The organism is Methylophilus sp. 'Pure River' (genome assembly GCF_046765995.1).
Lineage (GTDB): Bacteria > Pseudomonadota > Gammaproteobacteria > Burkholderiales > Methylophilaceae > Methylophilus.
Genome location: NZ_JBKOUE010000003.1, coordinates 114,203 through 171,873, shown reverse-complemented (window position 1 = coordinate 171,873; position 57,671 = coordinate 114,203). Strand labels below are relative to the sequence as shown.

General features: G+C 50.6%; 48 protein-coding genes and 1 riboswitch (2 of these 49 running past the window's edge). Of the genes, 30 read left to right on the top strand and 18 right to left on the bottom strand.

Translation table 11 applies throughout. The features are described 5' to 3' along the window. The 10 genes from ACIDE9_RS04585 to ACIDE9_RS04540 all read right to left on the bottom strand — a co-directional run. Positions 1–310 carry the 5' portion of an ABC transporter ATP-binding protein gene (locus ACIDE9_RS04585; protein ID WP_194754049.1) on the bottom strand. Its footprint begins 500 nt before the window's first position, so 310 of the gene's 810 nt are visible here — the first part of the coding sequence; it begins with the start codon at positions 308–310; its stop codon lies off the left edge, out of view. 21 nt (positions 311–331) lie between these two features. After that, positions 332–1,258, bottom strand: coding sequence for a nitrate ABC transporter permease (ntrB, locus tag ACIDE9_RS04580; protein ID WP_411993073.1), 927 nt, complete (start codon positions 1,256–1,258; stop codon positions 332–334). A gap of 20 nt (positions 1,259–1,278) precedes the next feature. Continuing rightward, positions 1,279–2,598: a CmpA/NrtA family ABC transporter substrate-binding protein gene (locus tag ACIDE9_RS04575; protein ID WP_411993071.1), complete on the bottom strand. Its 1,320-nt coding sequence runs from the start codon at positions 2,596–2,598 to the stop codon at positions 1,279–1,281. Positions 2,599–2,600: 2 nt separating this feature from the next. Next, positions 2,601–2,927, bottom strand: coding sequence for a hypothetical protein (locus tag ACIDE9_RS04570; RefSeq protein WP_411993069.1), 327 nt, complete (start codon positions 2,925–2,927; stop codon positions 2,601–2,603). 32 nt (positions 2,928–2,959) lie between these two features. Next, positions 2,960–4,231: a nitrate- and nitrite sensing domain-containing protein gene (locus tag ACIDE9_RS04565; RefSeq protein WP_411993067.1), complete on the bottom strand. Its 1,272-nt coding sequence runs from the start codon at positions 4,229–4,231 to the stop codon at positions 2,960–2,962. 161 nt (positions 4,232–4,392) lie between these two features. Further along, entirely contained in the window at positions 4,393–5,847 is a 1,455-nt protein-coding gene (locus ACIDE9_RS04560) for an efflux transporter outer membrane subunit (RefSeq protein WP_194754053.1), read from the bottom strand. A 4-nt stretch (positions 5,848–5,851) separates the two neighbouring features. Beyond that, entirely contained in the window at positions 5,852–8,998 is a 3,147-nt protein-coding gene (locus tag ACIDE9_RS04555; RefSeq protein WP_411993065.1) for an efflux RND transporter permease subunit, read from the bottom strand. Positions 8,999–9,016: 18 nt separating this feature from the next. Beyond that, positions 9,017–10,237 (bottom strand): efflux RND transporter periplasmic adaptor subunit, encoded by a 1,221-nt coding sequence (locus ACIDE9_RS04550; RefSeq protein WP_411993064.1) that lies wholly within the window; start codon positions 10,235–10,237, stop codon positions 9,017–9,019. 175 nt (positions 10,238–10,412) lie between these two features. Further along, a complete protein-coding gene (gene ybaL / locus ACIDE9_RS04545) occupies positions 10,413–12,110 on the bottom strand; it encodes a YbaL family putative K(+) efflux transporter (protein WP_194754056.1) in 1,698 nt (565 codons plus the stop codon). A gap of 209 nt (positions 12,111–12,319) precedes the next feature. Beyond that, the gene (locus ACIDE9_RS04540) at positions 12,320–12,931 is read right to left on the bottom strand and encodes a TetR family transcriptional regulator (RefSeq protein ID WP_411993061.1); all 612 of its coding nucleotides are present in this window, start codon (positions 12,929–12,931) and stop codon (positions 12,320–12,322) included. 127 nt (positions 12,932–13,058) lie between these two features. On the opposite strand from ACIDE9_RS04540, the gene ACIDE9_RS04535 reads away from it, so the two are divergent. The 13 genes from ACIDE9_RS04535 to ACIDE9_RS04475 all read left to right on the top strand — a co-directional run bounded on the left by ACIDE9_RS04535 (position 13,059) and on the right by ACIDE9_RS04475 (position 28,379). After that, positions 13,059–14,222, top strand: a complete 1,164-nt coding sequence (locus tag ACIDE9_RS04535; RefSeq protein ID WP_411993059.1) for an efflux RND transporter periplasmic adaptor subunit — start codon at positions 13,059–13,061, stop codon at positions 14,220–14,222. Positions 14,223–14,247: 25 nt separating this feature from the next. Further along, positions 14,248–17,358: a multidrug efflux RND transporter permease subunit gene (locus tag ACIDE9_RS04530; protein WP_411993057.1), complete on the top strand. Its 3,111-nt coding sequence runs from the start codon at positions 14,248–14,250 to the stop codon at positions 17,356–17,358. Then, positions 17,348–18,730, top strand: coding sequence for an efflux transporter outer membrane subunit (locus ACIDE9_RS04525; protein ID WP_411993056.1), 1,383 nt, complete (start codon positions 17,348–17,350; stop codon positions 18,728–18,730). The genes ACIDE9_RS04530 and ACIDE9_RS04525 overlap by 11 nt, the downstream gene beginning before the upstream one ends. A 153-nt stretch (positions 18,731–18,883) precedes the next feature. Next, the gene (locus tag ACIDE9_RS04520) at positions 18,884–19,369 is read left to right on the top strand and encodes a DUF2726 domain-containing protein (protein ID WP_194754061.1); all 486 of its coding nucleotides are present in this window, start codon (positions 18,884–18,886) and stop codon (positions 19,367–19,369) included. Positions 19,370–19,547: 178 nt separating this feature from the next. Then, a complete protein-coding gene (locus ACIDE9_RS04515) occupies positions 19,548–19,790 on the top strand; it encodes an AbrB/MazE/SpoVT family DNA-binding domain-containing protein (RefSeq protein ID WP_411993054.1) in 243 nt (80 codons plus the stop codon). Next, entirely contained in the window at positions 19,787–20,188 is a 402-nt protein-coding gene (locus ACIDE9_RS04510; RefSeq protein WP_194754063.1) for a PIN domain-containing protein, read from the top strand. The genes ACIDE9_RS04515 and ACIDE9_RS04510 overlap by 4 nt, the downstream gene beginning before the upstream one ends. Positions 20,189–20,463: 275 nt before the next feature. Continuing rightward, positions 20,464–21,804 (top strand): GTPase HflX, encoded by a 1,341-nt coding sequence (gene hflX / locus ACIDE9_RS04505; protein WP_411993051.1) that lies wholly within the window; start codon positions 20,464–20,466, stop codon positions 21,802–21,804. A 357-nt stretch (positions 21,805–22,161) separates the two neighbouring features. Next, complete coding sequence (locus tag ACIDE9_RS04500) at positions 22,162–22,731, top strand: PEP-CTERM sorting domain-containing protein (RefSeq protein ID WP_411993049.1); 570 nt, start codon at positions 22,162–22,164, stop codon at positions 22,729–22,731. A 283-nt stretch (positions 22,732–23,014) separates the two neighbouring features. Continuing rightward, entirely contained in the window at positions 23,015–23,518 is a 504-nt protein-coding gene (locus ACIDE9_RS04495; protein ID WP_194754066.1) for a sigma-70 family RNA polymerase sigma factor, read from the top strand. Continuing rightward, on the top strand, positions 23,515–24,483 hold the full coding sequence (locus ACIDE9_RS04490; RefSeq protein ID WP_411993047.1) for a FecR domain-containing protein: 969 nt from the start codon (positions 23,515–23,517) through the stop codon (positions 24,481–24,483). The genes ACIDE9_RS04495 and ACIDE9_RS04490 overlap by 4 nt, the downstream gene beginning before the upstream one ends. 97 nt (positions 24,484–24,580) lie before the next feature. Next, positions 24,581–27,007: a TonB-dependent siderophore receptor gene (locus ACIDE9_RS04485; protein WP_411993045.1), complete on the top strand. Its 2,427-nt coding sequence runs from the start codon at positions 24,581–24,583 to the stop codon at positions 27,005–27,007. A gap of 43 nt (positions 27,008–27,050) precedes the next feature. Further along, a complete protein-coding gene (locus ACIDE9_RS04480; protein ID WP_411993043.1) occupies positions 27,051–28,184 on the top strand; it encodes a PepSY-associated TM helix domain-containing protein in 1,134 nt (377 codons plus the stop codon). Between the two features lie 18 nt (positions 28,185–28,202). Further along, complete coding sequence (locus ACIDE9_RS04475) at positions 28,203–28,379, top strand: hypothetical protein (protein WP_411993040.1); 177 nt, start codon at positions 28,203–28,205, stop codon at positions 28,377–28,379. A gap of 3 nt (positions 28,380–28,382) precedes the next feature. Here the strand turns inward: ACIDE9_RS04475 and ACIDE9_RS04470 are convergent, their stop codons facing one another. Then, complete coding sequence (locus ACIDE9_RS04470) at positions 28,383–29,279, bottom strand: LysR substrate-binding domain-containing protein (RefSeq protein WP_411993038.1); 897 nt, start codon at positions 29,277–29,279, stop codon at positions 28,383–28,385. A gap of 108 nt (positions 29,280–29,387) precedes the next feature. Between ACIDE9_RS04470 and metE the strand changes: the two genes are divergently transcribed. From metE to ACIDE9_RS04435, 7 genes are all read left to right on the top strand, one after another. Then, positions 29,388–31,679, top strand: coding sequence for a 5-methyltetrahydropteroyltriglutamate--homocysteine S-methyltransferase (gene metE / locus ACIDE9_RS04465; protein ID WP_411993036.1), 2,292 nt, complete (start codon positions 29,388–29,390; stop codon positions 31,677–31,679). A 152-nt stretch (positions 31,680–31,831) separates the two neighbouring features. After that, entirely contained in the window at positions 31,832–32,344 is a 513-nt protein-coding gene (locus tag ACIDE9_RS04460) for an RNA polymerase sigma factor (RefSeq protein ID WP_194754073.1), read from the top strand. Next, entirely contained in the window at positions 32,341–33,192 is an 852-nt protein-coding gene (locus ACIDE9_RS04455) for a FecR family protein (protein WP_411993034.1), read from the top strand. Before ACIDE9_RS04460 ends, ACIDE9_RS04455 begins: the two co-directional genes overlap by 4 nt. Positions 33,193–33,235: 43 nt before the next feature. Further along, positions 33,236–33,736 (top strand): sigma-70 family RNA polymerase sigma factor, encoded by a 501-nt coding sequence (locus ACIDE9_RS04450; RefSeq protein ID WP_411993032.1) that lies wholly within the window; start codon positions 33,236–33,238, stop codon positions 33,734–33,736. Then, entirely contained in the window at positions 33,733–34,698 is a 966-nt protein-coding gene (locus ACIDE9_RS04445; RefSeq protein WP_411993030.1) for a FecR domain-containing protein, read from the top strand. Before ACIDE9_RS04450 ends, ACIDE9_RS04445 begins: the two co-directional genes overlap by 4 nt. Positions 34,699–34,803: 105 nt before the next feature. After that, positions 34,804–37,173, top strand: coding sequence for a TonB-dependent receptor domain-containing protein (locus tag ACIDE9_RS04440; RefSeq protein ID WP_411993028.1), 2,370 nt, complete (start codon positions 34,804–34,806; stop codon positions 37,171–37,173). Between the two features lie 152 nt (positions 37,174–37,325). Next, complete coding sequence (locus ACIDE9_RS04435) at positions 37,326–39,647, top strand: TonB-dependent siderophore receptor (RefSeq protein WP_411993026.1); 2,322 nt, start codon at positions 37,326–37,328, stop codon at positions 39,645–39,647. A gap of 93 nt (positions 39,648–39,740) precedes the next feature. On the opposite strand, the gene ACIDE9_RS04430 is transcribed toward ACIDE9_RS04435, so the two are convergent. After that, positions 39,741–41,006, bottom strand: a complete 1,266-nt coding sequence (locus tag ACIDE9_RS04430) for an OmpP1/FadL family transporter (protein ID WP_411993025.1) — start codon at positions 41,004–41,006, stop codon at positions 39,741–39,743. Between the two features lie 237 nt (positions 41,007–41,243). Beyond that, positions 41,244–41,465, top strand: a riboswitch (cobalamin riboswitch). 172 nt (positions 41,466–41,637) lie between these two features. Here ACIDE9_RS04430 and nrdA point away from each other — a divergent pair. The 3 genes from nrdA (at position 41,638) to yfaE (ending at position 45,805) form a co-directional block, all read left to right on the top strand. Then, positions 41,638–43,917 (top strand): class 1a ribonucleoside-diphosphate reductase subunit alpha, encoded by a 2,280-nt coding sequence (gene nrdA, locus ACIDE9_RS04425; RefSeq protein ID WP_194754078.1) that lies wholly within the window; start codon positions 41,638–41,640, stop codon positions 43,915–43,917. A 209-nt stretch (positions 43,918–44,126) separates the two neighbouring features. Further along, positions 44,127–45,260: a class Ia ribonucleoside-diphosphate reductase subunit beta gene (gene nrdB, locus ACIDE9_RS04420; protein ID WP_411993023.1), complete on the top strand. Its 1,134-nt coding sequence runs from the start codon at positions 44,127–44,129 to the stop codon at positions 45,258–45,260. 134 nt (positions 45,261–45,394) lie between these two features. Next, positions 45,395–45,805, top strand: a complete 411-nt coding sequence (gene yfaE, locus ACIDE9_RS04415; protein WP_411993021.1) for a class I ribonucleotide reductase maintenance protein YfaE — start codon at positions 45,395–45,397, stop codon at positions 45,803–45,805. 63 nt (positions 45,806–45,868) lie between these two features. On the opposite strand, the gene ACIDE9_RS04410 is transcribed toward yfaE, so the two are convergent. Further along, entirely contained in the window at positions 45,869–46,078 is a 210-nt protein-coding gene (locus ACIDE9_RS04410) for a hypothetical protein (RefSeq protein ID WP_228519848.1), read from the bottom strand. 306 nt (positions 46,079–46,384) lie between these two features. Between ACIDE9_RS04410 and ACIDE9_RS04405 the strand changes: the two genes are divergently transcribed. The 7 genes from ACIDE9_RS04405 (at position 46,385) to rlmF (ending at position 51,948) form a co-directional block, all read left to right on the top strand. Next, a complete protein-coding gene (locus ACIDE9_RS04405) occupies positions 46,385–46,936 on the top strand; it encodes a hypothetical protein (RefSeq protein WP_411993019.1) in 552 nt (183 codons plus the stop codon). A gap of 218 nt (positions 46,937–47,154) precedes the next feature. Continuing rightward, a complete protein-coding gene (gene hxsA2, locus ACIDE9_RS04400; protein WP_411993018.1) occupies positions 47,155–47,436 on the top strand; it encodes a His-Xaa-Ser repeat protein HxsA2 in 282 nt (93 codons plus the stop codon). Continuing rightward, positions 47,437–47,745, top strand: a complete 309-nt coding sequence (gene hxsD, locus ACIDE9_RS04395) for a His-Xaa-Ser system protein HxsD (RefSeq protein ID WP_411993016.1) — start codon at positions 47,437–47,439, stop codon at positions 47,743–47,745. It abuts the gene before it with no gap. Further along, positions 47,738–49,195: a His-Xaa-Ser system radical SAM maturase HxsB gene (hxsB, locus tag ACIDE9_RS04390; RefSeq protein ID WP_411993014.1), complete on the top strand. Its 1,458-nt coding sequence runs from the start codon at positions 47,738–47,740 to the stop codon at positions 49,193–49,195. Before hxsD ends, hxsB begins: the two co-directional genes overlap by 8 nt. Then, on the top strand, positions 49,192–50,349 hold the full coding sequence (gene hxsC / locus ACIDE9_RS04385; RefSeq protein ID WP_411993012.1) for a His-Xaa-Ser system radical SAM maturase HxsC: 1,158 nt from the start codon (positions 49,192–49,194) through the stop codon (positions 50,347–50,349). The genes hxsB and hxsC overlap by 4 nt, the downstream gene beginning before the upstream one ends. Then, the gene (locus ACIDE9_RS04380) at positions 50,346–50,912 is read left to right on the top strand and encodes a hypothetical protein (protein ID WP_411993010.1); all 567 of its coding nucleotides are present in this window, start codon (positions 50,346–50,348) and stop codon (positions 50,910–50,912) included. The genes hxsC and ACIDE9_RS04380 overlap by 4 nt, the downstream gene beginning before the upstream one ends. A gap of 118 nt (positions 50,913–51,030) precedes the next feature. Further along, positions 51,031–51,948 (top strand): 23S rRNA (adenine(1618)-N(6))-methyltransferase RlmF, encoded by a 918-nt coding sequence (rlmF, locus tag ACIDE9_RS04375; protein ID WP_411993008.1) that lies wholly within the window; start codon positions 51,031–51,033, stop codon positions 51,946–51,948. A 7-nt stretch (positions 51,949–51,955) separates the two neighbouring features. On the opposite strand, the gene nadD is transcribed toward rlmF, so the two are convergent. From nadD to leuS, 5 genes are all read right to left on the bottom strand, one after another. Further along, positions 51,956–52,603 carry a nicotinate-nucleotide adenylyltransferase gene (nadD, locus tag ACIDE9_RS04370; protein WP_411993006.1) on the bottom strand — a complete coding sequence of 216 codons (648 nt, stop codon included), beginning with the start codon at positions 52,601–52,603 and terminating at the stop codon, positions 51,956–51,958. Between the two features lie 129 nt (positions 52,604–52,732). After that, positions 52,733–53,989: a glutamate-5-semialdehyde dehydrogenase gene (locus ACIDE9_RS04365; RefSeq protein WP_411993004.1), complete on the bottom strand. Its 1,257-nt coding sequence runs from the start codon at positions 53,987–53,989 to the stop codon at positions 52,733–52,735. A 23-nt stretch (positions 53,990–54,012) separates the two neighbouring features. After that, entirely contained in the window at positions 54,013–55,056 is a 1,044-nt protein-coding gene (gene holA, locus ACIDE9_RS04360; protein WP_411993002.1) for a DNA polymerase III subunit delta, read from the bottom strand. Between the two features lie 2 nt (positions 55,057–55,058). Then, a complete protein-coding gene (lptE, locus tag ACIDE9_RS04355) occupies positions 55,059–55,577 on the bottom strand; it encodes an LPS assembly lipoprotein LptE (RefSeq protein WP_194742748.1) in 519 nt (172 codons plus the stop codon). 13 nt (positions 55,578–55,590) lie between these two features. Next, positions 55,591–57,671: the 3' portion of a leucine--tRNA ligase gene (leuS, locus tag ACIDE9_RS04350; protein WP_411993000.1), read on the bottom strand. 535 nt of this gene lie beyond the right edge of the window; only the last 2,081 of its 2,616 coding nucleotides appear in the window; its start codon lies beyond the right edge, outside the window; the stop codon is at positions 55,591–55,593.

The following is a 57,671-nucleotide window of genomic DNA, read 5'->3' as shown; positions in this document are numbered from 1 at the left end:
CATTTTCAAAGCAAGTCAGCCATGGCAGCAGAGAGTGGTTTTGAAACACCACAGCGCGCTCCGGGCCTGGTTTGGAAATTTCACGCCCGGCACAAAACAGGTAGCCTTCGCTTGGTTGCAGCAAACCGGCAATCAGGTTCAGCACGGTGGATTTGCCACAACCGGAGTGACCGATGATGGAAATGAACTCACCTTCACGGATGTTCAGGTTGATGTCCTTGAGTGCCTGAAAACTGCCTTTTTTGGTATGGAATGTCATGTTGACGTTTTCAATCAGCACATAACGGTCTTGCATTACATTGGTCGTCATAATTAAGAATCCTTTTCCCGGTTATTCGTAGCTGTAGCGTTTTGCGACCAGCACCAGCAACTGTTCCAGCAGCAAGCCAACAATGCCGACAATAAAGATGGCGATGATGATGTGCTCTACATTCAGGTTGTTCCACTCATCCCATACCCAGAAGCCAATCCCAACACCGCCGGTCAGCATTTCAGCCGCCACAATCACCAGCCAGGCTGCGCCGATAGAGAGGCGGACGCCGGTCATCATGTATGGCATGACATAAGGCAGCAGGATTTTGGTGACGATTTTCCATTCGGACAGGTTGAGTACCTTGGCCACATTCATATAGTCTTGCGGCACTTTGCTGACGCCGACGGCGGTGTTAATAATCATGGGCCAGACGGCAGTAATGAAAATCACCCAGATCGCTGCCGGGTTAGCGGCTTTGAATACCAGCAGGCCAATCGGCAGCCAGGCCAGTGGCGATACCGGTTTGAGCAGGCTGATAATGGGGGCTGCCATTCTGGACATGAATGTGTAACGGCCAATCACAAAGCCCATCGGGATGCCAACAATCGCTGCCAATGCGAAACCAGTGGCGACACGTTTGAGCGAGTTCAGGATGTTCCAGCCTATGCCCATGTCGTTCGGATTGTTGATGTAAAACGGGTCGCTGAACAGCTCGACCGCTGACTGCCAGGTTTTGACCGGGCCTGGCAAGCCCTGGGTCAGGGCAGATACCGTGGCCCAGATGGCAGCGAAGATGATCAGGCCAATGACCGGTGGCACCAGCCATTCAAATACGACTTTGGCGGTTGCCGCCCACGCCGCGCGCTTGGGCGCGGGCGTGGTGGCTGCTGCCACTGTGGTTGAGAGAGGTTTAACCACAGAAACAACAGGTTTTTCAGGTGCTACTTTCGCAGCTTCCCCGCTTTTTTGCATGATTTTTTCCTTGTTAAAGCTGACGACACTCATGGTGACTCTCCTTTAAAAGACTAGGCTTTGACCTTGAAGCTGTTGGCATAAGCTTTAGGGTCTTTGCCATCCCAGATCACGCCATCCATCAGTTTGCTGCTACGCATCACGTCTGTCGGCACTGCGATACCCAGTGATTTGGCGGCTTCGGTGTAGATGTCGATGCGGTTCACTTTCTTTGCGATGCCCAGGTAATCAGGGTCGGACTTCAGCAAGCCCCAGCGTTTGTGTTGGGTCAGGAACCACATGCCGTCGGACAGGTAAGGGAAACTGACTTTGCCGTCGTTGAAGAACTTCATGTAGTTCGGGTCTTCCCATTTTTTACCAATGCCGTTGTCGTAGTGGCCCAGGAAGCGGCCTTCGATGACTTCTTCCGGTGCATTCACATAAGCCTTGCCTGCAATCAGCTTGGCCACTTCGGCGCGGTTCTTGGTGGCGTCGATATAGCGGGAAGCTTCCAGGATGGCCTTGGTCAAGGCCAGTGCGGTGTTTGGATTTTTGGCGGCAAAATCAGCCGTGGTGCCCAATACTTTTTCCGGGTGATCGGTCCAGATGTCTTGTGTTGTGGCGACAGTGAAACCAATCTTGTCGTAAATCGCACGTGCATTCCATGGCTCACCTACACAGTAGCCGTCCATATTGCCGATACGCATATTGGCGACCATTTGTGGTGGTGGTACGACGATCGTTTTGACGTCTTGCATTGGGTTGATGCCATAGTTCGCCAGCCAGTAATACAACCACATGGCATGGGTGCCAGTCGGGAAAGTCTGCGCAAACGTGAAGTCGCGGTTTTCGTTATCCAGCAGGCGTTTCAATGTTCCGCCACTGGTCACCCCTTTTTCTTTCAACTGGTTAGCCAGCGTGATACCTTGGCCGTTGTGGTTCAGCGTCATCAGCACGTTCATGTCTTTTTGCTGGCCGCCTATGCCCATTTGCACGCCGTACACCAGGCCGTATAACACGTGAGCGGCATGCAGTTCACCGTTGACCAGCTTGTCGCGTACACCTGCCCAGGAAGCCTCTTTGGACGGCACAATTTTGATACCGTATTTTTTATCGAAGCCCATTTGTGCAGCGACGATGATAGGCGCACAGTCGGTCAGTGGAATAAAACCAACTTTCACTTCGGTGATTTCCGGTGCATCTGAACCTGCAGCCCAAGCCTGGCTGCGTACAGCAGAAGGCACCATATTCATCATGGCGGCGGCACCAAAGGCACCGGCAATCGCCTGGCGGAAGAACTGGCGGCGTGTTTGGTCAACCGTCACTAGTGTGGCTGCTGCTGCTGACTCAACCACCGCAGACTCAACCGTTGTTTTTTTATCAGAACTGCTCATGTTTACTCCCTGGAAAGTGAATTAACTGGAAACGTAAAAACAAAAAAGGCGTCCTGAATGCAGACAATCGTTTGTCTACACTCAGGACGCCTTTGTCCTGCATTGCCCACCGCGTTGCAGTGGATATAAATGCTTGTTATATCGAAGCGGTGATCGCCATTGATGACTGCTCCGTTCGCTTGCCCGCCTGGTGAGGGTGAGCTGCTTAAACGGTAATTAGCAAATGGTGTGCCAGTTTTTTGTTTGTTTTTAAGTGGATGATTTTTATGTGATTTTTTTGATTGGTGGGTGTATTTTGCGCGGCAGTGCGCACAAAATGTGCGCACCATACAAGTGCGGATGCACCATGTCTATCGCACCATTATTGCGGCTGTTTGTGTTGTAGCAAGATGTTTTCTGCTACATCGATGATTTTGCGTTTTTGTTCCATGGCCGTGCTGCGCATGGTTTTATAAGCGTCGACTTCGCTTAGCCCCAAGGTGCTCATGAGCAAGCCTTTGGCGCGCTCGATTTGCTTTCTTTCAGTGAGTGCCTTTTTGGTTTCTGACAACTCGGATTCCATTTCGGCAATTTGCTGCGATTGCTGCTGCAATAGGGAGATGACGGACTCTATCGGGTAGGGCTGGCTGGCCGTATCCGTTAAAAAGCCATAGGCGTTTTCAACCGGAATCGACAGATTGAAGAAGGCACTATCGCGGCTGGAAACGCTGGCTTTATCTTGCAATTGCTGCAAATGCTTCCGCGTGTTGGCCAGGTCTTGTTGCGCCTCTGCGACCAGGATTTGCAGGGTTTGGTGCATATCGCTGATGAGCTGGCACTGGATTTGCCATAGCTCGGTCAGCCGCTGGCTGCAAAGCTCAAACCAGCAGTCTGCATCTTTGGCCTGTAAGGCTTGGCCTGGCCTGGCACCGGTCAGTTTGGCCTGGTATTGCTGGTGTTTGCGCTCGTTTTCTGTCACGCCTGCGCTGGCCCAGGCCTCACGCAAGGCCGGGGTGGCAAACTGGCAAAACGATTCAAAATGCCGTTCCTGCAAGGCAATCAGTTCCAGCAGTTTTTGCTGATGTGGTTGTTGCACACTGGCCGAGCCAAACATATACGCGCCTACGGCGCGCTCCTGGCCTGCGAACTCCTTGCCTTGCACCAGGTTGTATAGTGCCAGCAAGCTGGTTGAAATCTTGCTGTTGACGGTATTGTCGGTGATTTCGAAAATCAGTGACACCAGGCTGCCAATCAGGCGGGTAAACGATTGTATGCAATCAATAAAAGAGATTTTCTGTAACGTGACCTGGTGCCGCAATGCGGTGAGCTGGTCAAAGCCGAGCAAAACCCACGATACCAGCGTCAGTTGCCGAGCATCTGCCAGCGGGTTTGCATCCAGGTGCTTTCGCAAAGCTTGCTTGAACTGGATGTCGAGTGAGGTGTTGTGCGCCACCAGATCAGCCCGCTCCTTGGCAAAGCGTTGCCCGGCCGAGGCCAGGTATAAGCAACTGGCGCCACGCTCGGCCTGGATCTGGTGAATCATCTGTCCCAGTGATTCGACAAATTCAGTACAAATGACGAGCCGCTCCAGCTCTTCAACATGTCTGATCTTGGCCAGGATGATAGTGTGTTCGGAAGTGATTTCTGTCTGCATTTGCAAAAATTAAAGCAAGAAACGTGCGCGTCTTTTTAAAGGGGGGTGAATTCTAACGGTGTCGCCTCATGTGCGGCAAGAGGGGGAGAGGTAAAGCCCCCGCACTGACTCAGTACCGTGAATCTGTAGCGGGAGCTAAAAGAGTGGTCTGGTGGCGATGGTTAATGCCAGCCGCCGCCCATGACTTTGTACAAGGTGAGTTGGCTGGTGGCATCACTCAATTGCAGGGTGACCAGTGACTGTTCTGCCGTGTAGAGCGTACGCTGGGCATCCAGCACGACCAGGTAGCTGTCCACGCCATTCTTGAAGCGAGCATCTGCCAGCAGGAAAGCCGCCGAAGCCGCATTTTTCAACGATTGCTGTGCCTCTAGTTGTGATTGCAAGCCTTCACGTTGTACCAGTACATCAGCCACTTCGCGGAAGGCGGTTTGCACGGTTTTTTCGTATTGTGCCAGCAGAATATCGCGATTTTTTTCTGCCGAGGTCAAATTGGCGCGGTTACGGCCACCATTGAAGATAGGCAGGCTGATTTGCGGCACAAAGGTCCAGATGCCGGAGTTTTTGGCAAACAGGCCGGACAACTCTGTGCTGGCTGAGCCGACCGTGGTGGTCAGGCTGATGGTAGGAAAAAAGGCTGCGCGCAGGGCGCCGATATTGGCATTGGCGCCTTCCAGCAAATGTTCTGCCGCGCGTACATCTGGCCGTTGCTGCAAGGTGTCAGAGCTGATGCCGCCAGGCAAAGACTGGGTGAACACGACACTGGACAAATGGCTTGTTGGTAGCCACTGTTCAGGCACCATGCTCCCGGCCAGCAGGTTGAGTGCATTGCTGTCCTGCTTGATCTGCATGGTATAGGTAGCGATGGCGACGCGCGCGCTATCGACACTGGTTTGCAATTGCTTCAAGGTCAGCGCGTTGGCGACGCCCAACTCAAACATTTTCTGGTTGATATCGTAAGTGGCTTGCTGGCTTTGCAGCGTTTGCTGCGCGATGGCAAGGCGTTGCTTGTCAGCGGCCAATGTCAGCCAGGCGGTGGCTACTTCTGCAATCAGGCTGATCTGCGTGCTATGACGATTTTCTTCATTGGCATAAAAGGTTTGCAAGGCCTGCTGGTTGAGGTTGCGTATGCGGCCAAACAGGTCAAGTTCGTAGGCGCTAAAGCCGACGGTGGCACGGTAAATATGCGAGATATTGCCGCTGCTGTTACTGCTGCCAGCGGTGCCTGTGGTCGCACCAGAGGTGTTGCCTGCCGTATTGTTGGCAGCACTGGCCATGCCTTTGGAGGCGGTTTCGGTGACACTGGCGGCGATGGTTGGGAACAGGTCTGCGCGCTGCACCTGATAGAGTGCGCGTGACCTCTCTATAGTCAGGGCAGCCACCCGCAGGTCACGGTTATTTTTTAATGCCAGGTCTATCACCTGGCGCAACTTTTCATCGCTGATAAAGGATTGCCATGGCAGGTCAGTAAACGCTTTGGGGTCGCTTTGTGCCGTGCCCAATGTGGCTGGGACTGGCGCGGCTGGTCGTGTGTAAAACGGTGCCAGGTCTATGCAGCCACTCAGGCTCAGTGTGAGCGCCAGTAATCCTGCCAACTTTTTCTGAGGTAATGTTTTCATAGATTTAATCGTGGGCTGTGTTTGCTGGCGCATTTTCTGCGTGATAAGGGAACAGTGAGCGGATCAGCACATAAAACAGTGGCACAAAAAACACACCGAGGAAGGTGGCTGTCAGCATGCCGCCGAGTACGCCGGTCCCAATCGCCTGGCGGCTAACTGCGCCTGCACCGTGACTAAATGCCAGCGGCAGTACGCCAAAAATAAAGGCGAGCGACGTCATCAGGATAGGCCGCAAGCGCAGTTTCACCGCTTCCAGCGTGGCTGTGAGCAATGGCTGGCCGCGCTCTTGTAAATGTTTGGCGAATTCGACAATCAGGATAGCGTTTTTGGCTGACAGGCCTATGGTCGTCAACAGGCCCACCTGGAAGTAAACGTCAGCGGTCATGCCGCGCAAACTGGTGGCCATGACCGCACCCAGAATGCCCAGCGGTACTACCATAATCACCGAGAAGGGCACCGCCCAGCTTTCGTATAGCGCCGCCAGGCACAGGAACACAAATACCACTGAGACTGCATACAGCAAGGGGGCTTGTGAGCCTGAGAGTCGCTCCTGGTAGGACTGTGCACTCCACTCATAACCAATGCCAGCCGGTAATTGCTTGATAATACTTTCAGCAATACGCATGGCCTCGCCGGTACTGGTGCCTTTGGCTGCCTCGCCGACGATTTCAACGGAAGAAATACCGTTATAGCGCTCGAGCAAAGGCGAGCCTGATACCCAGCGGGTATTAGAAAACGCAGAGAAGGGCACCATGTCGTTGGTACTGTTGCGCACATACCAGCGATCAATGTCTTCAGGTTGCATGCGGTAAGGCGCATCGCCCTGCAAATAGACTTTTTTGACGCGGCCTTTGTTGATAAAGTCGTTGACATAGGTGCCGCCCATGGCGATAGACAGCGTGGAGTTGATATTGGCGGTGGTCAGGTTGTAGATACCAGTCTTCTGGTCATCAATATTGAGCCTGAACATAGGCGTATCATCCAGCCCGCTTGGACGCACGCGGTTCAATTTCGGGTTGTCTGCGGCTAGTTGTACAAATTTGTTCCTGGCGTCCATCAACCCCTGGTGTCCCAGCCCGCCGACATCCTTGAGTTCCAGTGTAAAGCCGGAGCCCTGGCCCAGGCCGCGCACAGGTGCAGGCTGGTTGACAAACAGTTTGGCATCCCTGATCTTGGACAAGGCTTTGGTCATCTTGTCTGCGAGTGACGCCGCATCTTCGCCTTCACCACGTAGTGACCAGTCTTTGAGGCGGATAAAGGCTCGGCCGGTGTTTTGGCTGCCACCACCGCCCTGGCCGAGGCCAGCAATGGTTAAATATTCATCAATGACCGCTTCCTGGCCGTCCAGGTAGTGCTCGATTTGACGTAGCACACGCTGCATCCTGCTATCGGTGGCACCCACTGGTAACTGAATCTGTGCCATGAGGATGCCCTGGTCTTCGGTGGGCAGGAAGGAACTGGGTAAACGCAGGAACAGGAAAGCCAGCAAGGCAAGAATGCCTGCATATACCACCATGGTGAATAGTTTTTGGCGTAGGATTTTTTCAACCACCGCCTGGTAGCCATTGGCAAAGGCCTCGAACGCCGGGTTAAACCAGCGGAAAAACCAGCCGAACAGGCCACCTGTCGCTGCATGGTGATGGTTGGATGGTCTGAGCATGGTCGCACACAGAGCAGGGGTCAATGTCAGTGCAACCAGCACAGACAGCAACATGGCCGACACAATGGTGATGGAGAACTGGCGGTAAATCACGCCGGTGGCGCCACCAAAAAAGGCCATGGGGATAAACACGGCAGACAGCACCAGCGAAATGCCGACCAGAGCACTGGTAATTTCACCCATGGATTTACGCGTGGCTTCTTTCGGGCTCAGGCCTTCCTCACGCATCACACGCTCGACGTTCTCGACCACCACAATGGCATCATCCACCAGCAGGCCAATCGCCAGTACCAGGCCAAACATGGTCAGTGTATTGATCGAAAAGCCAAATGCTGCCAGCACACCAAAGGTGCCGAGTAACACCACCGGTACGGCAATGGCTGGAATCAGTGTCGCGCGCAGATTCTGCAAAAACACATACATGATGATGACAACCAGGAGGATGGCTTCTATCAGCGACTTAACGACTTCCTTGATGGAAATACGTACAAATGGTGTCGTGTCATATGGGATGTGGATACTGAGTTTCAGCTCGGGCGGGAAATACGGTTCCAGCGCTGCCAGCTTGTCTTTCACGGCTTGCGCGGTCGCCAGCGCATTGGCGCCTGACGCGAGTTTGACACCAAAGGCTGCGGACGTTTTACCGTTGAGGTTAGCAACCGGGGTGTAACTCTCGGCACCGAGTTCCACGCGGGCCACATCCGACAAATGAACCACGTAACCGTCTGCGCCGGACTTGACGATAATCTGGTTGAATTGTTCTACGGTTTGCAATTTGCTGCGGGCGGTAATCGGCGCATTCAAACCTTGGCCTTTGACTGAAGGCAGGGCGCCTAACTGGCCAGAGGAAACTTCGGTATTCTGTGCCTGCACGGCCGCTGAAATGTCGGAAGGAATCAGGTTGTATTTTTGCAGCTTGGCCGGGTCCAGCCAGATGCGCATGGCATAGCCCGCGCTCAGGGTTTGTACATCTCCCACCCCATCCAGGCGGCTGATCTGGTCTATCAGGTTACTCGAAATATAATCACCAATATCAATGGCGCGCACCGTCGGGCTGTCAGACATCAGTGAAATCATCATCAGGAAGTCGATGCCGGTTTTGGCGACGGTCACGCCCTGGCTTTGTACAATCTGCGGCAGCCTGGGCATGGCCTGCTGCAGTTTATTTTGTACCTGCATTTGTGCCACATCGGGGTTGGTGCCGGCATCAAAGGTGAGGCTGATATTGGCCGTGCCTGACGACGTACTGCTGGCAGACATATAGGTCAGGTTATCAATGCCCTTCATGTATTGCTCAATCACCTGCGTCACCGAGTTTTCAATGGTGTCCGCTGCAGCGCCGGTATAGGTCGCGTTAATAGACACACGCGGTGGCGCAATATCCGGGTATTGCTCCAGCGGCAGCCATTCGATGGCGCCTATGCCTGCCAGCATGATGACAATCGCAATCACCCAGGCAAAGATAGGGCGTTGGATAAAAAAGGACGCCATAATTAAATTCTCTTCTGGTTAGCGGGCAGGGTTCACGGTAGCCGGTTGTGCTGCAGTCGCTGCGGTGGCATCTGTATGACTGGTTGGACTGGTTGCGGCAAAGGGCACGGCCTTCACTTCGCTGCCCACGCTGATGCCTTGCACACCATCCATAATGACGCGGTCACCTGCCTGCAAGCCACTTGTGACACGCCAGTTGTCACCTTGTGCGCCACTGGTTTCCAGGGTTTGCTGGATGACTTTCTGAGTGTTGTCCACCAGTAGCACCGTGGGCTCACCGCGCGTATTCCTGGTCACCGCACGTTGTGGCACCAGGATGGCGGCTTTTTCTTCGGCGACATCAATCAGGGCGTGGACATACATGCCAGGCAGCAAGATGCCTTCCGGGTTAGGCACCACTGCGCGCAGCGTGACTGCCCCCGAAGTGGTGTTGACGCTGATGCCGTTAAATTTGAGTTTTCCAGCATGCGCATAGGTGGAACCATCTTCGAGTACCACGCGTACCGGGATTTCTTTTTGCGACGTGCTGCTCAGCTTGCCGCTGGCAATATCACGTTTGAGTTTAAGCAAGTCACTGCTGGACTGGATGACATCGACATAAATCGGATCCAGTTGCTGCACGGTAGTGAGCGCTGTGTCCTGGCTGGCGGTAACCAGCGCACCGGGTGTGACGGTAGACGTCGAGACAAAACCAGTGATGGGTGCAACCACGCGTGTGAAATCGAGGTTGATTCTGGCTGTAGCTAGCGCCGCCCTGGCAGCAGCCACGTCGGCTTCGCCCTGTTGTAATGCCGCTTGCGCGTCATCGTTATCCTGTTTGCTGACGGCGTTGATTTTGACCAGTTCTTTATAACGGTCTGCTTTGAGTTTGAGGGTGGTCAGCGAGGCTTCGGTTTTTTGCAGTGCAGCGGCTGCACTTTGAGCGCTGGCCTGGTAAGGGGCCGGTTCAATCTGATACAGCAGTTGGCCTGCTTTGACCAGTGCACCTTCAGTAAAGGCACGCTGGCGGATAATGCCGCCGACTTGTGGCCGCACCTCTGAAATCATGAATGGGTTGGTGCGCCCTGGCAGGTCGGCCACGATAGGCTGGCTGGCAGGCTGTACGGTGATGACCCCGACTTCTGGTGTTTTTTTGGGTGGTTTGTTGTCTGATTGGCCGGATGAGCAGGCTGCCAGCAGCAGGCTGGTAAAGCATAGCAGCCATACGCCGCATTTAGCATAAAGAGGAGTGGTGTTCATAAGGTACCAATATCGATATCGTTATTCTTGTCTGACAAGATTGTACTGCGTTTGATTGGGCGTGAATGTAACGATACGTATCGACTGCCAATACAATGACATCATAGCGTTAAATCGGGGATTGCTACAAAAAATAAAGGCTGCAGAAGCAGCCCTTATTCAAGTTTTAATGCGTTTACAGCACGTGCCGTTCAAAACGCTGTAACACATGGGCAGACATGCCTTTGGCCAGTTCTTCCTCGCCAAAAAACACCGCTTGGCCGAGGTCTTTTTGCAGGCGCTGGTATTCGTCCTCGTGATGGGTGCGGATCACCACTTCAATGTCCGGTTTCAATTGCTTGGCAATGTCGACAATTTTGCGGATATCCATGGCGTCTGGCGTGGCGATAATCAGCATGGCCGCATTGGCAATGTGCGCCTGTATCAACACCATGGGGTCGGCAGCGTTACCCGAGACCGCCGGCTGGCCTTGTTTGCGCAGTTTTTCCACCAGTTCGCGGTTTTGTTCGGCCACCACAAACGGGATCGCTGAGTCGGTCAGGGATTGCGCAATCCGTTTGCCGACGCGCCCGTAGCCCACTAACACCACCTGGCCTTCCAGGAACTTGCGCTCGGTCGACATGGGCAACTCACCATATGGATCCATGCGCAATGATAAGCGTCTAGCCACGTCTGACTTGTTGACCACCCAATTGGCTAAGGGCTTGATCGACGCAAAGACCACCGGGTTCAGCGCGATGGAAATCAGCGCGCCCGCCAGCACCAGGCTCATGCCATCGGCTGACAGCAAGTTGAGCGATACGCCCAGGCCCGCCAGAATAAAGGAGAACTCCCCAATTTGCCCCAGGCTGGCGGCAACAGTTAACGCCGTATTTAAGGGGTAGCGCAACGCCAGCACAATCGCGACTGCCGCCAGCGATTTACCGAGGATAATAATCGCTACTACAGAAAGCACTTGTATGGGTTGCTTAATCAGGATGCTAGGGTCAAACAGCATGCCCACGGCGACAAAAAACAGCACCGCAAATGCATCGCGGAAGGGCAGGGAATCTTCAGCGGCACGGTGACTGTATTCGGATTCACGCATGATCATGCCCGCGAAAAAGGCCCCCAGCGCAAACGAGACATGAAACAGCGAGGAGGCAAAAAAGGCCACGCCAATCGCCACGGCAATCACGGTGAGGGTAAACAGTTCGCGTGAGCCAGTGCCTGCTACATACCATAGCAACCACGGCAATACCCGTTTGCCGATGACCAGCATCACCACCACAAAGCCGGTGATTTCAAGCAAGGTCACACCGATCGTTTCCCAAATGGCGCTGGCATTGGTGGCTTCACCCTGGCCACCCAGGACACCTGCCAATGCGGGCATCAACACCAGTACCAGCACGGTTACCATGTCTTCTACCACCAGCCAGCCGACGGCAATTTTACCGTTCATGCTTTCCAGGATACGTCTGGATTCGAGTGCTTTGAGTAAAACCACGGTACTGGCGCAAGACAGCGACAGGCCAAATACCAATCCATGGCCCATGCTCCAGCCCCAGGTGTGTGCTACCAGCATGCCGAGCAGGGTGGCCAGGGTCATCTGCGCCAGCGCGCCGGGCAGGGCAATACGTTTGACTGACATCAGGTCCTGCACTGAAAAATGCAGGCCGACGCCAAACATCAGCAACATGACGCCAATTTCGGACAATTGGGAGGCGATTTCAATGTCGGCAACAAATCCAGGCGTGGCCGGGCCGATGATGATCCCGGCAAACAAATAACCGATTAGCGCTGGCAATTTGAGTTTTTCGGCAATCAGGCCGAATATCAGTGCCAGCGCAAATGCAGCGGCAATGGTGGTAATGAGTGAAAGGTTATGATCCATAGCAGTTTTTTCTTAAATTATTGTTATAAGGTGGTCTATTCGATGACGGATGACACGCCATGTGATTGAAAGATGGCGCGGTCACCTCATACTGACCCTGATCACACAAAAAAGTTGAACAATTTTATTGTCATCAATGTATCCGGCTCTTATCTTGCCGGAAGGCAGGCGTCTTCGTCAATGCTTGAGCACGATGATCCGCGCAAGGATTATGGCTGGAAAAGTGGCATGGATAAGCGTTGCAGGCCATATTCGCACAGTTGTTCGGCACGTTGCCAACGTTGCGTTTCGCTGAGGCTGCCAAAGTAGATGATGCTGAACACGCCTTCAATGACTGACTGGCAATACAGGCTGATTAAGTCAAAATCGATGTCTGCAGAGAGTTCGCCTTGTGTAATGGCCTGTTTCAATAAACTGTCGATTTGCGTAATGCGCTTTTTCTCCCAGGCAAAGCGTAGTTGCAGCAACTCCGGCGAATCATCAATGCCGATATATAAAAAGAACAGGACGCGCTGAATGGAGCTAGGCTCAATATAGCTACGGATCTCATGCAGGCAATATTGCTTGAGGTTGCCTAATGCCGCAAGGGTCGGTTGGAGCTGGAACGGGGAGACGGTTTCAATCACGCGTTCCGCCATGGCGGTAGCGACTTCCAGCTTGCCTTTATAGTGGCCGTAAACGGCGCCGCGTGACAACTCGGCGGCTTCGGCAATGTCGGCCATGGTGGTCAGCGTAAAGCCTTTGCGATAAAACACGTGTTCCGCGGCATCCAGAATCTGGTCGCGGGTTTTTTGCGCATCTTCCTTGGTTTTTCTGGCCATGATCTCTAGGCTTATCATTCCTCAAACAATTTGCGTATGATACCAAAAAATAATTAATCAGTCATGATTGATTAATTATTGAAGGGCGGATAGAATATTGATGTCCATATAGTAAGAAGGCATGTTCATGTCCCGTTTTTCTGTCAGCACGGCCTCGGTCGCCACATTCTTGTTATTGCAACTCTCTGCCTGTAGCAAACCGCAGGAAGCCGCGCAGGCCGCGGCGGCTGCGCCTGAGGTCGATGTGGTCACCGTGCAGGTTGCTGAAATCCCCGCTGAGGTTGAATTGCCAGGCCGTGTAGAGGCCTACCGCATTGCCGAAGTGCGCGCGCGCGTTTCTGGTATTGTCTCCAAGCGGCTATATCAGGAAGGGCAAACAGTGAAGGCGGGCACGCCATTATTTGCCTTGAACCCGGAGCAATTGCAGGCCAGTAAATTGGAAGCAGATGCTGAACTGGCCAGAACCGAAGCCAACCTGGTGAATGCCAATGACAAATTGCAACGCTACCAGTCGCTGGTGGGCGACCAGTCAGTAAGCCAGCGCGACTACCGCGCAGCACAGGCAGAGGCGCAACTGGCCAAAGCCGAAGTGGCGGCGGCGCAAGCCAAACTCAATCGTGCCAAGCTCGATGTGGCCTATGCCAATGTGACGGCACCGATTGATGGTGTCGCGCGTCGTGCGCTGGTCACCGAAGGCGCGTTGGTAGGTAAAGATGAAGCCACGCATATGACCACGGTAGAACAAATTAACCCGGTGTATGTGAATTTTGCGCAGTCTTCTTCTGAGGTGTTCGCTTTGCGCAAAGCGTTGCGTGACGGTCAGTTGAAGGGCAGCAATGGCCAATTGCAGATTGCCCTGCTATTGCCGGATGGTTCGGCTTATCCAAGCGCGGGTAAGTTGTCATTCTCTGATGTGTCTGTGAACCAGACCACAGACTCAGTGGTCATGCGCGCCATTTTCGATAATCCGCAGCAGGAGCTGATGCCAGGGGCTTATGTACGCTTGAAAATTCGCCAGGCGACCAATCCGAATGCGATTTTAATCCCCAGGGATGCCTTGATCCGTGACCAGTTCTCCAGCCGGGTATGGGTGGTCAATGCCAAACATGAACTGGAGTCACGTGAAGTGCAAACTGGTGCTGTGATCGATAAACAGTGGGTGATTGAGCATGGCCTGCAAGCAGGTGAGCAGGTGGTGGTGACCAATGCTGCCACGCAAACGGCGGGCGCAAAAGTGACGCCCAAGCAGGTAAGCGCCACAGACAAAATAACGAAAGCGGTTGCGCCTTAAACGGTAACCTAAGGAAAGTGAATACATGAGCCGTTTCTTTATTGATCGCCCGATTTTTGCCTGGGTGATTGCCATCCTGATTGTGCTGGCAGGTTTAATTGCCATCAAGCAATTACCGATTGCGCAGTATCCTGATATCGCGCCACCAGTGGTCAATATCGCCGCCACTTATCCTGGTGCATCGGCCAAAGTGGTCGAAGAAACCGTGACCTCGATTATCGAGCGCGAGATGAATGGTATGCCAGGCCTGATGTATGTGTCTGCCACCAGCAACCAGGGCATGGCTTCTATTAGCGTGACTTTTCGCCAGGGCACCAACCCTGATCTGGCGGCAGTGGATGTGCAAAACCGCCTTAAAAGCGTGGAAGTGCGTTTGCCGGAAATCGTGCGCCGTAGCGGTATCATGGTGGAAAAATCGGCGGATAGCTTTCAGCTGATTGTGTCACTGACCTCAGAAGATAACCGTTACAGCGAGATCGACCTCGGGGAGCTGTCATCGGCGACGGTGATGCCTACGCTTAAGCGCGTGCAGGGGGTGGGTAAAGTGCAGTCATTCAGCCCGGAATATGCCATGCGTATCTGGCCGGATCCGCAGAAAATGGCGGGTTTAAATGTCAGCGTGACCGAAATCTCCAATGCCTTGCGCAGCTACAATACGCGCCTGACCTTGGGCCAAGTAGGCGCCAGCGGCGTGCCGGATGGCGCGCCATTGAGTGTGACGCTCGAAGCCGAAGCGACATTGAAAACGGTAGAAGACTTTGCCAATGTGCCACTACGCAGTCAGGCAGATGGCTCGGCCTTGCTGGTGAAGGACGTGGCGCGCGTGGAAATGGGTAGCAGTGACTATACCTACAGCTCTAAAGTCAATGGTAAGAATGCCGCCGGGATGGCGATCAAGCTGTCACCGGGCTCGAATGCGGTAGAAACCATCAAGCGCGTCAAAGTGGCGATGGAGCAAATGCAGCCCTATTTCCCGCCAAACGTGGTGTTCCAGTTGTCCTATGACTCCTCAGCATTTGTGTCTATCTCGATTAAAAAAGTGATTCAAACGCTGGTGGAAGCGGTGCTGCTGGTGTTCGTGGTCATGTATTTATTTATGCAGAACCTGCGCGCGACCTTGATTCCGACCATCGTGGTGCCGATTGCCCTGATGGGGACGTTTGCTGTGATGTACTGGCTGGGTTACTCCATCAATGTGCTGACCATGTTTGGCGTGGTGCTGGCGATTGGTATCCTGGTTGATGATGCGATTGTGGTGGTGGAAAACGTTGAACGCCTGATTGTTGATGAAGGCTTATCTGCGCGCGAAGCGACTATTAAAGCCATGTCGCAAATCAGTGGCGCGGTGGTGGGTATCACCGCTGTGCTGGTGTCGGTATTTATCCCGATGGCCTTTTTTAGTGGCGCGGTGGGCAATATCTACCGCCAGTTTTCACTGGCGTTATCGGTGTCGATCAGCTTTTCGGCTTTTCTGGCGTTGTCACTCACGCCTGCTTTGTGTGTCACGCTGTTGCGGCATGAAACTAGCCCGAAAGCCCGCTTTTTTGTCTGGTTTAACCGTAGCTTTAAATGCATGACCGAGCGCTACACGCGCCTGACCGGTGGCTTGCTCAACAAGCCACTGCGCTGGCTGGGCGTGTTTGCACTCATCGTGACCTTGGTCGGCTGGCTGTTTATGCGTTTGCCGAGTGCCTTCTTGCCGGAAGAAGACCAGGGTAACTTTATGGTCATGGTGTCGTTACCGCAAGGCGCGACGCTGGCAGAAACTGCCGAGGTACTGGGTGATATGAGCCGTTATATCCAGCAACACGAGCCGGTGGATATTATTTTTGAAGTCAGCGGTTTCAGCTTTTACGGCACCAGCACCAATAGCGGCATGCTGTTTATTACGCTCAAGGATTGGGCAGAGCGACCCAAGGCAGAACAACAGGTGCAGGCGATTGTGAACCGCGTCAATCAGCACTTTTATGGCCGCCCTAATTTGAGTATTTTCGCTATGAATGCGCCGCCATTGCCAGAGCTGGGTAGCGTGGGTGGTTTTGACATGAAATTGGTAGACCGTGCGAGTGTGGGCATAGAAACGCTGATGAAGGCGCGCGACCAACTGATCGCCGAGTCAACCAAACATCCTGAATTAGCCAATGTCTTGTTTGCCGGGCTGTACGATACGCCGGTGGTGAATATGCAGCTCAACCGCAGCAAGGCCAATGCGCTGGGCATCTCGTTGGATGAAATCAATGACTCATTGGCGACCTTGCTTGGCTCGAATTACCTCGGTGATTTTGTCTATGGCAACCAGGTGCGCCGCGTGCTGATTCAAGCCGATGGTAAACAACGCCAGACGCTGGAAGATATCAAGAAAATCCGCCTCAAAGCCGCCGATGGCAGCCTTGTACCGCTATCTTCCATCATGACGCTGGACTGGGCCATGGGTACCCCACAACGCACGCGTTTTAATGGCTTTCCGTCATTTAATATCAATGGCGGTGCCGGGCCGGGGTATAGCAGCGGCGAAGCCATGCAGACCATAGAAAAGCTGGTACAAGGGTTGGGCAAAGGCATCGGCTTTGAGTGGGCAGGTCAATCGCTGGAGGAAAAACAATCCGGCAGCCAGGCCATTATGCTGTTTGGTTTATCTATCCTGATTGTGTTCCTGGTGCTGGCCGCCTTGTATGAAAGCTGGGCCATTCCGTTCGCCGTGATGCTGGTAGTGCCCTTGGGTGTGTTGGGCGCCTTGCTTGGCGTGACTATCCGTGGTTTGCCCAATGATATTTATTTCAAGGTAGGCTTGATTGCAACAATTGGTTTATCTGCCAAAAACGCCATCCTGATTGTGGAATTTGCCCGCGAGCATGTGCTGCAAGGCATGCCTTTGCTTGAAGCCAGTTTATTAGCGGCTAAAGAGCGCCTGCGGCCAATTGTCATGACCTCGCTGGCGTTTGGTGTCGGTGTGATTCCATTGGCATTTTCCACCGGCGCTGCGTCGGGCGCACAAGTTGCCATCGGCACCAGCGTGCTGGGTGGCATTATCACCGCGACCTTGCTGGCGATCTTTTTTGTACCGTTATTTTTTATTGTCGTGGGGCGCTGGATGAAAAAGCCAGCCGCACAGCAAAGGGTGTCACATGAAGTTTAGCCGTATTCCACTCATTGTCGCACTGGCATTTGCGATAAACGCTTGCTCGCTGATGCCGGAATATTTCCGGCCAGCTGCGCCCGTGCCTGAGTCTTACCCAGGCCAGCCAGCGAATGAGACGGTGGCTGAAGCACCACCACTCACCTGGCAAACTTATTTCCCTGATGCCGATTTGCAGCAACTGATACAAGTGGGGTTGGCGCATAACCGTGACCTGAAAACAGCCGTGCTTCGCATGGACGAAGCCAAGGCCACTTACGGTATACAAAAAGCCGATCGCCTGCCGACCATACAGGGCAACCTGACGTACGATCGCAGCCGCACTGTGTTCAGTTCCAGCCAGGCATTCGAGGCAGAGTTGTACCGCGTTGGGGTAGGTATTTCTGACTATGAGATCGACGTGTTTGGCCGTGTGAAAAGCCTGACGCAATCCGCGCTGGAACAATACCTGGCCGTGACTGAAAACCGGCAAGCGGTGCAAGCTACCTTAATCGCCGAGATTGCCACGCAGTATGTCAACCTGTTGACCTTACATGCACAACTCAAACTGACACAGCAAACACTGGACGATCGCAAGCAGACCTTGCATCGCACCCAGCGTCGCTTTGAGGCCGGTTTGGATCAGGTGCTGGATGTCAAAGCCGCCCAAATCCAGGTTGAGCAAGTGCAGGCGCAACTCTCGCAATGGCAGCGCCAACTGGCAACCACGCAAAATGCTTTGTATTTACTGCTCGGCGAATCGTCACAGCGCACACCGTTAGTCATCAAACCTCTGGCGGATTTAAAACTGGCTGACGTTACGCCAGGCTTGCCTTCCAGCTTATTGACCAGGCGTGCCGATATCCGCGCTGCTGAGCACCAACTCAAAGCCGCCAATGCCAATATCGGTGCCGCCAGGGCTGCGTTTTACCCACGCTTGCAACTCACTACCAATGTCGGCCTGGTTAACTCGGAGTTCTCCAAACTGTTTTCTGACACCGCCAGCAACTACTGGTCTTTCAGCCCGCAACTGACCATCCCGATCTTTAACTATGGCCGCAACAAAGCCAACCTCAACCTTGCGCAAACCCGTGAGCGCATTGAAGTGGCCAATTACGAAAAAACCATCCAGACCGCGTTTAAAGAAGTGATGGATGTATTAAGCACACGCACAGCGATTGCTGAAGAGTCCGCGGCCAGGGCGCGTTTACGTGACTTGGAAAGCAGCCGTCTGCAACTGGTTAAACGTAAGCTGGATCAAGGACTGGTGACGTACCTGGAGTTGCTCGATTCGCAGCGCAGTGTACTGGATGCGCAGTCGCAGGCGTTGCAGATTCAGCAGCAGGCTTTACAGAATCAGGTAGGTTTGTATAAAGCGCTGGGTGGGAGCTAAGCTTTCACCACAACGTAGTTGACGTGTTTAGGTTTGTATTTTACTATTTTTTTAATTAACAATTATTAACATAATTCTTTCTGAAGAATCTAAAGCAGTAATTACGGGAATGATTAAACAGATAACAGCTTAAAACAGGAGGAGTCACAATTGATGAGTTTTACCTTTTTACTGTTAGCTTTGCTGGTGATTATCGCTATCCTTGGATTGCTGAAAGCGAAGTCTCAAGGCAATTCAAGTGGTCATGGTATTTGGCCTTTTTATGCAAAAAAGCCGTTATCACCACCTGAACAAATTTTATATTTCCGCCTTCTTGAGGCACTGCCGGACTACATTATTTTGGCTCAGGTTCAACTTTCTAGATTTTTAGGTGTTAAGAAAGGCCATAATTACCAATCATGGTCGAATCGTATTAATCGAATGAGCGCAGATTTTGTCATCTGCAAAAAAGACGCTTCTATTGTCGCTGTGATTGAGCTTGACGACAGCACTCACCAAAAACTCGATAGACACATCGCGGATAATAAAAAAGATAAGGCATTAGAGGCGGCGGCAATAAAAGTCGTGCGTTGGCAAGCCAAATCAATGCCTGACCTTTCAGAGATTAAAGCTACCTTTATTGCTCAAACCACACTATAAAGAATAACAGGTAGGGCGTACCTGCTTGCGGTACGCGGAATGATGGCTCGCGATCAATCACACATCACACTTATCGAATATCGTCGCGCTTGGCATAAAGGTGGAACGTATTTTTACAGTGAATTGTTTTGGATGATATACTTAAGCTAATGTATATCATTTTTGAGGGGTTAACTCTATGCAAGTCGCAAAATGGGGTAATTCATTAGCTGTGAGATTACCTGCGAGTGTGGTGCAGGCCTTAGACCTTAAAGAGGGCGAAGAAATTGATTTGCATGTAGCAGGTGAGCGCAGTTTTGAAGTAAGCAAGCAGGCTAATGCAAAAGAGCTGCTGACGCGTTTGCGTTCGTTGCGTGGGCGTTTGCCTGAGAGCTTTCGTTTTGACCGCCTGGAGGCTAACTTGCGGGATAGCGACAAGTGAGCAAGCCGTTTATTGATAGCAATGTGATCTTATATTTGCTATCTGGCGATGTGAGTAAGGCAGACAAAGCAGAAGCGATGATTGCAACGGGTGGCACGATTAGCGTCCAAGTGCTTAATGAAGTGACCTCGGTTTGCCACAAAAAATTAAAAATGGATTGGGTTGAGATTGGGGCTGTTTTAGAGGCTATCAAAGCTAATCTGCAAGTTGTTCCACTCACTGAGAAAACGCACGCGTTAGCTGTGCAAATTTGCCAACTCCACCAATTGTCATTTTACGATGCGCATATTTGCGCGGCGGCAATTGATGCAGGTGCTACCACATTACTGTCTGAGGACATGCAGGATGGTATGGTGATTGATGGTATGGCGATAAAAAATCCCTTTAATGGTTTTTAGAAGTAACAGCCAAGTGATTTAACTATCATTAACCCCTAATGACTTTTTAAAGTTATTAAGGAGCCAACCATGCGTGCTCTAACCATATTCATATTTCGGAATCATGACACCTAACCTTAAGGTGCTAGTTGAGCGCGAGCGCATTTCGGCTATCCGCGCCACTCGATCATACTCACTACGGTGATCTATCAAATTTTATCTAATCACCTATAGCGGTGGTTTCTGCATTTGCGAGTACTATCTGCCCTCTATCATTCAAGAAGTGTTGTTCCCTCATGCAAAGTGAAGTTAAAGAGCCCGTCAGCCATGCCGTTGTGGCGGCCGTGCAACTGCCAAATGTCAGCGATATGGAGTTTGAAGCTTCGCTGAATGAGCTACGCGAACTGGCAAAAACACTGGGCTACAAGATCGTCCACACCTTTGTGCAGAAGCGCGCTGGCTTTGATATCACCGGCTATCTGGGAGTAGGTAAGCGCGAAGAGATTCGTGATTATGTACGCAGTATGTCTGGAGACCCGGACGCACCAGAATTTAATCCCCATGCCCTTGAGATTGAAGCCGTGCTGGTTGACCATGAAATTTCCCCGTCGCAGGCGCGCAATCTGGAGTTAGAAGTCGGTTGCGAGGTGATGGACCGCACCATGGTGATTTTGGAGATTTTTCACCGCAATGCCCGTTCACGTGCGGCGCGTGCGCAGGTGGAGATTGCGCGGTTGGGCTATATGGCGCCGCGTTTGCGCGAGGCGGCAAAACTGGCGGGTCCGCAGGGGCGGCAACGTAGTGGCGCCGGTGGGCGCGGGGCAGGCGAGTCGCATACTGAGCTGGATAGACGCAAGATTCGTGACCGGATTGCCGAGCTGCAACAAGAAATTATTGTGATGGATGGCGAGCGCAGGACGCAGCGCGCGCGACGACAAGAGCGGCAGACAATGGCGAGTGTGGCGCTGGTGGGTTATACCAATGCCGGTAAATCTACCTTGATGCGCGCACTCACCGGTAGTGAGGTGCTGGTGGCGAACAAATTATTTGCCACACTGGATACCACGGTGCGTGCCTTGTACCCGGAAAGCGTGCCGCGCGTGCTGGTCAGTGATACCGTGGGTTTTATTAAAAACCTGCCGCATGGCCTGGTGGCTTCTTTTAAATCGACGCTGGATGAGGCGCTCGATGCTGCGCTGTTGTTGCACGTGATCGATGCCAGCGACCCTGGTTTTGAGCGTCAGCTTGAGGTGACGGATAAGGTACTCGAAGAAATCGATGCGGATGTCGTGCCGCGCATTCGCGTGTTTAACAAAATAGATTACGTGGGCGATGCCACCGCGCAAGTCGAGTGTGAAGCCGCGCTGCGCCTCAAATACCCGGATTGCATAGTCATGAGTGCCCGCCGTCCGGATGAAGTGGCGATGCTGCGGCAGAAGATTGTCGATTTTTTCCAGCGGGATCTGGTGGAAACCGAAATTTTTTTGCCTTGGTCAGCCCAACAGCTACGCGGCAAGATTTATGGCACCTGCCAGGTATTGAACGAGCGCTCGGATGAAGAGGGTACCTTCTTCACTGTGCGTGGCGAACCCAATGACATTAATAGCCTGCGTGAACAATTGATGTTGCTGCAATAAGTGCTCATCACGGTAGTTTGGACTGGTCAGGACGCATCAGTATTTCCACGTTGCACTAACTGAATAAAAGCCTGCACATAATCAATTAATAGGGACAGACTCGATAGCTGTAAAAATTGATATTTATTTATATGAATATATTAAAAAATAATGAGTTATATCGGGTGCCGTTTGTATTTTTGAAACAAATGCAATGCTTTATAAGTTTGTTTTTTACGCAAGTTAATCTTCTGTTGCGCTTTTATTGCGGAAGAGTAATATTAATGAAAATTATTGCAATAAGTAGTTTAGGGGCGATAGCGAGTTTTTTGTGTTTTTTTATTAATCTTTAAGTATTTTTATTGAGTGGAGGAGCAAATGAAACATTTTAGTAAATTTGCAGTAGCTATGGCCCTTGCAGTTGGATGCACACAAGTTTTTGCTGCGGGATCTATTTTTGTCACTGAGCCTGGAGCCGACGGTTTTAACATTGAAACGGGCGGCTTTAACGGATCCAGTTACGAGATTTCTAAAATAGTGTTTGATTTTAGTAGCACCATTACAGCTGATGGTAGCTATCTGGTGATTGACGGTTCGCCATTGTCCGTGAGTGCGCCAGCTGGCGGTAGCGCTGTGTTCTTTGGTAGTGGCGCCGTATTTGGTTTTGACTTTACAAGTTTCAACACTTTTGAATCATTCAGCTTCAAGTGGGATCCTGACTCAGCGATTAGCGGATCTTATGGTGCAACAGCGCTTGATTTTATCGGTGGCACAGTCACAGCTTATACGACCAATGGTTTATACAAAGGGTCTTTTGAGTTAGTAGGCAATGGACCAGACGTCACTGCTTCACTTTCACCTTATGTCCCTGTGCCAGAGCCACTCACCAGTGCTAGCCTTCTTGCAGGTTTGGGTATGTTAGGTTTGGCGCGTCGCCGTCGCTCATAGTTATTTGATTGTCTGTCTTAAAGCCCATCACATGATGGGCTTTTTTATTTTAGCGCCCTTACACAAGTTATTCTTGCTGATGATGCGCTTAGGCGTGACAGTCTTGATCAGAAACCAGGGGCTAGTCACCTAACTCTTTGCCAAATCAGTCAATGCTTGCACATCATCAACCTGCACTGTTGATTGGTGTATGCTCAAATCTGCTTAGCTTGCCTTGTTACCAAATTGGTCTTAATAAAAGACCGTGGTACAATTGATAATGATTCTTATTAGCAAATAAATTATGTCAATGCCTGACCCCGGTGTGCAACAGCAATTGCATCACTTATACAGCCATCATTATGGCTGGTTGAAAGCATGGTTACGAAAAAAGCTCTCTTGCCAGCACACCGCGGCTGACTTGGCACAAGACACCTTTGTGCGACTGATCATTGCTGATCAAAAGCCATTGCCGGAACAGTCTCGCGCTTATTTAACACAAATTGCCAAAGGTTTGATGATTGATCTATATCGACGTCAACGCCTGGAACTGGCTTATCAGGAGTGGCTGCTGCAATTACCGCCGGTCGAGACTCCTTCGCCTGAGCAGCAGGCGATCGCATTGCAAAGCCTGATACAGCTCGACAAGGTATTGGATCAATTGCCTGCCAAAGTACGTGAGACATTTATCCTGTCACGGTTTGAGCAACTGACTTATAGCCAAATTGCCGACCAGCTTGGTGTTTCTGTGGCTGCAGTGCGCAAATATATGCTCAAAGCCACGCAAGCCTGCATGGAGTTGTTATGAACCAGCATTCAACGATCAATCTAGTCACAGACTATGCCAGACTACAACAGGAAGCATTAGAGTGGCAGGTGATGTTATGGTCAGGTGAGGTCACTGCCGATCAGCAGCATGCATTTGAGGTCTGGCTGAGCCGCAGCGATGCGCATCAGCAGGCATGGTCTGAAATAGAGGTCATGCAGCAAAAACTGCAATTGGTGCCACAGGCGACCATCGGACTGGTGCGAGAAAAGCTACCTTCCGCCAAAAGACGGCGACTGTTACAAATACTGGGGCTGGCGGCTGTGACTGGCGGCACTGTGCCGGTTGTGCGTCAAAGTAATACCTGGCAAGCACTGGCTGCTGATTATCGTACCCATACCGGCCAGCAGGAAAAGATCCGGCTGGCCGATGGTAGCCAGTTGATCATGAATACTTCGACTGCGGTAGATATTGTCTATAGTGCGCATGAACGTAAGCTGGTGCTGCATGAAGGTGAAATTTATATCAACACTGCGCCAGATACGACACAGTCACGGCCCCTGCTGGTTCAAACGCGTCATGGAACGGCAACCGCACTAGGCACCGCATTCAATGTTCGCTTAAAACAACACGAAACACGGGTCTCTGTGTATGACGGCGCGGTCAGGCTGCGTTCAGATAATGGCTTGCATAGCCTCACCATTGCAAGTGGCATGCAGGCTGGGTTATTAGCAGACGCCTTGACCAAGGCGACCCGCAATAGCAGTGAAAGTGCCTGGTTGGATGGCCGGTTGGTGGCGGAGCAATTACGTTTAGGCGACTTTCTGGATGAGTTAAGCCGTTACCGCATGGGGGTGATCCGTTATGACCAGACGGTGGCCAATATGCTGGTGTCAGGTGTATTTCCACTTATGGATAGCGATCGTGTCTTGCAGTCGTTATTGCAGGCGCTGCCCTTACGTATTCATTATTTCTCCAAGTATTGGGTGACCGTCCATGCCGCCTGATAGTTGTGAGTTTAGGTAAAAAATGGCTTAAGGCGTAGCACTTTTATTTTTTCATTCGGGGTAGGAGTGAAGACTACTTTTTCAATGAGGAATAAATATGTCACACCCCATCTCAGCGCAGGCAGCATTGCCTGTGTTCCGTATCCGTCAGCTGGCTGGCCTGCTTTTACTCTCAGGCATGGTCTCCATGGCTTATATGCCACGCGCTTATGCCGATGCCGTGCAAGAGAGTGGTGCTGCCTTGCAGGCATTTAATATTGCGGGTGGCAGTATGGATCAGGTGTTGAATACTTATGCCAGGCAAACTGGCATCTTGCTGGTGATTGATGCCAGCCTGACCCAGGGCAAGCAAAGTCGTGGATTGCACGGGCAATATGATGTATTGCAGGGTTTAAATGCTATTTTGACTGGCAGTGGTTTACAGGCGGTGGTGCAGGATAATGGCAGCTACAAATTGCAAAAAGCCGCGCAGCCGCTGCCTGCAGTATCGGGTGCGGTAGAAACATTGCCGGAAGTCGTGGTATCCACTGCGCGCGCAGCTGAAGATCGTTCGGCATACGCAGGTAAACAAGTAGCACGCGATGGCCGTGCCGGTATGCTGGGGCAGCGTGATTTTCTGGATGTGCCATTTAATGTGACCAATTATACGGAGGAGGTGATTGCGGATCAGCAAGCACGTAGCATTGGGGATGTATTGCAAAATGATCCGTCGGTACGTCAAACCAGCGCCCGTACTAATATCAATGAAGACTTCTCTATCCGCGGCTTTACTGTTGCTAGCCAGGACATCGCCTTGAACGGCATGTATGGCCTGATGCCTTATTTCCGTGTACCGGTAGAAATGGCCGAGCGTGTGGAAGTGCTTAAAGGCCCGAGCGCATTGCTCAACGGCATGCCGCCCAGTGGTAATGTCGGGGGTAGTATCAATATTGTGCCCAAGCGTGCAGGTGACCAGGCATTAAGCCGTTTTGGCGTGACGTACATGAGTGATTCCGTATATGGCGGCACGGCAGATCTGGGTCGCCGGTTTGGTGAAAATAACGAGTTTGGTGTCCGCCTCAATGGCATGTACCGCAAAGGTGATACAGCCCTGGACCAACAAAAACTGGAAGAGTTTATGGGCAGCCTGGCGCTGGACTACCGTGGTGAGCGTTTACGGGTCACGGCAGATTTCATCAACCAGCAAGAAACAATCAATAAAGTCGTCCGCCAGTTTACGGTGGGTGCCGGTTTAACCAAAATGCCGGGCGCACCAGATAATCAGTTGAATTATCCTGGCTATGGTCACTCGCAAATGAAAGACCGTTCCATGGTATTGCGTGGCGAATATGACGTGACCAATGCAGTCATGGTGTATGCCGGTGTCGGCAGCCGCAACAGCCAGATGGACGCGGTGGCAGGCAACCCGAGCTTGACCAGTGCTAATGGTAACTATAGTTCCATGGCTATGTGGCAGTTATTTGAAGTGAAGTCTGAATCGTTTGAAGCAGGCAGCCGTATTAAGTTTGACACAGGCCCGGTTGGTCATCAGGTGAGCCTGGGCGCGACCAAGGTCAGACAGAATACCGATATTTACTTCGCTGCGGTGTCTGGCACGATTAACGGAAACATTTATGCGCCAGTGTATATTGATACGCCAAGCACAGCAGGCTTGCCTGGGAATAAGGAGAAATATGGCGCAATGACGCTGACCAGTTATGCGCTGGCAGATACGCTATCCTTCTTAGATGAGAAAGTGCAGGTGACGCTCGGTGCTAGGCATCAACGAGTAGAGCAACAATCTTATTTATTTGCGACTACCGATCCCTACGATAAAACTGCACTCACACCAGTGGCAGGCGTGGTGTTCAAGCCACAAGAAAATATTTCCTTGTATGCCAATTACATTGAGGGTTTGAGCCAAGGCCCGCAAGCACCTTTAACGATGGGAAGCCGCATATTCCCACCTTATAAAACCAAGCAAAAAGAGGTTGGGGTTAAAGTGGACTGGGGTAAGCTTGCCACCAGCGTGAGTGTGTTTGAGATCGAGCGGCCTAGTGCGATTAATAGCGGTACTACGTTTAACGTGAATGGTGAACAGCGTAACCGTGGCGTGGAGTTTAATGTGTTTGGTGAGGTTGCTGACGGTGTGCGTGTACTGGGCGGTGGTGCTTATACGCAGGGCGAGTTGGTCAAGAATCAAGATAGTGCCTTAAATGGTAATACCGCGGTGGGTGTGCCTGACTGGCAGGTCAGTATGGGCGGTGAGTGGGATCCGGTGCCTGTGCCCGGCCTGACACTCACTTCCCGGGTGATTTATACCAGCAAGCAATATGTGGATCAGGCTAACAACCTGTCCATTCCAAGTATCACCCGCTTTGACATCGGCGCACGTTACAAAACCGTATTGAATGCAACCCCGGTGACCTTGCGTGCCAATATCGAGAACCTGTTTAATCGCGATTACTGGAATACCTCGAATGAGGGGTATATCTACCTGGGTATGCCGCGTACCTTGCTGCTCTCGGCAACGGCTGATTTTTAGGCCGACGCTACAATTTGGATGTTAAAAATAAAGAAGTCGTTTGATGAGTATTCGTAAGTGGTACCTGATACATAAATGGAGCAGCCTGGTGTGTACGGCGTTCTTGCTCATGCTGTGCCTCACCGGGTTGCCTTTGATTTTCCATGAGGAAATCGAGCATTTGTCCGGTGTGGTGGAGGCGCCCATCATGGCAGAGAACACACCTAATGCCAGCATGGATGCGGTGGCTGACGCTGCGCGCAAACAGCGGCCGCAGGAGGTGATCCGCTTTATGTTCTGGGAGCAGGACGAGCACCCGAATGTCACGCTGGTGTCCATGGCTAAGTCCATGGATGCCTCGCCCGACGATTCGAATATCGTGCTGGTTGACTCACGCACGGCCAAAGTGCTGGATGCTCCGCCGCCAGACCGCGGGTTTATGTATGTGATGCTTAAACTGCATATTGATATGTTTGCCGGTTTGCCCGGCATGCTGTTTTTGGGCTTTATGGGTTTGCTGTTTGCGGTCGCCATTATTTCTGGCATTGTGCTGTATCACCCGTTTATGCGGCGACTGGATTTTGGCACTGTCAGGCGTGAGAAGCAGGCGCGCTTGAAGTGGCTGGATATCCACAACCTGCTGGGTGTAGCAACGCTGGTTTGGGCGCTGGTTGTCGGCATCACTGGTACCATCAATACTTTGAGCCAGATCGTCATTATGGTTTGGCAAGGCGACCAGATGGCGGACATGATTGCACCTTATAAAGGCTTGCCGCCACCAGTCAAACTTGGTTCTTTGCAAGACTCGATTGACACTGCCAAAAAAGCCGTGCCGGACATGCATGTCAGTTTTGTAGCTTTCCCCGGCAGCATGTTCTCCAGCCCGCACCATTACACGGTGTTTTTGAAAGGCAATACACCGGTAACTTCGCGTTTGCTGCGCCCTGCATTGATTGATGCGCAGACGGCACAATTAACCGATACACGGGAAATGCCGTGGTATGTCAAAACATTATTGTTGTCACAACCGCTGCATTTTGGGGATTATGGTGGTTTGCCACTCAAAGTGATTTGGACCTTACTGGATCTGATTACGATTGTGGTGCTGGGCAGTGGCTTGTATTTATGGCTTAAACGTCATCAGCATGTTGAGCAGCGCATACAGCATTTACAGCAGGCGCATGCCGAGACGCTTTAAATTGGAGGATTGAACACCATGCAAAAGAAATTCCTTCAAATCTGGGGCTGGCCGATTGTGTTGGCCGTGTTGAGTACGTTTGGCCTGCTGGCGGCACTGTTAGGCACTGGGATATGGCATTGGTTGTCCTGGCTGAGCCTGGCGGTCCCATTGACCATGATGGGGTATTACACCTGGAGAAAACCACGGGCCTGACGGTCAGGCCGAGCGTTGTTTGTGTGCGCTCGCCAGTGTAATAAATGCCTGCACATAGTCTGTATTGACATCCGTTTCGCGTATGCCTAAGTAAATCTGCTTGGCAATGCCTTGTTCGCCCAATTTGACTGGCACCACATCAAAACGGCTTTGATATTCTTCCACCAGCCAGCGCGGCAAGGCGGCGACGCCACGGCCGCTGGCGACCATTTGCAGCATGATGTCAGTGGTTTCAATCGGTTTGTGTACCTGTGGGCTGATGCCTGCCGGTTGCAAGAACTGGTTGTAGATATCCAGTCTGTCTATATCTACCGGGTAGGTAATCAGCGTTTCTCTGCTCAGTTGTTCTGGCCTCAGGTACTCTGCTTGGGCGAGTGCGTGTTGGCGGTGCACGACCAATACCTGTTCGTAGTCAAACACCGGCACAAATTTCAGGCCGGGTTTATACAGCGGGTCTGGGGTGACCAGCATATCGATCTCATAGCCAAACAGTGCGCCGATGCCACCAAACTGGAATTTCTGTTTGACATCTACATCCACGTCCGGCCAGGCAGCTAAATAAGGTGACACCACTTTGAGTAGCCATTGGTAACACGGGTGGCACTCCATACCAATGCGCAAGGTGCCGCGTTCGCCTTGCGCAAACTGTCTTAAGCGTTCTTCAGCTAGCGAAAGTTGCGGTAGTAATCGGTTGGCGACAGCCAGTAAATATTGCCCGGCTTGTGTCAGGCGCAAGCTACGGCCTTCGCGTAGCCAGATATCAGTGCCTAGTTGCTGTTCCAGTTTTTTAATCGAGTGACTGAGGGCCGATTGCGTGAGAAATAACTTTTCAGCGGCGGCTGTCAGTGAGCCTTGGCGTTCGACTTCGCGAATAATGGCTAAATGGATACGTTCAATCATGTGTTTATATATGAATAAAATTAATTGATTGTTGAAATAATACCATTTTACTTCATGAATTGCCTTTCCTAGAATGTGTGCTCTTTAACGATCACTCAAGGGGCTGGCATGGCGACCACACACAATCTGGGATTCCCGCGCATAGGCGCAAAACGCGAACTGAAATTTGCTTTAGAGGCTTATTGGAAAGGGCAGTCTTCACTGGACGCATTAAAGCAAGTGGGCAAAGACTTGCGTCAGGGTAACTGGGCGTTGCAATCCGATCTGGATTTAGTGCCTGTGGGTGACTTTGCCTTTTATGACCAAGTGCTGGACATGAGTTTTACCCTGGGTAATCTGCCAGCGCGCGTGCAAGATTTTCATGGTGATGCGCTGGATAACTATTTCCGCGTGGCGCGTGGCCGCTCTGCCGAGTCTGATGAAGCGCATGCGCAGTGTTGTGGTGGCGTAACAGCGGGGGAGATGACCAAGTGGTTTGATACCAACTATCACTACATCGTGCCAGAGTTTACTGCGGAGACGCAATTTAAACTGGATGCGACGCGTTTGCTGGCGCAACTGGCTGAAGCGAAAGCACAGCAGGTGAAGGCCAAGCCGGTGATTATCGGCCCGGTGACTTACCTGGCGATAGGCAAAAGCAAGGATGATTCGGATCGCCTGGCGTTGCTGCCGCAGTTGTTGCAGGTGTATACCGAGTTGCTGGAAGCGCTGGTTGCGCAGGGTGTGGAGTGGGTGCAGATTGATGAGCCAATTTTGGTGACTGAACTGACGGCCGAATGGCAGCATGCGTTTAACCTGGCTTATCACCAGTTGAAGAGTAGCCGTGTCAAACTGCTGTTGGCGACTTATTTTGGGCCGTTGGCGGATAACCAATACCTGGCGGCCAATTTGCCAGTGGCGGGCTTGCATGTGGATGCGATTAATGCACGCAGTGAAGTCGTGCCTTTGATCAGCATGCTGCCTGCGCACAAAGTGTTGTCTGTGGGGGTGATTAACGGCCGCAATATCTGGAAAACAGATTTGAATACCACGCTGGATTGGCTAGAGCCGATTGCCGAACGTTTGGGTGATCGTTTGTGGCTGGCGCCTTCATGCTCGTTGCTGCATGTGCCGGTGGATCTCGACAGCGAAGTCAAACTGGATGCCGAGGTTAAGTCATGGTTGGCTTTTGCCAAACAAAAGCTGGAAGAGTTACAGGTGTTAGCAACGGCATTAACACATGGGCGTGCTGCGGTAAAAGTGGCATTGGCGGTGAATCAGGTAGCGATTGACGCACGCCGCGCCTCCAAACGTGTGCATAATCCGCAGGTGAAAGCCGCGCTGGAAACACTGACACCACAACTGGGGCAGCGCCAGAATACGTATGCGCAACGTGCGGCCAAGCAGGCGGCATTGCTCAAGTTGCCCAAGTATCCAACGACGACGATTGGTTCTTTCCCGCAAACGGCTGAGATTCGCCAGGCACGCAGCCAGTTCAAGGCTGGGGCGTTGGATTACGCTGGCTATGAAATCGCCATGAAAACTGAAATTGAGCGCAGCGTGCGTGAGCAGGAGTCGCTGGGCTTGGATGTATTGGTGCACGGTGAGGCCGAGCGTAACGACATGGTGGAATACTTTGGTGAGCAACTGGATGGCTATGCCTTCAGCCAGTTTGGCTGGGTGCAGTCTTATGGTTCGCGTTGCGTCAAACCGCCTATCCTGTTTGGCGATATCAGCCGCACACAAGCCATGACGGTAGAGTGGATCAAGTATGCGCAATCGCTGACCAGCAAGCCGATGAAGGGCATGCTGACCGGCCCGGTGACGATATTGAACTGGTCATTTGTGCGTGATGATCAGCCACGTGCGGTGAGTTGCTACCAGTTGGCATTAGCGATTCGTGAAGAAGTGCTGGATTTGGAAAAAGCAGGCATTCACGTGATCCAGATTGATGAGGCGGCCTTGCGTGAAGGCTTGCCATTGCGCAAATCACAGTGGAAAGAGTATTTGAACTGGGCGGTGGAATCTTTCCGTATCACGGCTAATGGTGTTGCCGATGAAACGCAGATCCACACGCATATGTGCTATTCGGAGTTTAATGACATTATTGCTGCGATTGCCGAGATGGATGCTGACGTAATTACCATTGAAACCTCACGCTCGGACATGGAATTGCTGGATGCGTTTGATGATTTCAACTACCCGAATGAAATCGGGCCAGGCGTCTATGACATTCACTCGCCGAATATCCCGACCCAGGATCATATCGTGCAACTCATGCAAAAAGCGGCCGAGCGGATTCCGGCTGAGCGTTTGTGGGTGAACCCGGATTGTGGCTTGAAGACACGCCAGTGGGCGGAAGTGTTACCCGCGTTGACCAATATGGTTGCAGCAGCTAAAACCTTGCGTGCCCAGGCGTAAGGCGTGATACAGCTTGCTGGCATCCTGTGTCGGGTGCCAGCAAATCTTGCCTTCTCTTTGCGTTTTTTAATCTAGTTGATAATGATTTTCATTTGTATTTTTTTATAGAGGCCGCTAAGATGTCCGTTTAAATAATTGTCTGCCTCATTGCTGTGTTGCTCCATCCCGAAAACTCCAAACTTGTAGTGACCCTGGTGTATCACTACGATGAATTGGTCAATTATGTGAAGCGTCACTTTGGTGACCAGCATTTCGCACAGGATGTGGTGCATGACGTCTGCATTGAGATCATGGAGCGGCCACTGGGCCAGCCGGTGAATACGCCCATGGCCTTTTTGCGCCGGCTTTCCAGAAACCGGGCCATAGACCGTTACCGCCAGCAGCAGATGCAGCAGTCTCACGTGCACACCATGCAGGATACGCTAGCGCAGGCACATGAGGTGGATGGCGAGCGGGTATTACATTTTGTGCAGCGATTAGAGGCGTTAAAACGCATTATCGAAGCGTTACCGCCGCGTCAGCAGCAGGTGTTTTTACTGCACAGGTTGCATGAAATGCCACAGCAGGAAATTGCAGATGCGCTGGGTATTTCGCGCAATATGGTGACACAGCATTTTACCAAGGCGATGGCGACCATCCAGCGGGCTTGGGGAGCGCAGGCATGAAGATCAGTCGCCATGAAGCTCGCCCCTTGCCGGAACAGGGGAGTGCACCGGATGTGCTCAGCCCTTATACAGAGGCATTGCGCAACCACTTTCCTTCGCGGGAAGACATTCTGCGCGCAGCCCAACAGCAGGCCCGGCACCAGCGCCGTTTGAAAAAAATCACTGCCGGTATTGCCGCCATCAGCGTCGTTGCACTCAGCTGGTATGTAGACCCGGTATTGCAGCGTGAAGACCTGCATACCATGGTCGGACAACAAGCCCATTATGTGTTGAAAGATGGCAGTCGCGTCACGCTCAACACCAATAGTGTTCTGCTGGTTGAGCAGCGCCTTTACTCCAGGCAATTACATTTGCAGCAAGGAGAGGCGTTGTTTAGCGTAGAGCATGCATGGCGACCTTTCACCGTCTATGCACACGAAACGGCTATCAGGGATATCGGGACGGTATTTAATGTACGTCATCATGGGCAAGGCGCTGTGGTGACCGTGGTCGAAGGCGCTGTAGAAGTGCGCACTGCGTCTGACCGGCGCCAGGTTTTCCAGAACCAGGCAGTGCGTACCCTGGCGGCTGACATTTCTACAACACAGACTGTTTCAGCTACTGCTACAACGGTCTGGCAACAAGGCCGACTCATGTTTGACGGTGACACCCTGGCAGAGGTTGTCAGCGAGTTGCAGCGTTACCATCACGGGCAGATTGAAATTGCAGATGCACGCATCGCCAATTACCGCATGTCAGGTGAGTACGATATCAATGGTATTGATGCATTGATTGATACCTTGCCAGAAATTTTGCCGGTGCGTATCTCCCGGCAAGAGGGTGGTGTGATTGTGATCCGGCATCTTTAATCATGATTGAGCCATTTTATATTGTCGCTAGAAAGTGTCAGCCATGGCTTTGCTGAATGTGCGCTGGCAGCAATTACACGATGTCTACCGTCAGCATCATGACTGGCTGCAGGGCTGGTTGCGCAAAAAAACCGGCAACCCATGGGATGCGGCGGATATTGCGCATGATACGTTTGTGCGTGTTATGCATAAAGACAAGCTGGCCCAGTTAGGGGCAGAGCCACGTGCCTTGCTGGTGCATATTGCCAAAGGCCTGGTCATAGACCACTGGCGCCATCAGCAGGTGGAACGCGCTTACCAGGAAACATTGGCACATCTCACGCCAGACTTATGGCCATCGGCTGAAGAGCAGCACCTGATTCTGGAATCATTGCGACAAATTGATCATCTATTGCAACACATGCCTGCGCAAACCCGCGCTATTTTTTTACTGGCGCAACTGGATGGGCTGACTTACCAGCAGGTTGCCGATCAACTGGCGCTTTCACTGATCACTGTCAAACGGCATATGCGTAAAGCGTATCTGGCGTGTTTAAGCCTATGATGTTAAATACTCCCTCAACGCTGGATCAACAGGTGCTGGCCCAGGCGGTGGACTGGCTGCTGAAATTACAGTCAGAGGAGACGAGCCCTGCGACACTGGCGGCGTTTGAGCATTGGCAAAGCAGTCACCCACAACATGCAGAGGCCTGGTCGCGACTCACGCAAATACAGCACACCTTTGGGCAGGTGCCGCATAAAGCATTGGCCAAACAGGTGCTGGCGCGCATAGACCATACATCACGCAGGCAGGCACTCAAAAAACTGGGTACGCTGGCAATCGTATTACCAAGTGCCTGGCTGGGATACCGAACGTTACCTTTAGAACGCTGGCGGGCCGGGTACCAGACCGCGGTTGGCGAGCAGAAACATCTGCATCTGGGCGATGGCACGCGCCTGGTATTGAATACAGATTCTGCCGTGGATATCCAGTATCACCAAGAGCGGAAGATTGTGTTGCACCAAGGTGAAGTGTGGCTGGAAACCGGGCATCAGGACAAGCGCAAATTGGTCGTCATTACGCCGCATGGTGAGCTGGTGCCATTGGGTACACGCTTCAATGTCAAGTTGACTGCTGATCGTACTATATTGGCGGTGACCGAAGGGGCAGTGCGTATTCAACTCGACAATGGCCAGAGCAGTGTGGTGCAAGCCGGGCAGCAGCGCGCATTCAATCGTCATGCATTGGAGCCAGCACGAGTTGCGGACCAAAGCGTGGGCTACTGGCAGCAAGGCATGCTGCTGGCACAAGCAATGCCCTTAGAGGCATTGCTCAAAGAGCTGGCACGTTACCGGCACGGCGTGATCCGTTGCCATCCTGAGCTCAGGCAGATGACCGTATCGGGAGCGTTTCCTTTAAAAGATACCGATGCCGCACTCGACTTGCTGCAAAAGACCTTGCCGGTAAAAGTCGTCGCGCCTAGCCGCTACTGGATCATGATTGAACCTGCATCTGCCGCAGGATAAAAAAATGTTGTTTACCCTGATACTTTTTTAGCATTCGCCCGGTGTACATGATGAAGGCCGTTCCTAGGCCGTTTCATTATTGATACTTAAGAAAGTTCTCAGGCAATGACATTTTCCGTTTTTAAACTTACTCCGTTGCAGAGCGCACTGCGTGTTGCTTTGTGCGGCTTTATTTTGGCGGCCAGCCCGTCGCTGGTGATGGCGGATAGCCCCAAAGCCGTCGCCGAGAAACAGCATTATCAACTCGCCCCAGGCCCCTTGGGTCATGTGCTGGCAGAGTTTGCTGCCTTGACTGGCACACGCCTGTCGTTTGACCCCGCCCTGCTTGCCAACTTGAAAAGTGACGGCCTGCAAGGGTATTACAGCGTTAATGAGGGATTCGATACCTTGCTCAAGGGCAGTGATTTTGCACTGGATGACAAGGGTGGTCAGCAATATTCGCTAAAGAAGAGCGCGAAAGTCAGTAGCTCTGCTGCACCCACGACCAGCGCTCATGAATCAGTGGATACCTTGCCAGAAGTGACCGTGCAGGGTGAGAAAATCACGCGTAAACTCAGTGAAACCTACTCCAGTGTGGCTGTCGCTACCGCCCAGGATATCCGTACGCATGGTGATCAGTCGCTATCTGACATCATGGCGCGTACGCCTGGTGTATATACGCAGTCACGTAATGAAACCTGGGGCATCCGTGGCGTGCCGGTAACCGGCTTTGATGACCAGGGGCCGCTGTCGTTAAACAACGCGGTGTCGGTGTTTGTTGATGGCGCCTTGCAAACCAGCAGTATGGTGACCATGAGCCCGCTTTCAACCTGGGATATGAAACAGGTGGAAGTGTACCGTGGTGCGCAATCGACCGTGCAAGGCCGCAACGCATTGGCGGGAGCGGTGATTATGCAAACCAATGATCCCGAGTTTAAAAATACACTGACCTTGCAAGGCAACCTTGGCAATTATTACCAGCAGGGTGGGGCGCTTGCAGCCAACGCGGTGTTAGTGCCAGAGGTGTTGGCAGGCCGCTTTGCCTTGAATGTGCAAAATGAAGAGGGTTATATCAAGAACCGTGTGCTGGATAACAATGCCGATCCGCGCCGCTCTATCAATGCCCGTGGCAAATTGTTGTTATTGGCTGGGGATAACACAGAGGCTTTGCTGACCTTATCGCACACCGATTACCACGCCGGTAGCAATGGCGTGACGCAACTCAATAACCAGCCGCAATATTACAAGTTGAACCAGAACACAGATGCTTTTGATGCCATACAGCAAAATGAGGCGACGCTAAAGCTGACACATCAGCTCAATAAGTCATGGGCGTTAACCAGCATTTCTTCGGGGACCAATGCGAACTACCAGAGCCTGCTGGATTTTGATCAGGGCGCGGTAGATAGCGAAGAAGCCAATCGCCACCATCAAACCAGATTATTTAGCCAGGAGTTCCGCGCCACATACCAGGGGGATACCCTGAAGGCACACGCGGGTTTCTATTACGGGTCTTCCAGAATCAAGTTTAATGATACCTTGGGCGTCGTGGGCTTCGGGTCGGTATTGATGGCGGATGGCAGAAGCCAAATACGTAATCAGGCCATCTTTGGCGAGGTTAACTGGGATTTTGCCCCGCACTGGCAAGCCATCGCCGGTTTGCGTTATGACCGTGAGAAAAATGAAGCCAAGGTCGATTATGTGCTGGATACCTTCTCGCTATCACCAGTCACCGAAGCCGATGACAAAAAGACTTTTGGCGCCTTACTGCCAAAAGCGGGCATCAACTATATCTGGTCGCCTACTCAGCGTACTGGCTTTGTGGTGCAACGTGGTTATCGTGGCGGTGGTATTAATATGCGGGTGCCATCCGATCACCGGCCATATGACGCGGAATTCACTACTACCTACGAGCTTTCTTATCGCGGTAGCTGGCCTGAATATGGCCTGAAAACCTTTGCCAACGTGTATTACACCGATTGGAAGGACCAGCAGGTGCGTCAGCGCGATGCATTGAATCGTTTGTATATTTCTAACGCTGCCAGAAGCCGTATGCGCGGCCTGGAGGTTTCGGCTGAGTATGCGATCAATAGTGACTGGCAGATGATTGCCGGTGCCGCCTACAACCATACCGAGTATCTGGACTTCATCAACAGTGATGGTCTCAATATGCGCGGCAAGCAGTTCATTATGGCGCCGAGAACCAAAGTGAATCTTGGCTTGAACTACCACTTGGGTAATCAGTGGCTGTTCAATGTAGACACGGTTTACCAAGATAGCAGCCCTTCCGTATATCTGCTCACAGAAACCAGACGCAACGACAGCGTGGTGCTGGTGAATACCAATGCGACCTATCGTTTAAATCCACGTACCACGGTGAATGCCTTTGTGCGTAACCTGTTTGACCGCGAGTATGTCACCAATAATAGTAGTGGCGATGTGCTCGATGTTGGCGCTCCGCGCTTATTCGGAGTGGCGCTTAAGCTGGAGATTTAACGCGTTTCTATTAAAAGTACCGGCCCGCATGGGCAGGTACTTTTTTGACCGGCGCGACCACCGGGATAAATTTTTTAGCTCAGACATCAACATTTGCCGATGCTCATGCGACATACCAGTGTAAGCAATTTATTTATTCACTGGAAAGCACGATGTCTCTCTCTTATAAGCCTACTTTAATGGCGTTATTACTGGCCAATCTCGTTTTCACTGCCCAGGCTGTGGAACTGAATATTCCCTCACAATCATTAGATAAAGCCCTGAATACTTTGGCTCATCAGTCGGGTGAGCGCATTCTCTTTTCTACTGCGTTGACTGAGCATAAACAATCCCCCGCACTCAGGGGTGACTATACTGTGCGTCAGGCGCTGGAAAAGCTACTGGAAAATAGTGGTTTGGCGTTAAAGCAAACGGATAGCAAAAGCTTTACCGTGATTCGGCTGGATGTAGACGAGAAAACGCCTCAGTTATTAAATGAAGTGCATGTGCAGGCAGCCAGGGAGGGCAATGGGCTGCTTAGTCGTTACGAAGCTAATCAGGCCAGTTATGGCGCACTGGGCGAAAAAACATTACTGGATACACCATTCTCCGTCAGGGTGGTGAAATCGGAAGAGATGGTTGATCGCCAAGTGACGAATATTGCGGATGTATTCAGGCTGGATGCTGCCGTGACGGCCTCAAGTAACGGGGTCGCGCGTGAAAGCTCCATGATTACCGTCAGGGGCCTAGCGCTCGATTTATTGAATGGTTATAAAATTGATGGCCTGAATATTTCGGCATGGAATACCGATTTACCCATTGAGCATTTCGAGCAGATTGAGCTGCTGAAAGGCTTGTCCGGGTTCATGTATGGTTTTGCACAGCCGGGCGGTATCCTCAATTACAAGCTCAAGCGCGCCGGGGATACGCCGATGACGCGCGTGACGGCCGGCTTGATGACGGATAGTCAATACAGTCTCAACCTGGATATCGGCCGTCGTTTTGCCGATGATCGTTTGGGATTGCGTGTCAATTATGTACACGAAGGTGGCGATACTTATCTGGATACGCCGATCAAGCGAGATTCAGCCTCCGCCGCACTGGATATTAAACTCAGTGACCAGTTAACCATTGAGGCCGACACACTATATCAAAAACGCAAAGTGAATGGCTCCATGTTCGCGTTGGTGGTGGATGATAATGCTGCCGCCCCTAAGCCGATTGATGGCGCCAAACGCCTGACGCAGGATTTTACCTATCATGAGACCGAGATGCTGACTGCAGGTACCGGGTTGCGTTGGGCATTCAATGACGACTGGAATATCAGTACGGCCGTACGTATGTCCAAACTCAAGCGTACCAATTACGACAGTTATCTTTACATCAATGACGATGCCGGTAACTATGATGATGGCCTGGTACAGTGGTATAGCGAGCACACCAATCTGTCAGCAAACATGATGGTGAATGGGCGGTTTGATACCGGGAGTATCAAGCATGCGCTGGTGGCGGGGACGGATATGCAAACGGTGCATCGCAGTGGTGCGCCGGACGGTTTTGTCTCCTTGGGAACGGGCAATTTGTACGGTGGCCGCAGTGATGCAAGCAATCCACATTCCGACATCAGCAAAGATGTCAGTACCATTTTCAGGACCCGCAATGTTGGTGTGTTTGTGAGCGACACGATTGAATGGACGCCGCAATGGAGCACCATTATTGGCCTGCGTCATAGTAGCTACCGCAAAACCCAGCCCGGCGGTGAGACTTTTGACAAAAGCAAGGTGACACCAACCTATGCTCTGCTCTGGAAACCGCAAGAGGCACTGACTGCCTATGTAAGCTATGTCGAGGCGTTAGAAGAGGGCAACACGGCGCCCCTGGGAACCAATAATAAAGACCAATCCTTTGGGCCGCTGGAAAGCAGGCAATATGAACTTGGCCTCAAGCAGCAAGGCAGCTTCTGGTCTGCCGAAGCCGCGCTGTTCCGCATGCAACGTGGCCTGGCTTACACGAATAGTAGCGATTATTACGTACAGCAAACGAAAGGCCTGGTCCTGAGTGGACTGGACCTGGCGGGCCGTGTTGAACTCGGCAGCCAGTGGGCCTTGCGCGGTAGCATGGTACTCATGCACAGTGAAAACAACAGTGATGATGTTGATGTCAATGGCAAGGATGCGCCTAACGCCCCCAAATTTACTGCTACCTTATTTACTGATTATCAAATGCTGGCTGTGCCTGGCGTGACCTTATCAGCAGGGATGCGTTATGTGGGTGACCGTTACCTGGAAGCAAGAAATATTCACCGCATGGATAGTTATACTTTATTTGATCTGGGTGCGCGCTATCAGGCCAAACTGAATGACCATCGCGTGACCATGCGTGCGGCTATTCAGAACCTGACCAATGAGAAATATTGGCAAACCCACGGCGACTGGAATTTCCTGACGCAGGGCGAGCCGCGTATTTTCAAGGTGAGTGCACAGGTAGATTTTTAAGCGTGACAGCTAGGGGATCAGCTGACTGTTGTTTTCCTCAGACATACTCGTTTTGGAGCCTGGCATCCTTGATGCCAGGTTTTTTTGTTTAAGCTACCAGCGGCGGCTCAGCATAAAGTGCAACACAATCGCCTCATTACGGATTTCAGACTCACCAAATAATCGGCTGTTGTATTTAACACTGACAGGTAGCATCCATTCGACGCCGCTTGTCATCAGCCAGTGCTGGTCGACCTTGCGTGCGGCACCGAAGGTGAGGTGATGCTCTAGGGTGCCTGCCAATAAAGGACTGGAGTTCTGGCGCGGGATCGGGTTTTTGCCGTAATTGTGGCCCGCATAAAGCGTGGTACGGTCATCCCAGTTGTACGCAACGCCTGTCGCGACTACCCATTGGTCTTTCCAGTCGGCTGCCATTGAGCTGCCATATATAGATTGCGCTGAAGCATTGTTTGGTTTGGTGGCGCGCAGGGTCACGTCATTGATCGCATCGCTCCAGTTAAGCCAGTTGAGTTTGAATGAAAGCAACCAGTCATCTGTTGGCTTGAACGCCATCCCGACAGCGACTTCACGCGGCAGGGCGAAGCCTTTGATTGAAGCATCGGCATACTTCACCTTGCCCAACCCGAAATCTGTGAAGTCAGCTGTCAGTGTGCCGCCGGTCATCGGCAATTCGGTTTTCTCGGTATAGGAGGCCGCCAGCGTCAGTGCAGGGGTCACACGATATTGCATGCCCAGCTTGAAGCCTGTACGCACTGCGGAGGCGCCCTCTAATTTGTAACCTGCAAAGGGCACCGCACTCACTGAAGTATTCGCAAAAAAGTCCTGTTCTATGCTCGCATAAACAATATTCAGGCTGGCGCCCAGAGAGAGCTTGTCAGTTACCTCGCAACCGATACCGGGGATGATCTTGGCGATCCCAAACAGCGAGGACAAATCATCGCGATTGCCAAACGGCGTACGCAGGTTGTCGAACACGCCACCGGCGCCGCCTTGTGCGAACAAGCCTATGCCAGCCGTACAAGGGGTATTTTCCAGGGGCCGCGCATAGCCACCACCACCAAGCAAGGTGTAGCGGTTGGACGCATGTTCTTCGTTGCGGGGGTCTTTGTGTACCAGGTCGGTGGTGCGTAGCACTGAGCCAAACATATCCAGCAATGGCGCTTTGATCTGCGTCAGCCCGGCCGGGTTGGTATTGAGTGCGCTGGTGTCACGCGCGACCGCCACGTCAGCACCGCCCATCAGGGTTGATTCAGCACCAAAGCCAATGAGGTTGATGCCGTTGGTGGCATACGCGGGGCTGGCAGCCACCAACATGAGGACGGTGAGTCTGCATCTTGTAGATAGACGGAGAAAAGTCATGACGGATTTGGTTTTTATTCGTTATGCCTAGTGTCGCATAATTCGTTACCACTGTGTCCTAATGATTACGACGTAAAAATAGCTTTTTTATCACGATAGGAGACGGCATATCACTCACTGAAGTTGTGCAGTATGGTTGTAAAAATATTCTTGAATAAAAACAATCAGTTGCTCACTGTCAAGGTAAATAAATCAATATATTGTGTTTTTGATAATTGAAAAGCCATAGATATTGTTTTATAGTCGCATCCATACGGTATGCAGAAGACAGTCTTCTTCTGTATTTAAAAGGGAATCTGGTGCGTGAAGACGGCGCAGTCCTCATCAAGCCAGAGCTGCCCCCGCAACTGTGATCAGCGAGTTATTTGCTGTTAACAACGCCACTGATAATTTCGGGAAGGCAAAGCAAATAATGGTGACCTGAAAGCCAGGAGACCTACCGTAAGTTTTTTCTTGTTAACGTTTGAGGCGGGGTGTCCTCGGCAGATGCAGTGAGCCAAGTTTTGTGCTGATTGCTCTTCTGGCCTTTAAGCGGGTGCATTTTCTGCGGTCCTGGGTTTTCCCGGGGCGGGATGCGCGTTGCGAAAAGCCTGTGCCATGCCACCTTCGCTGCCATGATTGGGAGCCATTAATGTCACAATACGAATCCATGCAGGCCACAAAACGGGATGGTCGCAAGGAACCGATTAATCTCGACAAAATTCACCGCGTGATCGACTGGGCCGCACAGGGCCTGAATAATGTGTCGGTATCGCAGGTAGAGTTGCGCTCCCATATCCAGTTTTACGATGGCATTCGTACGGACGACATTCATGAAACCATCATCAAGTCGGCCGCTGACCTGATTTCTGAAGAAACGCCTGACTACCAGTACCTGGCTGCGCGTTTATCCATTTTTCACCTGCGCAAAATTGCTTATGGCCAGTTTGAGCCGCCACATTTGTTTGACCACGTGACGACCCTGACCGAACTGGGCAAGTATGACCCGCATCTGCTGCGCGATTACAGCCGTGAAGAGTTTGATGCGTTAAATAGCCATCTGGACCACTGGCGCGACATGAATTTCTCTTACGCCGCTGTGAAGCAACTTGAGGGTAAATACCTGGTGCAGAACCGCGTTACCAAGAAAATCTACGAGAGCCCGCAGTTCCTGTACATTCTGGTGGCCATGAGCCTGTTTGCCAATTACAAAGGGCAGACAAGACTGGATCTGATCAAGCGCTTCTATGATGCGGTGTCTACTTTCAAAATCTCGTTGCCTACACCTATCATGTCTGGTGTGCGTACGCCTACACGCCAATTTAGCTCCTGCGTGCTGATTGAGTGTGATGACAGCCTGGATAGCATCAACGCCACATCAAGCGCCATTGTGAAATACGTGTCACAGCGTGCCGGTATCGGCGTCAACGCGGGCCGCATCCGCGCCCTGGGCAGTGAAATCCGTGGTGGTGAAGCACAGCACACTGGCTGCCTGCCATTCTACAAATTGTTCCAGTCTGCGGTGAAGTCTTGCTCACAGGGCGGCGTGCGCGGTGGTGCAGCCACCTTGTTCTACCCGCTGTGGCATTTGGAAGTTGAGTCACTGCTGGTGCTCAAAAACAACCGCGGCGTGGAAGAGAACCGTGTACGCCACCTCGATTACGGCGTGCAGATCAACCGCCTGATGTACCAGCGCCTGATCAAAGGCCAGAACATCACCTTGTTCTCTCCACATGATGTACCAGGCTTGTACGATTCCTTCTTTGCCGACCAAGACGAATTCGAGCGCCTCTATGCGCAATACGAAGCCGATGACAGCATCCGCAAGCGTAGCTTGCCAGCCGTAGACCTGTTCTCGCTGGTGATGCAAGAACGCGCAGGCACAGGCCGTATCTACATTCAGAACGTAGACCACTGCAATACACACAGCCCGTTTGACCCGGCCGTTGCTCCAGTGCGCCAGTCCAACCTGTGTATGGAAATTGCACTGCCGACCCATCCATTGAACGACATCAATGATGAAGAGGGCGAAATTGCCTTGTGCACCTTGTCAGCGTTTAACCTGGGTGCATTGGAGTCACTGGATGAACTCGAAGGCCTGGCTGATTTGGTGGTGCGTGCGCTGGATGCCTTGCTGGAATACCAGGATTACCCGGTCAAAGCTGCTCTCAATGCCACCAACAAGCGCCGTTCATTGGGCGTGGGCGTGATCAACTACGCTTACTACCTGGCCAAAAATGGCACTAACTACACCAGCGACGCAGCGTTGGGCCTGACCCACCGCACGTTTGAGGCGATTCAGTATTACCTGCTCAAGGCTTCGGTACAGTTGTCACGCGAATTTGGTCCATGCGGTGCATTTAACGAAACCACGTATGCCAAAGGTATTTTGCCGATTGATACCTATAAAAAAGACCTTGATGCCGTCTGCAGCGAGCCATTGTTGCTGGACTGGGAAAGCCTGCGTGCCGACATCCAGAAAGATGGCCTGCGTAACTCTACGCTGACAGCATTGATGCCATCCGAGACGTCCAGCCAGATTGCCAACGCCACCAATGGTATCGAACCGCCGCGCGGCCTGGTGTCTGTCAAACAGTCCAAAGATGGCATCTTGCGCCAGGTGGTACCAGAGATTGACCGCTTGCGTGACCAGTACCAGTTGCTGTGGAAAATGCCTAGCAATGAGGGTTACCTCAAGCTGGTGGGCATTATGCAAAAGTTTGTTGACCAGTCTATTTCTGCCAACACCAACTATGACCCCACCCGTTTTGAAGGCGGCCGTGTGCCTATGAAGCAGTTGCTCAAAGACTTGTTGCAAGTGTACAAACTGGGCATCAAAACTTTGTATTACCACAACACCCGTGATGGTGCGACAGAAGGCGGCACTGAGGCGGAAGATGATGGGTGTGCCAGCGGCGCCTGCAAGATTTAAATAAGCGCTGACTCAGTGGCTGCGCGGGCAAATTGCAACGTTGTGCGGTGCTCGAAATCTCATGTACTCCATGTACATTCCGGTTTCTGTGCTCCGGACGCCTTGCACTTTATCCCGCTCACTCACTGATCAAACGCTTATTGCAGTGGGGTAATGAGTAGATTTTAAAAACAGTTTGAGAATAAAACTTAAACATTAGGAACACGGCTATGGCCTACAGCATCTTTACCAAAATCGACAACGAACAGTTAAAAGAACCCATGTTCTTCGGTCAGCCCGTCAACGTGGCACGTTATGACCAGCAAAAATATCCGGTCTTCGAGAAGCTGATCGAGAAACAACTGTCATTCTTCTGGCGCCCGGAAGAGGTCGATGTGTCACAAGACCGTGCTGACTACCAGGGTCTGCCTGAGCATGAAAAGCATATTTTCATCAGCAACCTCAAATACCAGACGCTGTTGGATTCCATCCAGGGCCGCAGCCCTAACGTGGCATTGTTGCCATTGGTGTCACTGCCCGAGCTGGAAACCTGGATTGAAACCTGGGCGTTTTCCGAGACGATTCACTCGCGCTCTTACACCCACATCATCCGCAACATCGTCAATGATCCTTCTATCATTTTTGACGACATCGTGCGCAATGACAACATCACCGCGCGTGCCTCGGATATCGCCCATTATTACGACGAACTGATCCATCAGACCATGTTGTATTCGCAACTGGGCGAGGGCGATCACGTCATCAATGGCGAAACTATCTCGGTCAACAAGCGCGAACTTAAAAAGCTGCTGTATCGCTGCCTGATGAACGTGAATATCCTCGAAGCGATTCGCTTTTACGTCAGCTTTGCCTGCTCATTTGCCTTTGCCGAGCGCAAGGTAATGGAAGGCAACGCTAAAATCATTCGTCTCATTGCGCGTGACGAAGCACTGCACCTCACTGGCACCCAGCACATCCTCAATATCATGCGCTCCGGGCAAGATGACCCAGAGTTCGCCGAGATCGCTGCCGAGCTGCACAACGAGTGCTTTGAAATGTTTAGAACCGCCGCCGAGCAGGAAAAGCAATGGGCAGAATACCTGTTTAAAGATGGCTCCATGATTGGTTTAAATAAGGACATCCTGAGCCAGTATGTCGAATACATCACCAACAGCCGCATGGCCTCCGTTGGTTTGCCGCCTGCATTCCCCGGTGCCAAAAACAACCCGATTCCATGGATCAACACCTGGCTGGCCTCAGACACCGTGCAAGTTGCGCCGCAAGAGGTGGAATTAAGCTCATACCTGATTGGTCAAATTGATTCTGAAGTGTCAGCAGACGACCTCAATGGTTTTGAACTGTAATAATAAATGGCTGCGCGGGTAAATTGCTGCGTTGTGCGGTGCTCGAAATCCTCATGTACTACATGTACATCCGGTTTCTGCGCTCCGTGCGCCTTGCACTTTATCCCGCTCGCTCATTTATCTTTTTATAATTTATGATTAGCGTACGCAGCCAGCACAGCCGCTTTAGCCTGCTCCCGCAAGAAACCCTGCTCGAAGGCCTTGAACGTACCGGCCACGAAGTAGAGTTTCAATGCCGGAGCGGTTATTGTGGTGCCTGCCGCGTACGCATGCTGGACGGCGAAGTCGATTACGTAGAGTTGCCCCTCGCCTTTATTGCCGCCGACGAAATTTTGCCATGCTGCTGCGTGCCAAAATCAGATTTATGGCTAGATTGCGAACTCAGGTTTGACCTGCAAACCGCGCAGATGCAAGACGACATGTTTCCGGCACAACAATCCCTGTTCGACGAAGCTTTGCCTTTGGCAGATACGCCAGTGAAAAAACTGCTGCGCAGAAGAGTCAGCAAGCCCAATATTCAGGCCAGCAACCTTTCATTGTTTTAGTTATTAAGTTTAGGCAATAAAAAAGGCGCTTGGTTACAAGCGCCTTTTTTCAAAGTATTTAACTCACGCAGCATTCGGCCGCAGCCACTGCATTTTCAGGTTCGGTGCACGCGCACTCAAATCCGCGACCAGGCTGCAACTCAAGATTTCGCAGCGCCAATACATCTGCCTGATCTTGGCATCGGCCTCACTACGCGACTTGCCAAAAATCTGCAGATTTTCAACCAACACACCATTGGCACTGCGTATGGTGTACAAATATTTTCCAGACATATCCATCATTTTCAATGTCACCCCGATGTTTGTTTGACGCAAAAGCATCATATTTATTGTGATATATCGGTAACATATCAAAGTTTTTTAGGGGTGTATACCCTTTAAAGGCGATGTTTTTATAGTTAATTCAATAATTTAAGCGGTTTTTTGCATAAAACACGTCTGATTTCAGCGGTAACTTGACTTTGAGTATTGGAGTTAAGTTGCAATTTGTGCATACGTTTTGGTAAATTTCACGCAGTTAATCAGTGCATGCTGGTTGCATGAAACTAAAGCGTTACGTGGAAAGCATAAGCGATCAGTATGGTAAAAATGGATGGAAAATTAAAAGATCAAAGCTTGTCTGCTTGGATAAAGCAGCATCCTGGTACTACCTATTTGATAGTGATCTTGGTCATCATTCTTCTTAATCATCTGAGCAAAGCCAATGCGATAAAAAACTTAGAGATTGACACACCACCCGCATTTGAAGATTTCAAGGTAAGCAGCGGTACGATGATATTGCAGCCATTTGAAAGGTATAGCGGCAAGGGAGGTTTTGTAACGGATGGTTATTATTTGAAACTCAAGTTGGACGACCAATCGCACTTAATGCTTAAGTGCTATCTGATTCATTTCCGTGAAGCACCTTGTTATCGTGAAAGCGTAAATAAAGAACCAAGTTTTAAATCAGACCTGGCATTTCAAAAGGTGACAATAAGATGGTTGCCACTGAATGATCGGGATAAGTTTGATGGCATTGTTTATCAGATTGAAAAAGATAATGTTCCATTAATCAATTTTGATAGTTTTGTAGAACGTTATAAAACAGATTACGAAAGAGTAACGGGCAATAAAGCGAGCGGTCTTAAATAATAGGTTTTGCATCAAACTAATTTTGCTCTGCCTCCAATTATCTTAAGTTACCCCTAACCTATTGATTTGTAGGAAACAACGTTTAAATTCATAAATCTAACAGTTTCGCATACGAACTTTTACATTGTTTTAATATGATTTGAAATGGTGATTTATGGACGTCAATATAAATTCCATGATAATTTTCTTAAAAAATATCAATCTAAGGGGGGCTAATTATGAAAAGAAAATATCTTTTGCCATTGGCAGTATTAGCAAGCGCTTTAACAGCAAATCAATCAAATGCTAAGTCGATTGATAATGCTCCAGTTGATGAGCAAGCGAAAACTAATTCGCTTGAAATTGAGACAGGCGAATTTAATAAATTCGACTTTAGCGATAAAACTGCATTACAGTTTGTTCTTCAACCAAATAGTGATGGCATTTTCTATGCCGCTCATCGCTCTCATTCCTCACATAGTTCGCATTCATCTCATCGTTCACATTCATCTGGCTACTAAGTGAGTACAAAAACTTATACGCTCAAATTTGATGAGCGTGTTTATTCTGTTGAAACAATACAGAAGGCAGCGTATCGCTTTATTAATAAACTCACGGTGGATTTTGAGTTAAATGATCGAGCGATACTTTGTCATATCAGTCTGGATGGGGAGCACTCTGATACTTACTGCCAAAAATTAGAAGCAGATTTTAAGAAAGAAATTCTCGATCAGCATCTTCGCCAGTTGATTTCAAAAGAAACCGAGACTGTAAGAAATCTAATATTGAGCGCCACTTTCTTGAATACGGATCTGCAAGAAATTGAGTAAGTTCAAAAGTTTCGATAGTTATTCTACAAAAGACTCATCTTATGAGTTACTCCCTTTTAAATTTGATAGATTTGATGATAAAAACTACATCATCACTAACTTTGTTGGAGAGTATCTGCTCATTGAGCATGGTGATTTAGAAAGATTAGTGCATCGAAAACTCGATATTACCAATCGCTTATATCCTAAGTTAAGGTCCAAGCACTTTATACGACTACCAAACGAAAAGTCTCCAATAGAGTTATTGGCACTTAAATTAAGAACGAAATTATCCAGACTTTCTCAATTTACTAATTTACACATCTTTGTTGTCACACTTCGTTGCGATCACAGTTGTCCGTATTGCCAGGTTTCTAGACAGTCTGAGGATAAGTCATCGTTTGATATGACTGTAGAAATGGCTGATAAGTCTCTGGACTTTGTATTCAAATCACCATCACAAGCTATCAAAATTGAATTTCAGGGTGGAGAGCCTTTACTAAATTTTGAGCTCATCAAATATATTGTTGAGGTAGCAAAAAATAGAAACAAAGTTGCAAACAGGGATCTGGCATTCGTAATCGCAACCACATTATCTTTGGTGACTGATGAGGTTTTAGATTTCTGTAAATTACATAAAATCCAGATATCAACTTCTCTGGACGGCCCTGAGCTTTTACACAATTCAAACAGACCAAGACCAAACAAAGATAGCTATCAAAGATTTATTGCTGGATTAGAACAGGCAAGAAGCCGACTTGGTTATGATCAGGTCTCTGCTTTGATGACAACTACAGAGTTGAGCCTAGACAAAGTTAGAGACATTATCGACGAATATTTAAAGCTTGGTTTCAAAGGTATTTTTTTAAGGCCCTTATCACCGTATGGTTTTGCTATAAAAACAAAAAAATTTATGGCATATAACACTGAGCGATGGTTACAGTTTTATAAAGCTGGTCTTGATTACATCATTGAATTGAATCGAAATGGCGTTGAGTTCTCAGAGTATTATTCCAGTTTAATTTTGAAGAAAATCCTTACAGCCCAAGAGTCTGGATATGTTGATTTAATGAATCCAGCTGGAATTGGAATTGCAGCAATCGTGTTTAATTACGATGGTAAAGTTTATGCTTCAGATGAAAGCAGAATGCTTGCTGAAATGGGAGATAAGACTTTTGAATTAGGTAATATATTATCTGACTCTTACGAAGATATAATTCTTTCAGACAAGCTGCTTGATGCGATCGAAGAGTCCTTTACGCTGAGTGCTCCAATGTGTTCTGAATGTGCATTTGAGCCATACTGTGGTTCCGAGCCAGTTTATCATCATGCGATACATAAGGATTTTTTAGGACGGAAGCCTGAATCAGAGTTTTGTAAAAAGAACATGAGTATTTTTAAACACTTAATTAATCTCATGGAAAAAGACCCTGATACCAAAAAACTATTCCTCAGATGGGCTAACCGATGATTAAACTCGGAGGTAAAGTAATTCAAGTTCATGAGATTACTTCTGAAAAAGTAAAGTTATTTGCGTTAAGTTCTAACCCAAACTTACCGCAGGTTTTAAGAGTCGATAAGGCATTCATTGCAAGGTCCAAGAATGCCCCTAAGGGATTTTCTCATTACATTACATTTGAGTCGCTAGCCGATAATATTGAGTTTTCTCAGGGTGAGAATTTTACTGTTTTGCCAGATGAGTTTAGTTACTTGAACGATGAAGATATTGTTCGAATCACCCCAAATAAAGAACACATACGGGTTCTATACCGCAAAAGGGCGACTAATAATACGATTATGATTACAGAGCAATGTAATCATTATTGTTTAATGTGTTCACAACCTCCTAAAAGTCACGATGATTCCTACTTATTAACTGAAGCTTTTAATCTCATTAAATTAATACCCAAGAACACCGAGGAAATCGGTTTCTCTGGCGGTGAGCCCACGTTATTTGGAGAGAGATTTTTAGAATTACTAGAGTTTACTAAGAGCCATCTACCTCAAACTAGTATTCATATTCTTTCCAATGGTCGCTCTTTTAAAAACATAGGTTTTGCTAAAAGATATGCCGATATCAATCATTTTGACATGATGGTAGGTATCCCAATTTATTCATCAAACCCCTCAACACACGACTATATAGTTCAAAGTTCAGGTGCTTTAGATGAAACATTGGCTGGCGTGTTAAATCTCAAAAGATTGAATCAAAAAGTCGAAATTAGAGTTGTTATTCACAAGCAATCAATTGAAGGTTTATCAGACCTATGTGAATTCATCGGGCGAAATTTATTGTTTGTTGATCATGTGGCGCTAATGGGGTTGGAAATGATGGGATTTACACGCGCTAATTTGGATAGTCTTTGGATAGATCCTTTTGAATATAAAGACATTTTAAGTGATGCAGTAAATATTCTAAGTAGTTATGGATTAACAACCTCTGTCTACAACCACCAGCTTTGCACTGTAAATGAAGATGTTTTACCTTTTTACAAAAAATCTATTTCAGACTGGAAAAATGAATTCGCACCTGAATGTGATGGCTGCACTAAATTACATGATTGCGGTGGGTTCTTTTCGTCGAGTTTACAGCATCGTTACAGCGACCATATCAAGGCTCTATGAGGCGCTTTCGCACCCAGCTCAACAAACATGCTTTTTCCAAAGCTAAAGATATTTTAGAGGTTATAAAATATGTGGTTGAGATACTAGCAATAGTAATTGCAGGGGTTTGGGCTTATTCAAAATACGTAAAAATTGAGAAGCCTTTAGAGGTTAGAAGTGCTTCAACTGGTTACTTGAATTGGACTCTGTTACCCACCAAAAATATTTGTTTGGCAAATCTCGGAGTGACGATTAAAAATATAGGGACATCTCCATTTGAGATTAAGAAAGTAGTAGTTGAATCATGGTTGATTAATGATGCCATTTTAAAAAGCGTAGATAAGCACTTTTTACCCTTCAATGATCCCAAAAAGAAATTATTAGTTAGAAAAGAGTTCCTAAATTTAGGATCTACGAGCTTGATAGGAACATATGGGGTTGATGAGGAAAACTCAACTGACTTCAGTTTTACTGTTAAAAATAAACCCAATGCTGTTGTTTATCTTCTGGCATCGGTAACAGGGCCTTATATAAATATAAAAGAAGGCCGTTGGGGTTTTGTTTGTGATACCGGACGAAATTAGTTCAGAGCGTATAATGTTTGCATCTGTTGATTATTAATTCTCTCAGAAGTCTAAGTAATTTTAGCTAACCAAATGGTGTTTTTAGTTCTAAAGCTGAACGCCACTTAATACATCTCTCATGAAGTCCGCATTACCTTCATCAACCCTACACCCAAGTAATGTGCATAGTACCGGCTATGACTTCTCAGTCTTGGTGCAATCACATTCAATACTAGCTCAATACGTCCGCCCAAACGCGTATGGCGATGATTCGATAGACTTTGCCAACCCGCAAGCAGTGAAGGCATTGAATCAGGCTTTGCTCAAGCAGTATTACGGCGTGGCGGTGTGGGATATTCCAAAGAATTACTTATGTCCGCCTATCCCTGGGCGGGCGGATTATGTGCATTATCTGGCGGATTTATTGGCGGAGAGCATTCCTGATTTAAATCATGAGCAAGTGCGCTTGTTGGATATTGGTACGGGTGCGAATCTGGTTTATCCGCTAATTGCATCTCATGCTTATGGCTGGCAATGTGTGGGCGCGGATATTGATGCAAAGGCTTTGCGTAATGCGCAAAAGATTATTGGCGCCAATGGTTTGCAGCAACAGATTAGTGTGCGTCATCAGCCTAACCCTGGTTCGATTTTTAAAGGCGTGATGTTGCCGGGCGAGCAATTCACCGTCACTTTATGTAATCCACCTTTTCATGCTTCAGCGGAAGAAGCGTTGGCGGGTACACAGCGCAAATGGCGCGGGTTGGGTAAAAAGCCTCCACAGGCATTGAATTTTGGTGGGCAGTCTAATGAATTATTCTGTGAGGGCGGTGAGGCGGCGTTTTTAACTACCATGATTAACGAGAGTCGATTGTTTGCCAAGCAGTGTGTGTGGTTTACCACGCTGGTTTCTAAAGCCAGCAATTTGCCGTTGGTGTATCGCGAACTGAAAAAGGTGCAGGCGGTGACGGTGAAAACGGTGGAGATGGCGCAAGGGCAGAAGCAGAGCCGTTTTGTGGCGTGGACGTTTCAGGCGGCTTCAACGCTTAAAAAAACCTGACGCGCCGTTAATTGGATTGCTGATATAAGTGATGCTGCTGTATATAGCGCAGCACCTGCGGCGGTATTTCAGCGATCGTGGCGTGGTCGTTGTGGGCGAGTTGCTCGCGGATGCGGGTAGACGAAATGTCTGGCGGCGTGACGGGTAAAAAGCTGATGAGGCCGTTGGCTTGCTGCGCAAACGCGGTGGGGGCTGCGGCGATGTCGATTAACTTGCCTTCATGTTCTGCATGCAGCAATAAGGTGTTGTCACGGTCTGCCCGGTGCACGACCAGTACATGGCAATAATCCAACAGTTCCAGCCAGCGGCGCCAGGAGGGTAGTTTCTGGTAGCTGTCTTGCCCCATCATTAAGCATAGCGCCTGGTCTGGGAAGCAGCGGCGCAGCAGGTGCAGGGTTTCTATGGTGTATGACGTGCCCTGGCGTTCTAACTCGCAGGTATCGAGTACAAACTTCGGGTGATCTTGTATCGCCAGTTGTACCATCGCGGCACGGTGTTGCGCGGTAACGGCGGGGGTTTCTTTATGCGGTGGCACGGCAGCGGGAATAACGCGGATTTGCGTGCAGTGCAGGGTATCGAGCACGGTTTGCGCGAGCACCAAATGCCCGTTGTGGATAGGATTGAAAGTCCCGCCAAAAATTCCTATGAGTTCCATTTCAGCCATTCTTTGGGCATATCGCTGCGTTGCGCGGTGCTCGAAAACTCGCTGTACTCATGTGTACTATCTCGTTTCCTGCGCTCCGTGCGCCTTGCGCTGTATCCCAAATAATGGCTGAAAGCGACATTAAGCGCGTACGTGGCCGTCACCTAGCACCACATACTTCAACGAAGTTAACCCTTCCAAACCGACTGGTCCGCGTGCATGCAGTTTATCGGTAGAAATACCGATTTCTGCGCCAAAGCCGTATTCAAAGCCATCCGCAAAGCGGGTAGAGGCGTTGACCATGACGCTACTGGAATCTACCTCACGCAGGAACTGGCGCGCTTTGGTGTAGTTTTCGGTCACAATCGCCTCGGTGTGCTGGCTGGAGTGCTGGTTGATATGCTCAATAGCTTCATCGACGCCGCTGACCACCTTGCAGGAGATAATTGCTGCCAGGTATTCGGTGTAATAGTCTTCTTCAGTCGCGGCAATCGCTTGTGGCACGATGGCGCGAGTTTCTTCGCAACCGCGGATTTCCACGCCTTTGTTAATCAGCATCTCGGCCAGTTTAGGCAGCGCGGTTTTGGCTATGCTGCGTGCTACCAGTAACGATTCGGCAGTGTTGCAGGTGCCCAGGCGCTGCGTCTTGGAATTCTCCAGAATACGCAGGGCTTTGTCTAAGTCCGCTTCGTCATCCACATACACATGACAGTTGCCATCCAGGTGCTTGATCACTGGGATGCGTGCATCGTTGCTGATACGCTCAATGAGGCCTTTGCCGCCGCGTGGCACAATCACGTCTACATATTGTTTCATGGTGATGAGCTCGCCCACTGCGGCGCGGTCTGTGGTCTCGACCACCAGCACCGCAGCTTGTGGCAAGCCTGCTTGTTGCAGGCCTTGGTGTACGAGCTTGGCCAGCGCCTGGTTGCAATGAATGGCCTCAGAGCCGCCACGCAAAATGCAGGCGTTGCCAGATTTGATACATAAGCCAGCGGCATCCACCGTCACATTTGGACGTGCTTCGTAAATGATGCCGATCACGCCTAATGGTACGCGCATCTGGCCGATCTGGATGCCGGAAGGGCGGTATTTAAAATTGCTCATTTCGCCAATCGGGTCTGGCAGGCTGGCGATTTGCTCTAATCCCTCAGCCATCGTCGCCACTGATTTTTCGCTCAAGGCCAGGCGGTCCAGCATGGCGGCTTCCATGCCGTTGGCTTTGGCGGCGTCCAGGTCTTGCTGGTTGGCGGCCAGTAGCGCTTTTTCGTGCTGGCGGATCAGGGCGGCGATATTGCGCAGGGCCTGATTTTTGGTGTTGGTGTCGGCTTTTGCCATCAAACGGGAAGCGGCACGTGCCTGCTCACCCAGTTGTTTCATGTAGTTTTGAATGTCCATAACCATCATTCTATCTTAAAACCTTAACGAGACCTTGATGCGGCTGACCTAGCGGATTTGTTGGCCGCCATGCGGGCAATGCCGCTACATAAGCGCGACAGCTCCAGCCAGGCATCGCCATCACCCACGCCTTTTGCCATACGGTCTATGTCTGACAATTTCTGCAAAGCAGCTTCGATATGTTTTTGCGGCAAAAATTCCAATGCGCGTTTCACCAGTGTCTGGCGATCACCAAATAACCTGGCCTGGCTCAAGGCCGTTTGCACGGCCTGGCCGTTTTGCATAGCGAGCCGCACTTGCAGCAAGGGACGGAACAACCACACCAGCGGGTTCATCACGGCGACAGCAGTTTCGCCTTCTTCACGCAAGCCTTCAATAATACGCATGACGCGGCTGGGATCGCCTTGCAGCATGGCCTCACCCAGTTGCGAGACATCAAAACGCGCCACATTGAGCACGCATTGGCGGATGGCTTCTTCGGAAAGCGGGCCCGGCGGATACAGTAAGCCTAACTTCTGGATTTCCTGGTGCGCGGCGAGTAAATTACCTTCTACTTGCTCGGCAATAAAACGGCGCGAGGCTTCATCGGCAGTTTGTTGCTGCATGCCCAGGCGTTGCGCAATCCACTCCGGCAGTTGTGCCAAAGGCACCTGGTTAAGCACCAGCAATACGCCGTGTTGTAACAGCGATTCATACCAGGCACTGCTGGACATGTCGCGATCAGGCGCGGGCAGGGTGATGATAATGGTTGTATCTGCCGCCGGCAGCTCAGCCAGTTGTTGCAAAGCCTTGGCGCCTTCTACTCCAGGTTTGCCGGTGGGGATATTGATTTCAAGAATGCGTTGCTCGGCAAACAGCGAGAAACTTTGCAGGAACTGGCTGACTTGTCCCCAGTTAAAGTAGCGCTCTACGCTAAAGCTGGCACGCTCTTGTGCACCATGCTGGCGGGCAGCGGCACGAATCTGGTCGATGGCTTCGGTGATGGAAAGTGGCTCATCACCGGCTAACACAAACAAATGCTGTTTGGGTGGCAGGTATTGAGCCAGTTGCGCAGCCTGGATGCGCATGATTATTGCGCTTTTTTCAAGGCAGACAAGCGACGCAGAATGCCATTAAGCACATCGGTGCGCATGGTTTGGGTCAGGCGCTTTTCTTCTGCCAGTTTGGCCAGCAAGTTAGAGTCATTGTAAGTATAGTCGCGGCGGCTTTCCATGATCAGAGGTAGGCCCCATGTCGGCTCATCGCTGGCTTTGGTACGGTATTGCACACGATAATAAAGCTCGTATTCCCGAACCACACCGGTGCCGCTCAAGGACAAGATGCGTTTTTCATTTTCTTCATGGATCAGCTCCACTTGCAGCTCAGCTTCTTCTGCTGTTTCTACCAACTGAATATTTTGCTCTTTTAGGCTCTTTTTAAGAGCAGACGTAATCTGAGTGTTTCCTTGCAGTTGAATCGATTTAAATGACACGGGGTTAGGCTGCCTGAGCTGGAAGCCACAGGAGGATAACGCTGCGATCAGCAATAGCCAGCCACTATTTTGCCAAAAGCGCTTTGGCAGAAATGGTGTCAGGTGTGAAAGCAGCATGGTCATCCTTTCTTTAAGCAACCACAATGTTAATCAGTTTGTTAGGCACTACAATAATCTTTTTCACGCTGCCTTCGTTGAGGAATTTTTGCACAAAATCCTGATTAACGGCAGTGGCTTCAATTTGCTCTTTGGCCATGCTTTTAGGGATGCTGATGCTGCCGCGCAGTTTGCCGTTCACTTGCACGACGTATTCGACTTCGTCTTGCACCAGGGCGGCATTGGCTGGCTCTGGCCATTTCGCCGTGAGGATATCTGCGCCCAGTTTCAGGCTTTGCCACATGACTTGCGTCACGTGTGGCGCAATCGGTGATAGCACGCGCAACAGGATGCTATAGCCTTCAAATGCCACGGCTTGCCAGTCTTTCTCGGCTTCTTTTTGCACTTTTTCCAATGTGTTGAGCATCTTCATGCAGGCAGAGGCCACGGTATTGAATTGCAGTTTTGCCAGGTCTACATTGGCTTGTTTCAACACGGTGTGAATTTCGCGTCTGTGGTTGGCAAGTTCGCCGGTCAGCTTGTTTGGCAAATCGGCGGGCTGGATTTGTGACAATGCGTAGCCAAAATTCCACACACGTTTTAAGAAACGATGTGAACCTTCCACACCACTGTCAGACCATTCCAGCGTTTGTTCCGGTGGCGCGGCAAACATCATAAAGAAGCGTGCAGTATCCGCGCCATATTGCTCGATCAGCGATTGTGGGTCTACACCGTTACGCTTGGACTTGGACATGGTGCCTATGCCCTGATAATCAATGGCTGAGCCATCTTTAATCAGTTTGGCGCCAGTGACCTTACCGTTGGCATCTTGTACCAGTTCGACTTCTTCTGGTGCAAAGTATTCAATGCCACCTTTGGCCGTACGGCGTGAGAAGATATGGTTGAGCACCATGCCTTGCGTCAGCAGGTTGGCAAACGGTTCGTCATAGTTGACCAGGCCGAGGTCACGCATGACCTTGCTCCAGAAGCGTGAATACAGCAGGTGCAAAATGGCGTGCTCAATGCCACCGATGTATTGATCGACAGGCATCCAGTGATTAGTTTGTGCATCTACCATGGCGTCAGGGCTAAAGCCGGAAGCATAGCGCGCGTAATACCAACTGGAATCAACAAATGTATCCATGGTATCGGTTTCGCGCTTGGCTGGCTGGCCACATTTAGGGCAAGCGCAGTTCAGGAAGTCTTCGCGTTTGTTGAGCGGATTACCTGAGCCATCCGGCACGCAGTCTTCTGGCAATTTGACCGGTAACTGGTTGTCCGGCACAGGCACATCGCCACAGCTGTCACAGTGGACGATAGGAATCGGGCAGCCCCAGTAACGTTGACGAGAAACACCCCAGTCGCGCAGGCGCCAGTTGGTTTGCTTGCCACCAAGGTCTTTGTCGGCTAAATCAGCGGCTACGGCATCTACAGCCTGTGTATAGGTCAGGTCGTTATATTTGCCTGAATGGATGCATACGCCTTTGGCTTTGTCGCCATACCATTCTTGCCATGCACCCAGGTCAAAGCTTTGGTCGACGACGCTGATGACTTGCTTGATCGGCAAGCTATATTTTTTTGCAAAGCCAAAGTCGCGTTCGTCATGTGCGGGCACGGCCATCACAGCGCCTTCACCATAAGTCATGAGCACATAGTTGCCGACCCAGACAGGTACTTGCTCGTCGGTAATCGGGTGTGCAACGGTCAGGCCGGTGTCCATGCCTTCTTTTTCCATGGTGGCCATATCGGCTTCCATAACGGAGCCTTGCTTGCATTTTTCAATGAAAGCTTGCAGCGCAGGATTGTGTTGTGCGGCATGCGCAGCTAATGGATGCTCGGCAGCCACGGCGCAGAAAGTCACCCCCATGATGGTGTCAGCACGTGTAGTGAATACCCACAGTTTGCCGTCATCAATCAGCTGGCCGTCGTTGTTTTTGATGTCATGCGTAAAGGCAAAACGGACGCCCACGCTCTTGCCTATCCAGTTGGCTTGCATGGTTTTTACACGCTCAGGCCAGCCTGGCAGTTTGTCCAGGTCGTCCAGCAATTGCTGGGCGTAACCCGTGATGTGCAGGTAGTAGCCAGGAATTTCGCGTTTTTCAACCACGGCACCAG

What these genes read in the sequence shown, in the direction of transcription:
- ntrB (WP_411993073.1), bottom strand. Translation starts at nt 1,258, where the DNA reads ATGAGTGTCGTCAGCTTTAACAAGGAAAAAATCATGCAAAAAAGCGGG.
- ACIDE9_RS04575 (WP_411993071.1), bottom strand. Translation starts at nt 2,598, where the DNA reads ATGAGCAGTTCTGATAAAAAAACAACGGTTGAGTCTGCGGTGGTTGAG.
- ACIDE9_RS04570 (WP_411993069.1), bottom strand. Translation starts at nt 2,927, where the DNA reads ATGGTGCGCACATTTTGTGCGCACTGCCGCGCAAAATACACCCACCAA.
- ACIDE9_RS04565 (WP_411993067.1), bottom strand. Translation starts at nt 4,231, where the DNA reads ATGCAGACAGAAATCACTTCCGAACACACTATCATCCTGGCCAAGATC.
- ACIDE9_RS04560 (WP_194754053.1), bottom strand. Translation starts at nt 5,847, where the DNA reads ATGAAAACATTACCTCAGAAAAAGTTGGCAGGATTACTGGCGCTCACA.
- ACIDE9_RS04555 (WP_411993065.1), bottom strand. Translation starts at nt 8,998, where the DNA reads ATGGCGTCCTTTTTTATCCAACGCCCTATCTTTGCCTGGGTGATTGCG.
- ACIDE9_RS04550 (WP_411993064.1), bottom strand. Translation starts at nt 10,237, where the DNA reads ATGAACACCACTCCTCTTTATGCTAAATGCGGCGTATGGCTGCTATGC.
- ybaL (WP_194754056.1), bottom strand. Translation starts at nt 12,110, where the DNA reads ATGGATCATAACCTTTCACTCATTACCACCATTGCCGCTGCATTTGCG.
- ACIDE9_RS04540 (WP_411993061.1), bottom strand. Translation starts at nt 12,931, where the DNA reads ATGGCCAGAAAAACCAAGGAAGATGCGCAAAAAACCCGCGACCAGATT.
- ACIDE9_RS04535 (WP_411993059.1), top strand. Translation starts at nt 13,059, where the DNA reads ATGTCCCGTTTTTCTGTCAGCACGGCCTCGGTCGCCACATTCTTGTTA.
- ACIDE9_RS04530 (WP_411993057.1), top strand. Translation starts at nt 14,248, where the DNA reads ATGAGCCGTTTCTTTATTGATCGCCCGATTTTTGCCTGGGTGATTGCC.
- ACIDE9_RS04525 (WP_411993056.1), top strand. Translation starts at nt 17,348, where the DNA reads ATGAAGTTTAGCCGTATTCCACTCATTGTCGCACTGGCATTTGCGATA.
- ACIDE9_RS04520 (WP_194754061.1), top strand. Translation starts at nt 18,884, where the DNA reads ATGAGTTTTACCTTTTTACTGTTAGCTTTGCTGGTGATTATCGCTATC.
- ACIDE9_RS04515 (WP_411993054.1), top strand. Translation starts at nt 19,548, where the DNA reads ATGCAAGTCGCAAAATGGGGTAATTCATTAGCTGTGAGATTACCTGCG.
- hflX (WP_411993051.1), top strand. Translation starts at nt 20,464, where the DNA reads ATGCAAAGTGAAGTTAAAGAGCCCGTCAGCCATGCCGTTGTGGCGGCC.
- ACIDE9_RS04500 (WP_411993049.1), top strand. Translation starts at nt 22,162, where the DNA reads ATGAAACATTTTAGTAAATTTGCAGTAGCTATGGCCCTTGCAGTTGGA.
- ACIDE9_RS04495 (WP_194754066.1), top strand. Translation starts at nt 23,015, where the DNA reads ATGTCAATGCCTGACCCCGGTGTGCAACAGCAATTGCATCACTTATAC.
- ACIDE9_RS04490 (WP_411993047.1), top strand. Translation starts at nt 23,515, where the DNA reads ATGAACCAGCATTCAACGATCAATCTAGTCACAGACTATGCCAGACTA.
- ACIDE9_RS04485 (WP_411993045.1), top strand. Translation starts at nt 24,581, where the DNA reads ATGTCACACCCCATCTCAGCGCAGGCAGCATTGCCTGTGTTCCGTATC.
- ACIDE9_RS04480 (WP_411993043.1), top strand. Translation starts at nt 27,051, where the DNA reads ATGAGTATTCGTAAGTGGTACCTGATACATAAATGGAGCAGCCTGGTG.
- ACIDE9_RS04475 (WP_411993040.1), top strand. Translation starts at nt 28,203, where the DNA reads ATGCAAAAGAAATTCCTTCAAATCTGGGGCTGGCCGATTGTGTTGGCC.
- ACIDE9_RS04470 (WP_411993038.1), bottom strand. Translation starts at nt 29,279, where the DNA reads ATGATTGAACGTATCCATTTAGCCATTATTCGCGAAGTCGAACGCCAA.
- metE (WP_411993036.1), top strand. Translation starts at nt 29,388, where the DNA reads ATGGCGACCACACACAATCTGGGATTCCCGCGCATAGGCGCAAAACGC.
- ACIDE9_RS04455 (WP_411993034.1), top strand. Translation starts at nt 32,341, where the DNA reads ATGAAGATCAGTCGCCATGAAGCTCGCCCCTTGCCGGAACAGGGGAGT.
- ACIDE9_RS04450 (WP_411993032.1), top strand. Translation starts at nt 33,236, where the DNA reads ATGGCTTTGCTGAATGTGCGCTGGCAGCAATTACACGATGTCTACCGT.
- ACIDE9_RS04445 (WP_411993030.1), top strand. Translation starts at nt 33,733, where the DNA reads ATGATGTTAAATACTCCCTCAACGCTGGATCAACAGGTGCTGGCCCAG.
- ACIDE9_RS04440 (WP_411993028.1), top strand. Translation starts at nt 34,804, where the DNA reads ATGACATTTTCCGTTTTTAAACTTACTCCGTTGCAGAGCGCACTGCGT.
- ACIDE9_RS04435 (WP_411993026.1), top strand. Translation starts at nt 37,326, where the DNA reads ATGTCTCTCTCTTATAAGCCTACTTTAATGGCGTTATTACTGGCCAAT.
- ACIDE9_RS04430 (WP_411993025.1), bottom strand. Translation starts at nt 41,006, where the DNA reads ATGACTTTTCTCCGTCTATCTACAAGATGCAGACTCACCGTCCTCATG.
- nrdA (WP_194754078.1), top strand. Translation starts at nt 41,638, where the DNA reads ATGTCACAATACGAATCCATGCAGGCCACAAAACGGGATGGTCGCAAG.
- nrdB (WP_411993023.1), top strand. Translation starts at nt 44,127, where the DNA reads ATGGCCTACAGCATCTTTACCAAAATCGACAACGAACAGTTAAAAGAA.
- yfaE (WP_411993021.1), top strand. Translation starts at nt 45,395, where the DNA reads ATGATTAGCGTACGCAGCCAGCACAGCCGCTTTAGCCTGCTCCCGCAA.
- ACIDE9_RS04410 (WP_228519848.1), bottom strand. Translation starts at nt 46,078, where the DNA reads ATGTCTGGAAAATATTTGTACACCATACGCAGTGCCAATGGTGTGTTG.
- ACIDE9_RS04405 (WP_411993019.1), top strand. Translation starts at nt 46,385, where the DNA reads ATGGTAAAAATGGATGGAAAATTAAAAGATCAAAGCTTGTCTGCTTGG.
- hxsA2 (WP_411993018.1), top strand. Translation starts at nt 47,155, where the DNA reads ATGAAAAGAAAATATCTTTTGCCATTGGCAGTATTAGCAAGCGCTTTA.
- hxsC (WP_411993012.1), top strand. Translation starts at nt 49,192, where the DNA reads ATGATTAAACTCGGAGGTAAAGTAATTCAAGTTCATGAGATTACTTCT.
- ACIDE9_RS04380 (WP_411993010.1), top strand. Translation starts at nt 50,346, where the DNA reads ATGAGGCGCTTTCGCACCCAGCTCAACAAACATGCTTTTTCCAAAGCT.
- rlmF (WP_411993008.1), top strand. Translation starts at nt 51,031, where the DNA reads ATGAAGTCCGCATTACCTTCATCAACCCTACACCCAAGTAATGTGCAT.
- nadD (WP_411993006.1), bottom strand. Translation starts at nt 52,603, where the DNA reads ATGGAACTCATAGGAATTTTTGGCGGGACTTTCAATCCTATCCACAAC.
- ACIDE9_RS04365 (WP_411993004.1), bottom strand. Translation starts at nt 53,989, where the DNA reads ATGGACATTCAAAACTACATGAAACAACTGGGTGAGCAGGCACGTGCC.
- holA (WP_411993002.1), bottom strand. Translation starts at nt 55,056, where the DNA reads ATGCGCATCCAGGCTGCGCAACTGGCTCAATACCTGCCACCCAAACAG.
- lptE (WP_194742748.1), bottom strand. Translation starts at nt 55,577, where the DNA reads ATGCTGCTTTCACACCTGACACCATTTCTGCCAAAGCGCTTTTGGCAA.